At 37.6% G+C, this 57,671-nt stretch carries 45 protein-coding genes (1 of these 45 running past the window's edge); 21 read left to right on the plus strand and 24 right to left on the minus strand.

Annotated features, from left to right (window positions below):
• Positions 1–193 (plus strand): transposase (locus B5D46_RS04455; RefSeq protein WP_143675603.1); only part of this gene is annotated, 193 nt, incomplete at its 5' end.
• Positions 194–302: 109 nt separating this feature from the next.
• Here the strand turns inward: B5D46_RS04455 and B5D46_RS04460 are convergent.
• Both B5D46_RS04460 and B5D46_RS04465 read right to left on the minus strand, forming a co-directional pair.
• Positions 303–2,153 (minus strand): zinc-binding metallopeptidase family protein, encoded by a 1,851-nt coding sequence (locus B5D46_RS04460; protein ID WP_078928416.1) that lies wholly within the window; start codon positions 2,151–2,153, stop codon positions 303–305.
• Between the two features lie 36 nt (positions 2,154–2,189).
• Positions 2,190–4,067, minus strand: coding sequence for a peptidoglycan DD-metalloendopeptidase family protein (locus B5D46_RS04465; RefSeq protein WP_078928417.1), 1,878 nt, complete (start codon positions 4,065–4,067; stop codon positions 2,190–2,192).
• Between the two features lie 537 nt (positions 4,068–4,604).
• On the opposite strand from B5D46_RS04465, the gene B5D46_RS04470 reads away from it, so the two are divergent.
• The 18 genes from B5D46_RS04470 to B5D46_RS04555 all read left to right on the plus strand — a co-directional run bounded on the left by B5D46_RS04470 (position 4,605) and on the right by B5D46_RS04555 (position 27,482).
• Positions 4,605–5,846, plus strand: a complete 1,242-nt coding sequence (locus B5D46_RS04470) for a hypothetical protein (protein WP_078928418.1) — start codon at positions 4,605–4,607, stop codon at positions 5,844–5,846.
• A gap of 97 nt (positions 5,847–5,943) precedes the next feature.
• Complete coding sequence (gene dusA / locus B5D46_RS04475) at positions 5,944–6,933, plus strand: tRNA dihydrouridine(20/20a) synthase DusA (protein ID WP_078928419.1); 990 nt, start codon at positions 5,944–5,946, stop codon at positions 6,931–6,933.
• Between the two features lie 10 nt (positions 6,934–6,943).
• Positions 6,944–7,810, plus strand: coding sequence for an aldo/keto reductase (locus tag B5D46_RS04480; protein WP_078928420.1), 867 nt, complete (start codon positions 6,944–6,946; stop codon positions 7,808–7,810).
• 108 nt (positions 7,811–7,918) lie between these two features.
• Positions 7,919–9,424, plus strand: coding sequence for a hypothetical protein (locus B5D46_RS04485; RefSeq protein WP_078928421.1), 1,506 nt, complete (start codon positions 7,919–7,921; stop codon positions 9,422–9,424).
• 331 nt (positions 9,425–9,755) lie between these two features.
• Positions 9,756–10,040, plus strand: coding sequence for a 50S ribosomal protein L25 (gene rplY, locus B5D46_RS04490; RefSeq protein WP_078928422.1), 285 nt, complete (start codon positions 9,756–9,758; stop codon positions 10,038–10,040).
• 121 nt (positions 10,041–10,161) lie between these two features.
• Complete coding sequence (locus B5D46_RS04495; RefSeq protein ID WP_078928423.1) at positions 10,162–11,019, plus strand: CvfB family protein; 858 nt, start codon at positions 10,162–10,164, stop codon at positions 11,017–11,019.
• Positions 11,020–11,031: 12 nt separating this feature from the next.
• A complete protein-coding gene (gene sohB, locus B5D46_RS04500; protein WP_078928424.1) occupies positions 11,032–12,147 on the plus strand; it encodes a protease SohB in 1,116 nt (371 codons plus the stop codon).
• 21 nt (positions 12,148–12,168) lie between these two features.
• A complete protein-coding gene (gene topA, locus B5D46_RS04505; RefSeq protein ID WP_078928425.1) occupies positions 12,169–14,934 on the plus strand; it encodes a type I DNA topoisomerase in 2,766 nt (921 codons plus the stop codon).
• 314 nt (positions 14,935–15,248) lie between these two features.
• Positions 15,249–17,063 carry an ABC transporter ATP-binding protein gene (locus tag B5D46_RS04510; protein ID WP_078928426.1) on the plus strand — a complete coding sequence of 605 codons (1,815 nt, stop codon included), beginning with the start codon at positions 15,249–15,251 and terminating at the stop codon, positions 17,061–17,063.
• A gap of 56 nt (positions 17,064–17,119) precedes the next feature.
• On the plus strand, positions 17,120–18,550 hold the full coding sequence (locus tag B5D46_RS04515; protein ID WP_078928427.1) for a sugar transferase: 1,431 nt from the start codon (positions 17,120–17,122) through the stop codon (positions 18,548–18,550).
• Between the two features lie 122 nt (positions 18,551–18,672).
• A complete protein-coding gene (locus B5D46_RS04520; protein ID WP_078928428.1) occupies positions 18,673–19,623 on the plus strand; it encodes a GNAT family N-acetyltransferase in 951 nt (316 codons plus the stop codon).
• A 131-nt stretch (positions 19,624–19,754) separates the two neighbouring features.
• The gene (locus B5D46_RS04525; RefSeq protein ID WP_078928429.1) at positions 19,755–20,846 is read left to right on the plus strand and encodes a DegT/DnrJ/EryC1/StrS family aminotransferase; all 1,092 of its coding nucleotides are present in this window, start codon (positions 19,755–19,757) and stop codon (positions 20,844–20,846) included.
• A 114-nt stretch (positions 20,847–20,960) separates the two neighbouring features.
• The gene (locus tag B5D46_RS04530) at positions 20,961–22,100 is read left to right on the plus strand and encodes a glycosyltransferase family protein (RefSeq protein WP_078928430.1); all 1,140 of its coding nucleotides are present in this window, start codon (positions 20,961–20,963) and stop codon (positions 22,098–22,100) included.
• A 90-nt stretch (positions 22,101–22,190) separates the two neighbouring features.
• Positions 22,191–23,084, plus strand: a complete 894-nt coding sequence (gene rfbA / locus B5D46_RS04535) for a glucose-1-phosphate thymidylyltransferase RfbA (RefSeq protein ID WP_078928431.1) — start codon at positions 22,191–22,193, stop codon at positions 23,082–23,084.
• Entirely contained in the window at positions 23,071–23,622 is a 552-nt protein-coding gene (gene rfbC, locus B5D46_RS04540) for a dTDP-4-dehydrorhamnose 3,5-epimerase (RefSeq protein ID WP_078928432.1), read from the plus strand. Before rfbA ends, rfbC begins: the two co-directional genes overlap by 14 nt.
• Before the next feature lie 62 nt (positions 23,623–23,684).
• Positions 23,685–24,704 carry a dTDP-glucose 4,6-dehydratase gene (rfbB, locus tag B5D46_RS04545; RefSeq protein WP_078928433.1) on the plus strand — a complete coding sequence of 340 codons (1,020 nt, stop codon included), beginning with the start codon at positions 23,685–23,687 and terminating at the stop codon, positions 24,702–24,704.
• Positions 24,705–24,972: 268 nt separating this feature from the next.
• Entirely contained in the window at positions 24,973–26,394 is a 1,422-nt protein-coding gene (locus B5D46_RS04550; RefSeq protein WP_078928434.1) for a YcjX family protein, read from the plus strand.
• Positions 26,391–27,482, plus strand: coding sequence for a YcjF family protein (locus B5D46_RS04555; RefSeq protein ID WP_078928435.1), 1,092 nt, complete (start codon positions 26,391–26,393; stop codon positions 27,480–27,482). Before B5D46_RS04550 ends, B5D46_RS04555 begins: the two co-directional genes overlap by 4 nt.
• Before the next feature lie 6 nt (positions 27,483–27,488).
• Here B5D46_RS04555 and B5D46_RS04560 read toward each other — a convergent pair whose 3' ends face one another.
• From B5D46_RS04560 to B5D46_RS04575, 4 genes are all read right to left on the minus strand, one after another.
• Positions 27,489–29,594, minus strand: a complete 2,106-nt coding sequence (locus B5D46_RS04560; RefSeq protein ID WP_078928436.1) for a transglycosylase domain-containing protein — start codon at positions 29,592–29,594, stop codon at positions 27,489–27,491.
• Between the two features lie 30 nt (positions 29,595–29,624).
• Positions 29,625–34,460, minus strand: a complete 4,836-nt coding sequence (locus tag B5D46_RS04565) for an alpha-2-macroglobulin family protein (protein WP_078928437.1) — start codon at positions 34,458–34,460, stop codon at positions 29,625–29,627.
• Between the two features lie 548 nt (positions 34,461–35,008).
• Positions 35,009–36,163 (minus strand): hypothetical protein, encoded by a 1,155-nt coding sequence (locus B5D46_RS04570; RefSeq protein ID WP_143675604.1) that lies wholly within the window; start codon positions 36,161–36,163, stop codon positions 35,009–35,011.
• A gap of 7 nt (positions 36,164–36,170) precedes the next feature.
• Positions 36,171–37,352 carry an MBOAT family O-acyltransferase gene (locus B5D46_RS04575; protein ID WP_159443020.1) on the minus strand — a complete coding sequence of 394 codons (1,182 nt, stop codon included), beginning with the start codon at positions 37,350–37,352 and terminating at the stop codon, positions 36,171–36,173.
• 845 nt (positions 37,353–38,197) lie between these two features.
• Here B5D46_RS04575 and B5D46_RS04580 point away from each other — a divergent pair.
• Positions 38,198–39,799, plus strand: coding sequence for a methyl-accepting chemotaxis protein (locus B5D46_RS04580; protein ID WP_078928440.1), 1,602 nt, complete (start codon positions 38,198–38,200; stop codon positions 39,797–39,799).
• An 87-nt stretch (positions 39,800–39,886) separates the two neighbouring features.
• On the opposite strand, the gene B5D46_RS04585 is transcribed toward B5D46_RS04580, so the two are convergent.
• From B5D46_RS04585 to B5D46_RS04605, 5 genes are all read right to left on the minus strand, one after another.
• Positions 39,887–41,116: a 3'-5' exonuclease family protein gene (locus B5D46_RS04585; RefSeq protein WP_078928441.1), complete on the minus strand. Its 1,230-nt coding sequence runs from the start codon at positions 41,114–41,116 to the stop codon at positions 39,887–39,889.
• Positions 41,116–41,307: a DUF4250 domain-containing protein gene (locus B5D46_RS04590; RefSeq protein ID WP_143675605.1), complete on the minus strand. Its 192-nt coding sequence runs from the start codon at positions 41,305–41,307 to the stop codon at positions 41,116–41,118. The genes B5D46_RS04585 and B5D46_RS04590 overlap by 1 nt, the downstream gene beginning before the upstream one ends.
• A 2-nt stretch (positions 41,308–41,309) precedes the next feature.
• Positions 41,310–42,515 carry a formate-dependent phosphoribosylglycinamide formyltransferase gene (purT, locus tag B5D46_RS04595; protein WP_078928442.1) on the minus strand — a complete coding sequence of 402 codons (1,206 nt, stop codon included), beginning with the start codon at positions 42,513–42,515 and terminating at the stop codon, positions 41,310–41,312.
• A gap of 204 nt (positions 42,516–42,719) precedes the next feature.
• A complete protein-coding gene (locus tag B5D46_RS04600) occupies positions 42,720–43,232 on the minus strand; it encodes a low molecular weight protein-tyrosine-phosphatase (protein WP_078928443.1) in 513 nt (170 codons plus the stop codon).
• Positions 43,233–43,279: 47 nt separating this feature from the next.
• The gene (locus B5D46_RS04605) at positions 43,280–44,608 is read right to left on the minus strand and encodes an ATP-binding protein (RefSeq protein WP_078928444.1); all 1,329 of its coding nucleotides are present in this window, start codon (positions 44,606–44,608) and stop codon (positions 43,280–43,282) included.
• A 348-nt stretch (positions 44,609–44,956) separates the two neighbouring features.
• Between B5D46_RS04605 and B5D46_RS04610 the strand changes: the two genes are divergently transcribed.
• Positions 44,957–46,003, plus strand: coding sequence for a galactose ABC transporter substrate-binding protein (locus tag B5D46_RS04610; RefSeq protein ID WP_078928445.1), 1,047 nt, complete (start codon positions 44,957–44,959; stop codon positions 46,001–46,003).
• 113 nt (positions 46,004–46,116) lie between these two features.
• Here the strand turns inward: B5D46_RS04610 and B5D46_RS04615 are convergent, their stop codons facing one another.
• The 13 genes in view from B5D46_RS04615 to B5D46_RS04675 are tightly spaced (at most 49 nt apart) and all read right to left on the minus strand, a layout consistent with a single transcriptional unit that may run on beyond the window.
• Complete coding sequence (locus B5D46_RS04615) at positions 46,117–47,346, minus strand: beta-ketoacyl-ACP synthase (protein ID WP_078928446.1); 1,230 nt, start codon at positions 47,344–47,346, stop codon at positions 46,117–46,119.
• Positions 47,346–48,083, minus strand: a complete 738-nt coding sequence (gene fabG, locus B5D46_RS04620) for a 3-oxoacyl-ACP reductase FabG (RefSeq protein WP_078928447.1) — start codon at positions 48,081–48,083, stop codon at positions 47,346–47,348. The genes B5D46_RS04615 and fabG overlap by 1 nt, the downstream gene beginning before the upstream one ends.
• Positions 48,084–48,085: 2 nt before the next feature.
• Positions 48,086–48,553, minus strand: a complete 468-nt coding sequence (locus B5D46_RS04625) for a hotdog family protein (RefSeq protein ID WP_078928448.1) — start codon at positions 48,551–48,553, stop codon at positions 48,086–48,088.
• A 1-nt stretch (position 48,554) separates the two neighbouring features.
• A complete protein-coding gene (locus B5D46_RS04630; protein WP_078928449.1) occupies positions 48,555–49,724 on the minus strand; it encodes a beta-ketoacyl-ACP synthase in 1,170 nt (389 codons plus the stop codon).
• A gap of 5 nt (positions 49,725–49,729) precedes the next feature.
• Entirely contained in the window at positions 49,730–50,341 is a 612-nt protein-coding gene (locus B5D46_RS04635; RefSeq protein WP_078928450.1) for a DUF3261 domain-containing protein, read from the minus strand.
• A 1-nt stretch (position 50,342) separates the two neighbouring features.
• On the minus strand, positions 50,343–52,658 hold the full coding sequence (locus tag B5D46_RS04640) for an MMPL family transporter (protein WP_078928451.1): 2,316 nt from the start codon (positions 52,656–52,658) through the stop codon (positions 50,343–50,345).
• Positions 52,651–53,262: a LolA family protein gene (locus B5D46_RS04645; RefSeq protein ID WP_078928452.1), complete on the minus strand. Its 612-nt coding sequence runs from the start codon at positions 53,260–53,262 to the stop codon at positions 52,651–52,653. Before B5D46_RS04645 ends, B5D46_RS04640 begins: the two co-directional genes overlap by 8 nt.
• Positions 53,255–53,704, minus strand: coding sequence for an acyl-CoA thioesterase (locus B5D46_RS04650; RefSeq protein WP_078928453.1), 450 nt, complete (start codon positions 53,702–53,704; stop codon positions 53,255–53,257). The genes B5D46_RS04645 and B5D46_RS04650 overlap by 8 nt, the downstream gene beginning before the upstream one ends.
• 49 nt (positions 53,705–53,753) lie before the next feature.
• Positions 53,754–54,776, minus strand: coding sequence for a hypothetical protein (locus B5D46_RS04655; protein ID WP_078928454.1), 1,023 nt, complete (start codon positions 54,774–54,776; stop codon positions 53,754–53,756).
• On the minus strand, positions 54,763–55,512 hold the full coding sequence (locus B5D46_RS04660; protein ID WP_078928455.1) for a glycosyltransferase family 2 protein: 750 nt from the start codon (positions 55,510–55,512) through the stop codon (positions 54,763–54,765). Before B5D46_RS04660 ends, B5D46_RS04655 begins: the two co-directional genes overlap by 14 nt.
• Positions 55,513–55,527: 15 nt before the next feature.
• Positions 55,528–55,875, minus strand: coding sequence for an ApeI family dehydratase (locus tag B5D46_RS04665; protein WP_078928456.1), 348 nt, complete (start codon positions 55,873–55,875; stop codon positions 55,528–55,530).
• Positions 55,862–57,283, minus strand: a complete 1,422-nt coding sequence (locus B5D46_RS04670) for an AMP-binding protein (RefSeq protein ID WP_078928457.1) — start codon at positions 57,281–57,283, stop codon at positions 55,862–55,864. The genes B5D46_RS04665 and B5D46_RS04670 overlap by 14 nt, the downstream gene beginning before the upstream one ends.
• Positions 57,270–57,671, minus strand: the 3' portion of a protein-coding gene (locus tag B5D46_RS04675; protein ID WP_078928458.1) for a COG4648 family protein. It continues 171 nt past the right edge of the window; only the last 402 of its 573 coding nucleotides appear in the window; the start codon falls outside the window, past its right edge; its stop codon occupies positions 57,270–57,272. Before B5D46_RS04675 ends, B5D46_RS04670 begins: the two co-directional genes overlap by 14 nt.

Raw genomic sequence — 57,671 nt, forward strand, 5'->3', positions numbered from 1 at the left:
GAATGACCACTACAGAGACGGCATTACCAATGCCGGCATCTACCATATCAGGACAAGTGTTCTGGAAGGTATAAATAACAAGATAAAGGTTCTAAAGCGTGTAGCCTATGGGTACAGAGATTTAGATTATTTCTTTTTAAGAATAAGAAGTGCATTCAGAGGAAAGTTTACTCCAATCCCGACGATTGGATAGAAGAAAGCCCTGATGAATTTTATTATATTCAAATCAGGGCTTTCCACAGATTCACGGATGAACCAAAATTTTGATATCTAAGTTTGGGCTTTCTAAGGTTAGGTTATAATTAGATATTAATCTTTGTCTCTTTATCGTCCTTGTCTTTTTTCTTTGATTCTGACTTCTTTGCGAACTTATCTCCGATAAAATCATTATCTCTCTTAGGAAGAGTCTCCTCTTTAGTCTCCTTTGGCTCTTTAGATTTAGCCTTTTCAGCCGCTTCCATCTTCTCATCGATAACCTTTTCGGAGACATTGAGTACCTCAAGAGCATCGTTCTTGGTCTTGGTATCCTTTTCATTAGGATCTTCTGGACTTAACTCAATCATCAGACGATGTACGAAACCTAACATATCATCAAAGAATTCCTTGTTGACGTGCTCTGTTGGCTTGTACAGGTCACCACCTTTATAGGTAAGGGTAATTCCAGGAGCATTGAGATTATAGAATGTTGAAATAGGCATAGGACATTCATCCTTTAGAGCCTTCAGCGCCACATCGATGCCGACTGGTCTTATAAAGCAGTTGTCATTGGCAGGGCATTCGTTCTCAATGTTGATCTGATGATCATGTTTTTTATTGAACTCCTCAACAGCCTTGTTGATTCTGATGAAAAGCTCACGGTCTAACGCATTGTTGCGACGCAGCTGCTGCTGTGGAATGAAGTCGTTGCCGAAGAAAATCACCACAGAAGGCCTTGGAAGACGGGCAAGCTCGTTTAGACGTTCAATGATATTCTTTAGAATATCCTGAACTCCAAGCTCCTCATTGGCGCATTTCTGAATCAGACCTTCGATTGCTGATTTGAGATTTCCCTTGTAGTGAAGAGCTGCTCTGTAGAAGAAGTCTGCAAAGGACAGAACCTCTGCCTCTCTTATCTGGGTATTGTGTTCTACCTCATTTATCTTGCTGTACATAAGTTCACGCTCTTCCATCATCATTGCTGATCTTTCAAGAGCGTTGGCTGCAACCTGTTTCAGATTCTCCAGTAAGTCAAGAATATTAAGGTTGATGAAAGGGAATGTGAAACCTAAATGAACCGCATCCGGTGTATTTGGAGAACGGTTGTTATATGTATGCAGATAATTGAAGGTCGGAGCAATGGCCCGTTTTGAGAGCTCCTTTGTAATTAAAGGATTTATCTCAATCTCATCAATAATCTTTGAAGCAACCATTGTAGGAGAGAAGCCCTTATAAGGTCTCTCTGTATCGGTGCCTTCTCCGAAGATATAAAAGCCTGCCTCAACTTTACCCATGTTTGCAGTGTAGACATTGATGGTGTCATCTGGAACATCGGTAGATTCTGGTTTGAAGGAGACAGCAAGTGTCAGCTCAATATTCTGCTCATTGATAAGATTATGAATATAAGGAAGACAGGTTCTGATACCCTCATTACCGTTTAATGATTCACTGTTACATACAAACAGAAGATTGATAGGAAGTTCCCATAATCTTTCTGAGTAGTATTTCAGAAGAATCAGCATACCTGCAATAGGTGACTTGTTCTCAAAGGAGCCAAGTCCATAGATATTGTTTTCTTTTTCAAGCTCAGAAAGCTGAGCTTCAGTAAGAGTTGAGCCCTTAAGTTTTTCCTTAAGCTCATCTGATTTGAAGGCGTAGGATTTTAAGGTACCATAGACTTCATTTGATGAGGTGTCGGTATTACATAGTACAACCAGTGTTTCACGGGTTGTCTGGTCACGTCTTACAAATGCAGTAAAGGAGTGATTTTTCTGATCATCGTGGGTGATGTAGCTTAAGTATTCAGGGTGATTCTTGAAATAGGTGAATTCTGAAACAGTATTGTAAATGGTATGACTCATGATCTCATCACCAGACGTTCTGGTGATGCTTGGAATGGCAATGAGCCACTTGAGGACAGCTAATGCCTCTTCGCTAAACTCTTTTTCGGTAAGCACACGTTATCCTTAGTCTTTGGTCTGTCTGACTACAAATTATTTTACTTCTGCTAATTTATTCTTATACAGCTCTGTCTTCAAGATGTAAACATTATTTTTAAATGCTTCTTTCAATCTTTGAGCTGTAGCAGGACTTCCGGATGGAAGATCCACTTTCAGAGGGTCAACCGGACGTCCGTTGACATGTACCTCGTAGTGAAGATGTGCGCCTGTGGAATTACCTGTATTTCCTGATTTAGCGATAATCTGACCAATATGCACACGGTCACCCTGCTGAACGTCAAACTTGGACAGGTGCATATAAACTGTTGAGTATCCGCCGTTGTGGCTGATAATAATTGAGTAGCCTCCACCACGCATGTACTTGGCATAGGTGACTACACCATCGGCTGGAGAGTAGATTGGTGTACCGATGTTAACCTTAAAATCAACACCGTAGTGTGGACGGATAATGTGCTTAATAGGGTGGAATCTCTTCAGGTTAAATGGAGAGCTTACCTTAATCTGACCCATGATAGGGAATCTTCTGAAAGCACCGGTTGATGGATTGTATCCGTTCTCCTCATAGAAGATATGATTGAGCTGATGACGGTACAGGTTGATCTGACCGAACATCTTGGTGTTCATGGAGATTGCGGTCATGCTTGAGCCCTGACCGATTCCGTTAAAGAGAATTCTGAAGGAGTCTCCGGCTGAAAGCTTGTTAAAGTTGATTCTGCCTACATACTGATTTTTGATGGTAACAATCTCAGAGCGGGTCAGACCGTATCTTGCGGCAGCCTTGTCAAAGGTTTCTTTCTCATTGATAGAACCGATAATCAGACGAGGCCTGGTCTTACCGCTGTACATGGATTTGGTTTTATCCTTTTCAGCTGGTGCAGCCACCTGCTCCTGTTTTTTCTGAGCTGCTGCAAGCTGTTCTCTCTTCAGACGGGCTTTCTCAAGAGCCTCTTTCTGTTTCTGTGAAAGCAGAGCTTCTTCCTCAAGCTTCTTTTTGCTGCGCTGTTTCTCTGCCTCGATAAATGATGGCATTAGAGTTGCGCTGTCCATACCGCGGCTCTTTAAATCAGAGAACTGTGCAAAGCGGCGTTCACGTTCAACTGTATAGGTGTTCTTTTCGATATCTCGGGAGAAGCGAACCTGTTTGTTACCGGCAAGAGGAATCGCAATCTCCTGAACAGAGTTGTCCTCGCCGATTAAAAACTGAATCTTTCCTCCGACTGAAAGGTTAAGATCACTCTCACGGGCAACAGCGGTAATCTTTTTAAGATCGTTGCTGTTTAGATTCAGGTAGGAGAATATCTTGGATAGAGAGTCTCCCTTACGGATGGTCTGTTCATACCATTTGCCGTTAAAGGTCTTTTCACCCTGAGCGCTCTGAATTGAGCCCGGGATCTTGTCAGGAGTCAGAATATTGCTGATATATTTTTCAGACTGAACTTTCTGATCAGCTAGAATTTTTTCCTTTGAATTCTTTTCAATATCGGATGCTACAAACTTAAGTCTTTCAGTTTCTGCTGAAGATGCTGAAGCGGCAGCTGCTGCCTCTTTTTTAGACTCGGCTGCATTTGCCTGAGCAATCAGAGCCTCGGTATTGATATCGTCATCGTAGTTTTCCTCAGAGCCTGCTGTTGATGAGATTTCTGCATTGGCCTCGGCGATGACTTCATTGGTCTTTAAATATTCCTGCTCATAGATACGGTTCTGCTCCTCACGACCAGAGGTTAGTGCTGCAAAAGGGGAGGCGCTCTCAGGAATAATTGATCCGAATGGAAGAGCTAAAAGAACAGATATGATACCCACAGAGAAAATAGCGAAAATGTGCTTTCCAGGAAGTGTGGTTGCACCAGTCTCTTTTTCTACTGCTATATAATCTTCTGCTGCGGTTCTATTTGTTATTTTAACGTTTATCATATTCTTTATATAATAGCACACAAATAAAAAATTATCCTTGTCAGATAAGGACTTGTATGATCACGCGCACCAATTTTTATTTGTCTGTCTTTTCTTAATAATTTTTGTTCTTATTTCTTTCTGATTTTCTTTTGCTTGTTTTGTCTATTTTTATATCTACTGTTTAATAAAAAATCAGAATCCCTTATTAAATAAGGGGTTAATCGTTTACATGTGTTCTGTATTTTCTTTGACGAACAAATAGCAGAAAAGTTTTAACTTTTTGAATTTTTTGTTTAAATTCTTTTGACACAGATAACAAAAGCAGAAATTATTTTATTTTTTAATATCAGTATGTTGGAATTTCTCACAAAAAATACTTACACATGTCGTAAAATATTTTTCAACGCAACATACATTGTGTTTCTTAGTTTTGTATTAGCTTTTGAGTGGAATTCAGCTAAGTTCTTTTTTTCATTCTGAATTATTCAGACTATTAAATTATGTCGATGTGGCGTTACCGAACATAAAGATAAATATAAAAATGAGGGAAGTTGTATGAAGTCACTAAAAATTGTAAAAAGCTTCGATGATAGTCTGTACTCTTATTTTGTAAAAGAAATCGAAAGACAGCACGTAACATTATCATTCATTCCTGACGAAAACAGCACCTCTCCAGTATGTGCTGCAATTATGGGAAGTGTCCTCGTCAATTCCTCTAATTCAATTGTCCTTGGTAAGGGAAATACTTTAGAAACCTTAACCTGTGAGAGACTGTGCGATGTATTTGGAGCAGAATTCGCTACAGTAAAAACAGTTACCATTGAGGCCGCATCAAGAGTTGTATTCAAGGCTTTAACCACCCGTGGTGATGTGGTTATGTCTCTTGATTTACGTAAGAAGGAACACTGCAACAGTGAGAATCTGGCTTTCCAGTTTGTAAACTTCGGTATTGATCCTGAAACTCAGACCTTCAATATGAAGGAGATTGAGGCAATTGCCAAGAAGAACAAGCCAAAGCTGATTATTGTATCTCCTGTTAACTATCCTTTATCTATTGATTTTGCCAAGTTCTCAAAGATTGCAAAGGAAGTTGGTGCCTATCTGTGGTGTGATTTATCCCAGACAGCAGGTCTGACCGCTGCAGGTGTGCTTCCATCTCCTGTTAAATATGCTGATGTGGTTACCTTATCAACCCACGGTGCTATGCAGGGACCTCAGGCTGCTGCAATTCTATGTAAGAAAGAGCTTGCAACAGCAATTGTCCGTTCAGAGACTCTGGCAGGACACCACGGTCTTATCACTCCTCAGTTATCAGCACTTGCTGCAAGACTTCATGAGATGAAGACCGATGTCTTTGTAACCTACTGTAAGGATGTGGTTGCAAATGCCAAGGCTTTAGCCAAAGGTTTAGATGCTGGCGGCATGAAGCTTGTCTGCAACGGAACCAATTCTCACCTTGTAATCATTGATACCAGATTCTGTGCTATTGCCGCAAAGGGAGCTCAGGAGCTGTTAGCAGACATCGGTATCCATGTAAGAATTGCAAATGTTCTGACCTCTGATCCTAAGATTAAGTTTGAGGCTGTTCGTTTCTCAACTCTGCCTGCAACTACCCGCGGTATGAAACCAAAACAGATGGAGCAGATTGGTGAGGCTATCGGTAAGTTCCTGGCAAAACCTGATGAGGACAACTCAAAGTCTTTAATGCACCTTGTTGCAACCATTACTGCAGGCCTTCCTGCATTAGACAGAAAGTATCTTGATAAGTCTGTTGCTGAAGTGATTACCGACGAATAGTACAGATAGTACGAAAAGTTAGGTTATCTACAGTGTTTTGAATGAACGTGGCGTATGGTATCATAAAGCCACGTTTTTCATTTTTATACACGCGTTTATGACTGAATTTGCAAAATTTACACCTGCTGACAGATTCTCTGTCGCACCTATGATTGATGTCACCACACCAACCTTCAGAGCCATAGCCAGACTGTTTTCAAAAAAAGCTATGCTTTATACGGAAATGATTGCGGCAAATGCAATTGTACATGGTAAGGAATACCTAATTGATCATGATGCTGATTTTATAAATCCATGTACTCTGCAGTTAGGCGGTTCTGATCCAAAGGTTCTGGCAGATGCCTGCAGAATAGCCTCAAAATTCAATTACAGTGCCATCAATTTAAATGCAGGCTGTCCCTCTGATAAGGTTCAGTCAGGATCATTCGGCGCTATTCTGATGAAAACACCTGATGTCATTACAGACTGTCTTAAGGCAATGCAGGATGCTTCAGATGTTCCTGTAACTGTAAAAACAAGAATCGGTGTAGATGATCTTGACGATTTTGACTATACGCTAAAGATTGTGGATTCAGTTTATAAGACCGGCTGTCGTCATATTATTCTGCATGCAAGAAAAGCCTGGCTTAACGGTTTATCTCCAAAGGAGAACAGAACCATTCCTCCTTTAGACTATGAAAGAGTATTTTCACTAAAGGATCATTTTCCAGATCTTGCAATCACCATCAATGGAGGAATCAAGACTATTGATGAGTGTAATGAAATGCTTAAAAAGGTTGAAGGTGTGATGCTTGGCAGGGCATGTATGGATGATCCCTATATTCTTGCATCTGTTGATAATAGAATATACAACGATGGTTCAAAAATACTTTCACGTGATGAGTGTTTTGAGAAGGTTGTTGAATACGCTGAGAAATATGTATCAGAGGGGAGAAAGCTTCATCATCTTGGCAACCATATTATAAATATGTTTAACGGCTGCAAGGGGGCCAGAAGATTCAGAAACTATCTCTCCTGTCATATGCATGAGCTTGGAGCCGGTCCTGAAGTTTTAGTTCAGGCATACAATAAAATGAAAGAGGCTTAAGGAGTTTTTAATGGAACTTACAATCAAGTCTACGGTTAATCTTAATAATGATGTAAAGATGCCTCTCCTAGGCCTTAGAGCATATAAGGTCAAAGGAGAAGATGCCTATAACGCTGTTAAGTGGGCCTTAGAGGCTGGCTACAGACTTATTGATACAGCCAGAATCTACTGTAATGAAAAAGCTGTGGGCCGAGCCATCAGGGACTCTGGCATCAGACGTGATGAAATTTTCGTTACTACAAAGCTCTGGATTACTGATTTTGATGATCCAAGAGCCGCTCTTTTAGAGTCTCTTAACCGCTTAGGGCTTGATTATGTTGACCTCTACCTTATTCACTGGCCTAAGGAAGGTTACGAGAATGCCTATCTTGAACTTGAAAAACTGCAGAAGGAAGGTCTTTGCAGAGCGATAGGTGTTGCCAACTTCAAGATTCATCATATTGAAAGTCTGAAGGCTCACGGTGCAACAGTTGTACCTCAGGTAAATCAGACAGAGATTCATCCTCTGAATACTGAAGAGGAATTATTAGGCTGGTGCCGTAAAAGAAAGATTACAGTAGAGGCATATTCTCCACTTGGAAGTGAAGGTCGTCTGATTCTGGATGACCCTCGACTTATCTGCATGAGAAACTACTATCATGCTTCAGCCTCTCAGATTCTACTCAGATGGTGTATTCAGAGAGGTATTGTGGCTATTCCTAAGGCTGTAGTCCAGAGTAAGATTGAGCAGAACTGTCAGCTGTATCATTTTGATATAACCAATTCAGATATTGAAACCATATCTGATATGAACTGTAATGACAGACGTAATTACGATCCTGATAAGATTGATTTAAGACCAATGTCCATGTATCCGAAGATTACACCGGAGAATTAGGGCTAGTCTTTTTGATTGAAAAATATTTAATTCTAATTTTTGAGTGATAGGATAGAGAACAGTTTTTTTATCTATTAAACATAAAAACATAACGGAAATATAACAAAAATGAATCAGTATAAAGAAGATGTTGAAATTGATTTAGTCAGACTCTTTAAGTATCTGCTGTCTAAATTTAAGCTGCTTGTTCTGATCGGTGCAGTGTTTGCACTGGCAGGTCTAGGATACAAGTACTACAGCGTGGAGCTTTCAGGTAAGAATTTTGCCGATGATCCTAATCTTCTTTCATATGAAACAACTGTGAAGCTTCCTAACGGAACCACCAAGAATGAAAAACATAAGGTAAGCTTTAATCAGTATATGGCCGAGATGGAAAGACGCAAGAGCAGTAATGAGGTGCAGGAGTCTTTAGCCTCATACGAGAAAGCCAGAATCAATTCTGAAATTAAGGTTCTGGAAAATACTTTAAAGGATCATCAGAACTATCTTGAAAACTCAGTTCTTTTAGGTTCAGATAAAACTGGATATGAGGCTGTTCACTATTATCTGGCATCAGAAAAAGGTGTAAAAAACTTAATCAAATTAAAGCCTGTCATTAGAAATAACTACAAGCCAAGTGGTGTTATAAATACTGATAAGAAAATCAAAGCTGATGAAGGTGATGATTCTGAACTGACTAAATTTGAAGAGAAGGACTCAGCTCTAATCAGTTTTGCAAGAACTCTTTTATATAGTGACAAGTTTGCAAACGAGTTTGCCTCTGCACTTGGTTTATCTGATGAGACCTCTACTCTTCAGATTGAAGGTTTAGTAACCTTAAACAAGGTTGATGATATTTCCTTTACAATTTCACTTAAGTCAAAGAATAAGGATGATATCCAAAAGCTCCAGCTGGTTTTATCAAAGTACGACAGAGAGCTTACTGAGTTTCTAAAAAATGAGTACGATATCAGCTCAAATGAGATTTCCTTTGCCAAGCTGAAGTCATCATATATTGATACACTTCGTGAGAAGGAAACTCAGACAATCAACAAGCTTCTTATCAAGATTGAGAATAAGAAAGAGAAGCTAAACGAGGTTCCTTTAGTACTTGAACCTGTATCAGCTGTAGATCTTAATAAGCTAAAACTTAAAAAGTATGCCATTTTCACATTTGGCGGTTTTGCTATAGGAATCTTCCTTGCTCTAGGCTGCTTTACCTGTGTATATCTGTTTGACGGCAAGATTCATGATCCAGAGAATCTTGTATTTGAGGATTTAAAGACTCTTGCCTGTGTTCACAGTTCCTCATACTGCGAAGCTAAAGCAGATGAGATTCAGAAGCTGAATGAATCTGTAGAGGTTCTGTGCAGAGGAAAGCAGAGTGTAACTGTGGTCTCAACTTTAGCTGAGAGTGAGATTGTAAATGTAACCTCTGTAATTAAAGATGCTCTAAGTGTAAATGGAATCAGCAATTGTAAGATTGTAAAACCTCAGCATATGAAGGATATTTCATCAGCTGATGCTCTGATTATTGCTGAGAAGATTGATTTCTCAAAACTTGATGATGTAATCGGTGAGATTGTCCAGATCAAGAATATCAAGAAGGATATTCTGGGTATCGTGTTTGCTTAGTTTCAGTTTTCTTTATTTATAACTTAACTTATTGTGCTCCAAATAAATAAGCTAAGTTATATAAGAAAAGGGCTTGTATGTAATATAACCATAAATATATAAATTTTTTGAATTTTACATAAGTAAATATTTGTATAAAGATTTACTTCAAAAAATATACAGTTGTATATATCTGTATATTTTTTTCAAAAACTGTGTATAAATGTAAAAAAATAGTATACAGATGTATATTTTTAGTTGAATAATTCACAATATAGTTTATAATATCGCACGCTGTGTTTATGGTCGCATTACACAGCGTTGTTTAATTTTATTTATAGGAAACATGAAAATGGCAATTACTTTAGATGCTACTTCACGTACTGACTTAGGAAGAGGTGCGAGCCGCCGCCTACGTCGTGAGTTCAAGACCCCAGCAATCATCATTGGCCAGGGCAAAGATGCACTTTCAATCTGCTTAGATGAGAAGAAAGTTATTACAGCTGCTTTAAAGGATGAGTTCTACAACGAAGTTGTAATCAACCTAAATGGCGAGTCAATCAAGGTTAAGCCTGTTGACATGCAGCGTCACCCAGTTTCAGAGCGTATTTTACACATTGATTTCCAGCGTATCTAATTTTTTGGAAATTTTGTAAAAAATACAAGAGCCATTCTTGAAAAAAGAGTGGCTTTTTTCTTATATTAACATTCTGTAAAAAATATCTGTTGTTGCAAAAGCTTTGCTAGGAAGAAATTTAATGGAAGATACTCCAGTTTTAGGTCATATGATTGACCTTCGTGTTGTAGATATAACCGATCAGGGCGCATTTGTTGATGCCGGTACTTATGGAGATCTGTTTGTTCCAAATAAGCAGCTTCCTGACGATATTGAAATCGGTAAGCTTTTAAGAGTCTTTTTATACAAGGACTCAGGCAGAGTTTTAGCAACAGCAAGACATCCATATCTTGAATGCGGTATGTGCGGCAGATTAACCGTTACCTCAATTGACTGCGGTACAGTTTATATGGATCTTGGTATTCCAAAGGAGCTTGTAGTTCCTGTATCTGAACAGCGTTCTGCCTTTGAGGTCGGTCAGTCAGTTCTGATTTATGTGACCATTGATGATCAGGGAAGACTGTTTGGTACTCAGCGTTTTAACCGCTATATCAGAGATAACTCTAAACCAGGTGAATTCAAGGTCGGCCAGCGTGTAACCGCTGTTGCAGTATCTCATACACCACTTGGCTTTAGAACTGTAATCAACGATTCTGTTTATGGTCTTATTTATAAGAATGAGCTTAAAAGCCCAATTCGAATCGGTAAGAGAACAGATGCCTATATCACCAAAATCAGAGATGACGGCAGATTGGATGTATCTCTGCAGGAGCCGGGGCTTTCAGGTATTGAGCATGCAGCCAAGACTCTTTTACATATTCTGAATAATGCAAATGGTTTTATTGCCTTCAACGATAAGTCAGATCCTCAGGATATTGAAGATTATCTTCATATGTCAAAGGGTAAGTTTAAAAAGGCAATCGGCTCACTTTATAAACAGCGTCTGATTGAAATTACTGATGATGGCATCAGATTAGTATCTTCAGATAAAAAACAATAATAAGGTTTAATCATGGAATTTCTTTTTGAATTCGGTCTTTTTGCAGGTAAGTTTGTTTTCGGTGCAATATGTATAGCAGTTGCTTTTATCTGCGTTCTACTGTCTTTAAAGGCTGCAAAGGGTGAAATGGAAGAGAAAAAGGAAAAGCTAAAGTTCACCAATCTTTTAGAAGAGTCAACTGAACGTAAAGAAAAAATCGAAGATGCCGTTTTAAGATTTGATTTAAATAAGGATGAAAAGACTCTTAAAAAAGAGCTTAAACAGAAATTAAAGAATAAGAAAAAGTCTGATGATGACCTAAAAAAAGAGCGTTCAGAGAGAATTGAAAAGGCAAAGACACAAGGCAGATTTTGTCCTAAGAGACTTTTTGTACTAGACTTTGAAGGTGATACACATGCCAGTGCCTCTCATGATCTGCGTCTTAAGGTAAATGCTTTACTTGACGTTGCAACAGCTGATGATGAGGTTATTGTAAATCTTGATTCACCTGGCGGTGTAGTTAACGGATATGGATTCTGTTCATCAATTCTTGAGAGAATCCGTGCAAGAGGTATTCATCTGACTGTCTGTGTTGACAATGTGGCTGCATCAGGCGGTTACCTTATGAGCTGTGTTGCTGACAGGATTGTCGCAGCTCCATTTGCCTATGTAGGATCTATCGGTGTGGTAGCCAATATTCCTAACTTCAACAAGGTGCTGAAAAAACACGATGTTGATTATGAGCAGGTTACAGCAGGCAAGTACAAGAGAACTCTGACCATGTTCGGTGAGAATACACCTGAGGGTCGAGAGAAGTTTAAATCAGAGCTGGAAGCCATTCATGCCCGTTTTAAGGAGGTTGTATCAAAGTACAGACCTAACCTTAATATAGAGGAGATTGCTACCGGAGAATTCTGGCTTGGCAGGGATGCTCTGGAGCGTGGACTGGTTGATGAATTAAACACTTTTGATGCATACTTGCAAAATTGCCTAGAAATTACACAGGATTGTGCTATAAAGATTAGCATAGAGCGAAAAGAAAAGAAGTCACTTAAAGATTTATTAGGAAAATTCTTTAGTGCTAAGACATGGACTCGTGCTGTTAAAGAAGAAGTTGCCGAGTCAGTTAATACAACCCCTTACAGATAATAGATAATTACGAGAATAAACATGGGTAAGTCTTTAGTTATTGTAGAGTCACCATCTAAGGCCACAATTATTAACCGTTATTTGGGTGATGATTATGTAGTAAAAGCCAGCGTCGGTCATATCAGAGATCTTGCAACTGCTGCAAGTACTGAAAAGGCTGATAAGAGCAAGGCTAAGGCTGCAAAGACTCACAAGCTTACTAAGGATGAGGTTTTAGCTCGCAGTATGGGCGTTGACCCTAAGAATGGCTGGAAGGCAAATTATGCAATCATGCCTGATAAGCAGAAGGTTGTAGCCGAACTGAAAAAACTTGCCAAGGATGCTGATAAAGTATACCTCGCAACCGACTTGGATAGAGAGGGAGAGGCAATCGCATGGCATCTTAAGGAAGTGCTTGGCGGTGATGATGACAAGTATCTTCGCGTAAAGTATCCTGAAATTACCAAGGCTGCAATTCACAAGGCTTTTGAAAATCCAGGCCGCGTTAACATGAATCTTGTTAATGCACAGCAGACCAGAAGATTCTTGGACCGTGTCGTAGGTTTCATGGTATCACCTCTTTTATGGAAAAAGGTTGCAAGAGGTTTAAGTGCCGGTCGTGTACAGTCAGTTGCAGTTGAGCTGATTGTAGATAAGGAAAGAGAGATTAAGGCCTTTATTCCTGAAGAGTACTGGAATATTGATTCTATTGTTAAGACCTCTTCAAAGGCTGAATTAAAGCTTGCTTTAAATTCAAAGGGCGGTCATAAGATTGAGATTCACAATAAGGATGAGGCGACAGCTATCGTTGATGCGCTTAAGAAGTCAGACTTTATTGTAGATAAGATTGAAACTAAAAAAGGTTCACAGAAGCCACTTCCTCCATTTACCACTTCAACTCTGCAGCAGGTTGCAAACCAGAGACTAGGTTTTTCAGTAAGACGTACTATGACAGTTGCTCAGAGACTATATGAGCAGGGTCTTATTACCTATATGCGTACTGACAGTGTAAATCTGTCTGAAGAGGCTATTGCTACTGCTAGAGATATCATTTCACGTAATTTTGGTGATAAGTACATTCCTGAAAAGCCTAACTACTACAAATCAAAGGAATCAGCTCAGGAAGCTCATGAGGCTATCAGACCATCTCATCCATTAGATCCTCTGCCATCAACTGTTGACAGAGACGGACAGAGACTGTTTGAACTGATTAAGGCAAGATATCTTGCATCCCAGATGACTGCTCAGGAATACAACACCACCAATGTGAGTGTAAGTGCCGGTGAGTATGGCTTTAAGGCATCAGGAAAGCAGATTACCTTTGATGGCTTTAAGCGTGTCTACAGTTTTAATAAGAACGAGGAAGTTATTCTTCCAAAACTTTCAGAAGGCGAAAAGCTTAGTGTATCAGAGATTCTTCCATCACAGCACTTTACCCAGCCACCTTCACGTTTCTCTGAAGCATCTTTAGTTAAAGAGCTTGAAAAGGATGGTATCGGCAGACCTTCAACCTATGCTGCAATTATTTCAACCATTCAGGAGCGTGGTTATGTAACCATTAATCACGGTCGTTTCTATGCAGAGAGAATGGGAGAGATTGTAACCGACAGACTAAGATATTCTTTCAAAGAGCTGATGGATAAGAACTTTACAGCCTCTATGGAAGATTCTTTAGATGAGATTGCTCAGGGTAATCTTGACTGGATTCAGAGTCTTGATAAGTTCTACAAGAATTTTGAGGTTGAGCTTACAAAGGCAAATCTGACCTACGCTGAAGGCGGTATGCCTGAGAATTCTCCACTTGAGATTAAGGAGATGCTCTGTCCTGAGTGTAAGAAGTACCATATGGCAGTGCAGTCTGGAAAGACCGGTATGTTCTTAAGCTGTCTTGGCTATTATGACAAGGATGTTAAGACTGCAGATCGCTGTCATAAGACTCTGAATTTAAGAGCTATTGACGTATCTTCTTTAAGTACTTCAAATATCTCTGAAGAGGAAGAGGCCAAGATTCTGCGTTCAAGACCACGCTGTCCAAAGTGTCACAGTGTTATGGATACCTATATCATTGATGAGTCACATAAGCTGCATCTGTGCTCAACTCCTAACTGTGGCGGTTATCTGTTTGAGACAGGTAAGTTTGACTCAGAGATTGAGAAAGGCCCTGAAATTCCATGTGAGAAGTGCGGTCATACCATGGTTCTTAAGGAAGGCCGTTTTGGTAAGTATATGGCATGTACCAACAAGGAATGCGGTAATACCAGAAAGATTCTAAAGAACGGTCAGGTTGCACCTCCTCGAGAGGATGCTGTTGATCTGCCTGATCTGCCATGCAAGACAGCTGGTTCTCATTATGTATTAAGAGATGGTGCTGCAGGTATATTCCTTGCTGCCCACAATTTCCCTAAGGTACGTGAGACTCGCCCACCTAAGATTGTTGAGCTTAAGAAATACAGAGACAAAATTTCACCTAAGTTCTATTATCTGGCTGATGCTCCTGCCTATGATCCTGATGGTAATGAGACTGAGGTTCGCTTTAGCCGCAAGACCAAGCAGCAGTATATTGTTTCAGTAAAGGATGAGAAACAGACTAAGTTTGTCGCTTTCTACAATCAGGAAAAAGGTGAGTGGGAAGTTCAGGAGACTGCCAAGTCTACTGCAAAGAAGTCTTCATCTAAGGCTTCTTCAAAGACTGAGAAGACAGCTTCAAAGAGCACAGCTAAGAAAACTGCTGTAAAGAAGACAGCTACCAGGAAGACAGCAGCTAAAAAGACTGTTGCCAAGAAGACCTCAAAGAAGACTTCTGAATAGAGTTAACAGTAGTATTCAGAAGGAAGAGCTAATCCTTTCTGAATAATATCTGCTGTACAGAAGGCCCCTGTTAATGTTTGCCTTAGAGCAATTGATAACAGGGGCTGAGTTTTTTATGTTTTACTTAAATCTACTGCTAAGTTATTAACATGTAACTGCTGGTATTCTGCGTATCGGTGTATTTTAGAATGCTGTAGAGTGAACATTTTTTGATTTATGTATAATTAAGTTTTACTCATACTCCTTATAATTTGTTGAAATTCAATAAGACGGGTATAATTACTCAGGTTTTATAAATATTAACTAATCGAAATATGAATAAAAAAGAATCACAACGTCTTGATATTGTTTCCACAAAACCTAATTATTCATCATTAGAAGGTTTTAAAAGATTCTGGCCATTTCTAAAGCCTGTATTTTTCTGGCTGGTCCTAGGTGTTCTTCTGACAATTCCCGTTGGCGGCCTTGATGCTGCTGTAGCCTCTTTCCTAAAGCCATTTATGGATAATGTGATGGTAGAGAAGGATACAGAATTTGCAAAACAGGTTCCTTATATCATTGTTGCCTTTACCATTGTGCAGGGGATCTGTATTTATGCATCTAACCTCGTTAACACCTATGTGGGCGCAAGAATTGCAACTAATCTGAAGAAGACACTCTACAAGAAACTTCTTCAGGCTGATATCTCATTTTTTGATAAGAATACATCCGGTATTGTAATCAACCGTTTTGCAGCTGATGCCGATACAGCAACCTCCGGACTTGTAAGCAACGCAAAACTTTTCCTTTCAAAGTTCTGGTCATCAGTCGGTCTTGTATGTGTTCTGCTGTACAACTCCTGGCAGCTTTGCTTTATTGCTGTTGGTGTACTGATTTTCCTGTTTATTCCTATCAGTATTGTCAGAAAGAAGGTTTCAAAAAGCATTGCCAAGTCTGTAAAGTCAGGAACTCAGCTTTCAACCCGTTATGTTGAAACCTATTCTGGAATTAAGATTATTAAATCCTTTAATCTTCAGAAGACTCTGTTTGAAAAGTTCAATGTGAATGTGGAAGAACTTTTCAAAATCTCTATGAAGATGACCCGAGATACCAACTGGCTTGGACCTGTCATGCACGTTGTAACCGCAATCGGTGTTGCAGGTGTTCTTTACTACGGTCTGCATCTGATTACTACAGGCGTTATAACATCAGGTACATTTGTAGCTTTTATTGCCGCTCTAATCATGCTTTATACTCCAATCAAGAGTATCGGTAATAACTATGTAGGTCTTCAGACATCACTTCTGGCCCTAGAGCGTATCTACGACGTGATTGACCTTTATAACGTTGAAGAGGCTCAGCAGGATAATCAGAACAGACTTGAGGGTATTCATAAATCAATTAAGTTTGATCATGTTGACTTCTCATATGATGGCAGAAGAAAAATTTTAAAGGATATTTCTTTTGAAGTTCCTGTGGGTTCAAAGGTTGCTCTTGTAGGTAATTCAGGAGGCGGTAAATCAACTATTACCGCACTGATTCCAAGACTTTATGAGCTTGATTCTGGTAAGGTGATGATTGATGAGCATGATATCAATGAATACTCAATTACCTCGTTACGCGACAATATTTCCATGGTTTTCCAGGATAATTTCCTATTTGATGGTACTGTCCGAGAGAATCTGATGTACGGTAATGAGAATGCATCACAGGATCAGATTGATTTTGCAATTAAATCAGCATTCTTAGATGATTTTATTAAAAAGCTTCCTCAGGGACTGGATACTCTGATTGGTGAAAGAGGTCTCCTCCTGTCAGGTGGTCAAAAACAGCGTCTTGCAATTGCTCGTGCTATTTTAAAGAATGCTCCTGTGGTTATCCTTGATGAGGCAACCTCTGCTTTGGATAATAAATCAGAGAAGGTTGTTCAGAGAGCTCTGGACAAGCTTATGGAAGGCAGAACTACCATTGTTATTGCTCACAGACTATCAACAATTATGGATGCAGATAAGATCCTTGTAATCAATGACGGTAAACTTGTAGAGGAAGGTTCTCATTCAGAACTGCTTGAGAAAAATGGAGCCTATTCTGTTCTATATAATTCTCAGTTTGCACATAAGGAATCTGCAACTGAAGAAGAGAACTCGTAGACTTGGTACTTTAAATATACCTATAACGATAATAAACAGCATAAGGTACGGTTGTAATGTATATAAAAAATAAAAGAGAAAGCCTGTTAAACTACATTCTTACTGCATCAGGATTGTTTTCGATTGTTATCTCGATGCTCATCGCGTATTCTTGTTATTTCGGGCATTTCTTTAATATTTTTATTTACGCAACTCCAATCAAATACATACTGATTTTAGGTGCAGAACTTTTCTTTGTTAATTTTTTCACCGGCCTAAACAGAAGCTTTATCTACAGAGGAATATACCGAGAGGCGATAACTGCTGCTGAGATTGCTCTTGTTCTCATATCCGGTCTTATTCTTATTCTTTTCTGGTTTCATGGCTTAACAGATTCAAGACGACTTATCGTTACATATTTTGCGATAGGCTTTGTTATCCTTGATAGTGCTTCTCGCTCAGTAATTAAGCTGTTTCTGCTTTCAATCTTTAAAAAAGGCAAGTTTGCATCGAGAGTTCTTGTTGTAGCTGATCCTGATGATTTTAGACTGGCAGTTAGAACCTTTGATAAAGAGCTGGACTGGACCCGTAATGTAATTGGTGTTTCAACCTCAGATCCTTCACTAATAGGTAAGCGAACACATGGCAAGAAAGTAATCTGCTCAAATGAAAATTTATTAAAGTACCTAACCCGTAACTCTGTTGATGAAGTGGTTGTTTTATCAAAATACTATGATTCAGATGAATCTCTGAAAGATACTCTTTCAAATGCAGAGGAAATGGGGATAAAGGTTGATATTAAGGTAAATCTCACCTTATTTGATTACATGCCTTCATCTTTTGTTAAGTTTGATAAGATTGGAAACGTACAGTGTATCTCTGTAAGCAGAACCTATATGTCCCACAAGAAGCTACTGGCTAAGCATCTTATGGACTTTTCTGGCGGTCTTGTTGGTTTTCTGATTTTCTGCTGTTTCTATGTAGTTCTGGGACCTATCATTAAGCTTGATTCCAAAGGTCCGATTCTGTTCTCTCAGCCTCGTGTAGGAAAGAACGGACGTATCTTTAAATGCTACAAGTTCCGCTCCATGTGTGCAGATGCCGAGGCCAGAAAAAAGGAGCTTATGTCCAAAAACGAAGTTGACGGTCTGATGTTCAAGATGCAGGATGACCCAAGAATTACCCGTGTAGGTCGCTTTATCAGAAAGACCAGTATCGATGAGCTGCCTCAGTTTATAAATGTATTAAAGGGAGATATGAGTCTTGTGGGAACCCGTCCTCCAACTGTTGATGAGTATGTTAAATACGAGCCCAAACACAAGGCAAGAGTTTCAATGCTGCCGGGTCTTACAGGTCTGTGGCAGGTAAGTGGACGCTCTGATATCAAAAACTTTGAGGATGTTGTCAGACTTGATATGAAGTATATTGATAACTGGTCAATTCTTCTCGATATTAAGATTGTGCTTCTGACCATCAAGGTTGTTCTCTTTGGTAAAGGAGCAAAATAAACATCTTTATACGACAGTATAAAGATGACGGGATGGTCTGGAATGATTCCTGTATACAATATGGATACAGTTGGCAGCAAAACGGTTAATAAAATAATTTTGGTATGTAAGGATAGTTTGAAATGAGAATTCGTTCAATTGAAAAGAAAGATTTAAACGAAATGTTTAATCTTTGCAGTATGCCTGAATTATCATGTTTGCCAGACTGTTCTTATCCTACTTCTGTGGAAGGTCTTCAGCATTTTTTTGAAAACTCTGCTTTAGATGATTCCGAAAAACATTTTGCCATAGTAAATGCTGATGATGAGTTTAAAGGTCTTGTCTGTTTACGTCATATTAATTCAAAAGAAAACCGAGCTTTACTGTCAATTATCGTAAATCCTAATGTCTGGTCAAAAGGCTATGCCTGGTTCGGCATGGTTGAAGTTTTAAAGTATGCCTTTAATACACTTAATTTAGAACAGGTTTACTGGTGTGTAAAAAAAGACAATCCAAGAGCAGTTCGTTTTTTCAGAAAGCATGGATTCAATACCTTAGATAAGGATATTCCCAAGAGTATTTTTGAGCAGTGGAATAATAATCACGATCTGATCTGGTTTGCGGTTTTAAAAAATGATGATTATGAGAATATAGCCCTATCCAGAAAGACTATTTCGGACTGTAATATCATCAAAATCAAAACAGTTCCTACCATTGAGGCTGGAGCCTTATCTTTCTTTGAAGGTACAAAGGATATTCCTTTTGATATAAAGAGAGTTTATTTTATATCGCAGGTTCCCGAAGGCGCCAGAAGAGGCTTTCATGCTCATAAGAATCTAAAGCAGCTTCTGTTCTGCCCATATGGAAAGATTCAGCTTGTTTTAGATAATGGCGAGAACGGCGGAAACAGAGAAGAGATAACTCTTAACGACCCATCTATAGGTATTGTTATTGATAAGCCTGTATGGAGAGAAATGCTCTGGCTTGAGAAGAATTCTGTTCTGGTAGTTGCTGCATCAGATTTTTATACAGAGGATGACTATTTAAGAAATTATGATGACTTTCTTAAATATGTTGACAGCGTAAGACAGTAGAGCTGATACAGCAGGCTATTTCAGAGTTCATCGTTTGAAGTCTGAATTTTAAGTTTGTTTTTGAGGTTCTAAAGAACTAAAATTACCTATTCGATTGAATAAGTTTTCATAAATATTTTAAGAGATTTGCAATGATTAGTTTTCTTGATCTTGGTAAGGTAAATAACCGTTTTAGGGAAGAAATAGATTCTAGAATCAAGACTGTTCTTGATAAGGGCTGGTATCTTCAGGGAGATGAGAATCAGCGCTTTGATGAGAACTTTGCCAGATTCTGCGGTACACAGTACGCTCTTGGTGTCGCAAACGGACTGGATGCACTGAATCTGCTTATAAAAGCAAGCGGCTTTGGACCTGGAGATGAAATCATTGTTCCTGCCAATACCTATATTGCAACAATTCTTGCAATCTCAGAGAACGGCTGTACTCCTGTGCTTGTAGAGCCAGATATCCATACCTACAACATTGATGTAAACAGAATTGAAGAGAAGATTACCTCAAAAACCAGAGCAATCATGGTTGTTCATCTTTACGGTCAGGCTGTTCAGATGGAAAAGGTCTGGGAGATTGCTAAGAAACACAATCTTAAGGTATTTGAGGACTGTGCTCAGGCTCATGGTGCCTATTATCAGGATAAGAAGGTTGGTAATCTGTCAGACGGTGCAGCCTTCTCATTCTATCCTGGAAAGAATCTTGGCTGTATGGGCGATGGCGGTGCTGTTGTAACCAACGATAAGACCTTATATGAAAAGGTTAAGGCAATTGCCAACTATGGCTCTGACTACAAGTACCATCATATCTACAAGGGTACCAACAGCCGATTAGATGAGATTCAGTCTGCAGTTTTAGATGTAAAGCTGAAGTATCTTGATGCCGATAACTGCAGAAGACGTGATATTTCCAAGTATTACCGAGATAATATTAAGAATCCTGCAATTATTCTTCCAGAGGTTTACTGCGAGGAATCTCATGTATGGCATATCTTTGCTGTAAGATGTGAAAACAGAGATAAGCTGCAGCAGTACCTGAAGGAAAAGGACATTCAGACTCTGATTCATTATCCTGTTCCTCCTCATAAGCAGGATGCCTACAAGGAATGGAAAGATCAGAGCTATCCAATTTCAGAAGAAATTCACAGAACTGTTCTGTCACTTCCAATGTCACCAGTACTTGAGGATTCAGAAGTCGAATCTGTTGTAGATGCTATAAACTCCTTTAGTCTATAGCTTTTATAAGAATCCGCCGTATTTTGGCGGATTATTCAGAAACTGTATTTCAGATTAAGTTACACCAAACTAATAGTTAACAATCAGTTAATTTGTATTATCAGCGAAAAGTAAATGAAAGTTGCAATTTTAGAAACTATTGTTCCATCTGCCCATGAAGTTGAATTTAACCGTGGTCTGGTTATGGAATTACGTCGTCAGGGACATGAGCCATATTTTCTGGTTCCTGAGAATTTTAAATTTACTGATAACTATGGTGTACCTATTACCTATCTTGAAGGTGGTAGTCCTATTACCTACAGAAAGGCAGGATTATTCAAAAAGATCTTTTTGTCTATCACTCGAGAAATACGTCGAATCAGATGGTTTAGCAGTGCGGTGGAGAAAGCAAAGGAATTAAACTGTGACTGTATTGTAATTCCTACAGCTTCACCTCGCTATCTTCGTTCAATACAGCACAGTAAGCTTCGTTTCTCAAAGCTTCCTGTGGTTGTAAATATGCAGCTTTACAGCTTTGAGCGAAAGGGCAGACTTGAACAGTTTAGGGCTCTGGCTAAAAAGACTCTTCCATTTGAGAATATACATATTACCTTCTGTACCCATTATCATTTCATTAAAGACTTTAAGAATGTGGAGTACATAAATCCTCCTTTTTATGGTCCGTCTTTAATTGAAAGCAAAGGTACCTATGATGGTCATGAGCCGATTGTTATTGGTCTATATGGTATTTACCGCAAAGATCCTAATACTCTGACTCTTTTAAAGATTTTAGCTGAGTCTGAGTTTAGTGTACCTGTTAAGGTGATCATGCAGACTGTAACCAATAATGAAAGAGATCAGCAATCCTGTGACGAGATTGTGCGTTTATATAAGGATAATCCAAGATTTACATTCTTTGACGGATTCCTCTTTGCAGAAAGCTGGCAGCATGCTATTGACGATGTTGATATCATTCTCTCTCCTTATGCCTCAAAGCAGTATTTCTACGCCTATAGTGCTATGTGTTTTAATGCACTGGGCTTTAAGAAGCCTGTAATTATCTCTGACAGCGTAAATCCTCAGCTTCTGGATGAATATAAGGTTGGTCTGATGCTTGATTTTAAGAATTACGAAGAGACTAAATCTAAGGTTGAATCTTTTATCAATAATTTCAAAGAGGATTATCCTAAGTATCTTGCTGAGATTAACAGAGCAGCGGATGTATACAGTTTTGAGAATGTTGTAAAAGGTCTGCTTAAATATAAAGCTGTATAACATTGGCTTTTAAGCTCTTAAAAAGGATACAATAGAAATATAATCGTTATAAGTAGAATTTATCGATAATCATCAGAATAAGGATCGTTTATGAAAGGAATATTATTAGCTGGCGGAAGCGGAACCAGACTGTATCCATTGACAAAAACAATGTCAAAGCAGCTCTTGCCTGTATATGACAAGCCAATGATTTACTATCCGCTGTCAACTCTGATGCTGTTTGGTATCAAGGATATTCTTATCATATCAACCCCAAGAGATATTCCTAATATTGAGAATCTCTTAGGTGACGGTCATAAGCTTGGATTGAATCTAAGCTATAAGATTCAGGAAGAGCCTAACGGCATTGCCCAGGCTTTTATTCTGGGTGAAGAATTCTTGGATGATCCTAAAGAGGATGTATGTCTGATTCTGGGGGATAATATATTCTACATGGGAACTCAGTTCGGAGAGTTTTCTGATCAGGTTAAGGCAAATCAGGGAAAAAATGCTACAATTTTTGCCTTCCATGTGAATGATCCTGAACGTTTTGGTGTTGTTGAGTTTGATGAAAATTACAAGGCTCTATCCATTGAAGAGAAGCCTTCAAAACCAAAATCAAACTATGCCTCTGTTGGTTTATATTTTTATCCTGGTGACGTTGTTTCAAAGGCAAAAACACTTAAACCATCAGCTCGTGGAGAGTATGAGATTACAGATTTGAATAATCTGTATTTAAAAGAGAACAGACTAAGCGTGGTTCCAATGAGACGCGGTAATGCCTGGCTTGATGCAGGTACACCTGACTCACTGATGGATTCAGGAAACTTTGTTCAGATTATCGAACAGCGACAGGGGCTTAAGATTGCATGTTTGGAGGAGATTGCCTACAACATGGGCTATATTGACGATAAGCAGATGCAGTCTTTAATTGATGAATTAAAGAAAGGTAATTATAAAGATTATTTAATAAAGGTTTTAGAGGAAAAGCATGAACTTTATTAAAACAGCTATTGATGGTGTAGTAATTGTAGAGCCTAGAGTATTTAACGATGCCAGAGGCTATTTTTATGAAAGCTACAATGAGAACGAGTTCAAGGCAAACGGTATTGACTGCAGATTTGTACAGGACAATCAGTCAAAGTCATCCTTTGGCGTAATCAGAGGTCTGCACTGTCAGACAGGAGATTTCTGTCAGGCCAAGCTTGTACGTGTTCTGTCCGGCAAGGTTCTGGATGTTGCTGTAGATGTCAGAGCAGGTTCAAAGACCTTTGGTCAGTATGTTGCTGTAGAACTGTCAGATGAGAACCATCGTCAGCTGTTTATTCCTCGCGGTTTTCTTCACGGTTTCAGTGTACTGTCTGAAACAGCTGTATTCTCCTATAAGGTGGATAATTTCTACAATAAGGAATCAGAGTGGGGCATGAGATATGATGCGCCTGAGTTTAATATTGACTGGAAGATTCCTGCAGATAGAGTTATCACCTCAGATAAGGACAGAATAGAGCATTCCCTTAAGGATGTTCCTTCATTTACCTTGTAGCAGTTTATAGTACACAAAAAGAAAATACTGGTTTCTATAATTAAAATCTGGATTTATTCAATATGTCAAAATCAATTCTTGTAACCGGTGGCGCCGGATTCATCGGTTCAAACTTTGTTCCATATTTCTGCAAAAAGTATCCTGAATATCATGTAATCAATCTTGATAAGCTGACCTATGCAGGTGATTTATCCAATGTAAAGGAGTGTGAGAACGACTCCAACTATACCTTTGTTCAGGGCGATATCTGCGATGAAAAGCTGATTGAGGAATTATTTACAAAGTATGATATCAGAGGCGTAATTCATTTTGCTGCCGAGAGTCATGTTGATAATTCAATCAAAGGTCCTAAGGTATTTATGGAAACCAATCTTATGGGAACCTTTACCTTGATTGAGACTGCAAGACGTCACTGGATGGATGCACCTTCAAAGGTTAAGCCTGGTTATGAGGATGCAAGATTCCACCACATCTCAACTGATGAGGTTTATGGTACTTTAGGTGAGACAGGATATTTCTCTGAGACAACTCCTTACGCACCTAACAGCCCATATTCATCATCAAAGGCAGGTTCTGACTTTATCGTAAGAGCATACCACCATACCTACGGTATGAATGTAACTACCTCAAACTGCTCAAATAACTACGGTCCTAAGCAGAATCACGAGAAGCTTATCCCTCACATTATTGAGAATGCTTTAAATCTTAAGCCTCTGCCTGTATACGGAAAGGGCTTGAATGTACGTGATTGGCTGTATGTACTGGATCACTGCAAGGCAATTGATTTAATCTTCCATAACGGAAAATCAGGTGAGACTTACAACATTGGCGGTCACAACGAGAGAAATAACATTACTATTGTTAATACCATCTGTTCAATCTTAGATGAGAAGTCTCCTCGCAAGGATGGCAAGTCATATTCTGAACTGATTACCTTTGTTCAGGATAGAGCCGGTCACGATCTTCGTTATGCAATTGATCCAACCAAGATTGTAAATGAGCTTGGCTGGAAGGCAGATGAGACTTTTGATACAGGTATTGTTAAGACTGTTGAATGGTATCTGGATAAGTTTAAGGCTTAATTATCTGTAATACTATTTTCTCAGAATATTTATAGGTTTCAGTCTTTAAATCTGAATTATTAAAAAATCTTTTTAATAGAAATATTAAAAAGATTTTTTTATTTCTTATTCCGAGGAAATATTTCTTTTATCAATCTCAAACATCTTTTTGTTCTTTCTTATACTTATCCTTTATTTTGTTAATACATGAAATAAATATCATTTAATTCCTTTATAATTAAAATAGATAATTAAAAATCATAATCAGAGATAATAATTTGGAGCAGACATGAGGTTATTCTCAGATCCCTTCAAAACAGTAGATCGTCTGTTTGATGAGATTTCAGATTCCATAAATGAAGGAGTTAATCGCCTTTTCGACAAGGAGATTAAGATTGGTGTTACCGGTTTTTCAAGAGGCGGGAAAACTGCGTTTATAACCTCTCTTGTGAATACCATTCTGAATTTTGGAAATGAAGGTATAACCGATAAGCTCCCCAGATTTTCTGAATATGAGAAATCAGGAATCTATTATGGAGGAATCGCCCCTAATCATGACTTATCTGTTCCTGCTTTTCCTTATCATGAGTATTATGACGGTCTTGTAAAATCTGAGCCCATCTGGCCTGTAGCAACAGATAATATCAGTGAAATACGTCTTGAGATACGTTTTCGTGAGAATCGTTTTTTAATGCCAGGAGAGCATCGAAATCTTTATATTGATATATGGGATTATCCTGGTGAATGGCTTATTGATCTGGTGCTTCTTGAGCAGTCCTATGAGGATTTCAGCTTTATGATGCATAATCAGGTTAAAAAGCTCTCAAAGTTTGTAAAAGGCACTGAAGAACTTTTATCTCTTGGCTCTAAACTTGATCCGTTAAGATCACCTGATCCAAGATTGCTAAAAGAGAGTGTCGCTCTTTATGTAAATTGGCTTAAAGAATGTAAAGCTTTAGGCATGTCCTTAATTGTTCCTAGCCGTCAGGTTCTTCCTGGTAGTCTTGCTGGAGCTCCGATTATAGAATTTATGCCATGGCTTTGGGATATACCATCAGATTATCCAAAAGATTCTCTCTATGCTGTAATGAAGAAACGCTATGAGTCATACAGAAAAGATATTGTAGAGAATTTTTATGAAACCATGTTTTCAAAGCTTGATAGACAGGTGATTTTAATTGACTGCTTTTCTGCATTAAAAGGAGGAAAAGAGGCTTTTGAAAATGTGAATGATACCTTTGAGACCTTGCTTAAGAATTTCTCTTATGGAGAGAATAATCTTTTACGCAGAATTTTTTCTCCAAAAATTGACAAGGTAATCTTTGCGGCAACAAAGGCAGATCAGGTTACATATGATGAGGAGAAGCATCTTTTATCTCTGCTCCGCTCCATGGTAACTTCTGCATCACATGAAATTCGAGGTCAGAATACTAACTGTCAGTATATGGTGTTATCCTCAATTGCAGCTACAAAATGTCTTGAGATCAATTACGATGGCAAGAATACTCAGGTATTATCAACCGGACGGGATGAGGACAAATATTTTTATCCTGGCTCAATTCCTTCCCAGTGGTCTGAGCAGAGTATGGATGATTTTCAGAAACACTTTATTCTAAGAAAGCTGCCTCCACCTCTTATAAAGCCAGGGGATATTATTCCTAATATCAATATGGATGTAATGCTGAGTTATCTTCTTAAGGACAAACTATGAGTAACTTTAAAGCAGGCTTTGAAATACCTGATGAAGCCTTAAAAAATAATACTGCTTATGATTCTGAAGATACTCTTAAAGATGTAAATGAGAGTTATAAAAAAGGCTTTTTTGTTGAAGATAAGAATGATGCAAAAGAGATTAAAGCCTCAGATGTTTCTCATGACGAGCTTACAACCGTAAATTATTCTGATACTGATTCTGAAGATGAAGGTCAGGTCTTAAGAACAAGATTCTGGTCCAGTCCTATTTTTCTGCTTCTGCTGCTTTTAATAACAGTTGGGGGACTTCAGGTTTACGATCTTATAAATTCTGCCTTTGAAAAAAGTACTCTTGCCAGCTGGTGCTGGTCAGGCGGTATTTCTTTTGTTCTTCTGCTTGTGATTATTTCGATTTTCAGAGAACTTAAATCTGTCTGGAAACTAAAGAATACCTATGAATGCAGAATGGCCTATGAGAATATTCTACGCAATGGAAATGCAAAGGATGCAGTTTCTCTATGCAAAAAGATTTTTTCAGACACAGCTCCATCATCAAAAGCTAATCTTGATTCTTTTTTAAAAAAGGTTAAGCCTAATTTCTCTGTTGAAGATATCTTTGATATATATGAGCGGGATGTTTTATCTTCTCTTGATAAAAAAGCAAAAGATATTGTTATAAAACGCTCACGTGAAACTGGAGTTGTTGTTGCTCTAAGTCCAATTGCCTGGCTTGATATGGCATTCTCTTTAGCCCGCTCTCTTCGTATGGTTCGTGAAATTGCCGAAGTTTATGGTTATCACTGTGGTTTATGGGGCAGATTTGAGCTTTATAGAAAAATAATTCGTAATGTCGTGTTTATCGGAATTGCGGATTTGACTACCGATGCTATTACAGATGCTGTTGGTGCCAAGACTTTTGCTAAACTCAGTGCGGCTGTAGGGCAGGGGCTTGCTGCAGGTATCTACTCAACTCGACTTGGATATATGACAATTAAAGCTATCAGACCTCTTCCTATCTCAAAAGATAAGCTTACACTGGCTAATCTTCGTAAAGAGATGATTACAGGGGCTCTTAAGGTTTTAAGTTCTGATTCAAAGTCAGACTAATAAGACTTATTTTAGTTTAACTTCAAAATCTACACAGTCTGACTGAGCTTTTCCATCAAATATGCAGACTTTGTAAAATCCGTTTTGAGAAACTTCAATATAATCAGATTCTAGCTGACTGTCATCTGTATTTAAAAATACCTTTCCAGAACCGCCTTCATGTCTGATGTAGATTCTGCCTTTATAGTCAGGAGCTACTACACTGTTATTTAACGGGAAAGTAATTTTCAGTTTATCCTTTTGCCCCAGTATTTCTTGTTTTATATTCTGTTTTTGCAAGGCTTTTGGAGCTGTGTTTGAAAAGAGAACATCATCTATGTCTTCTTTATCAAGACTCTCATCTTTAAGCTGCAGAAGAATATCAAAAAGTACAGGAGCTGCATCGGTATAACCAGTGTTGTTGTAGTTTGTTGTGCGATTATCTGGATGGGTTATTGCAACTCCTACCGTGTATTTCCCATTTGAGCCAATCGCCAGGGCATCCTTGAATTTATAAGAGGTTCCTGTCTTATAGGATATAGTCCTGTTGTCTGGATGATTATCTGGTCTTGCCGTATTTTTCAGTATTTCAAAAACAGCTCTAGCCGATTCCTTTGATAAAAGTCTGAATGAACTAGCCTGAGTTATCTGATTATCATTTTCTGTATTATCTGAAGCTTTTCTGAATAAATCGTAAGGATAGAACTTGCCGTCTGTATTTAACATTGCATAAAGAGAGGTTAAATCTACAAGTGATATAGAACCGCTTCCTAATATTATGGAAGAATCCGGCATACCGTCGGTGATGAAGAGAATTCTTTTACGTTTATTTAATCTTTTATAAAAATCATCAGGTCCAACTGCTTTAATGACTTCAAGTGCAGGAATATTTAAGGACATGCACAAGGCATCCTTTGCCTTGATTTCACCGTTGAATTTATAGTTGAAATTATCTGGTTTCCATGAACCATATAATCTTCCGGTATCCTTCATAATGGTCTGAGGATGAAGCTTTCCAGATTCAAACGCCATAGCATAGGCAAATGGTTTAAGCGTGGAGCCTGGTGATCTCAGTCTGTATGGTAGACATATCTGATTGTTATTTGTATCTGAGCTGCCGTTAAGTGCTACTATCTGATGTGTTTTACAGTCTAAGACTACGGTACTTAATATGGCATTATCCCTTTTACTTATCTCGTATTTCTCGGCAGCTTCATTGAGAACATGCTGTATTTTTGAATCAATATTTGTATAAAACTCTTTTGAGCTGTTATTGTTATCTGTCTTTGTGGACTCTGCACGAGTGAAGGTGTAATTTCCAAGAGTATAGGCACTCTGCTTTAGATTGTGCAGTTTATAGCTGCAGTCCTCTGCCAAGGCAATTCTCATTAAATCTTCATTGATGATTTCATTTTTATAGGCAAGCTTAATTGCCTCATTCTTATAGTATCGTGCTCTTTTGGGATGTAAATCTGGTCTTATAAGTTCAGGAGCACGAGGCAGAGCTACCATTAAGGCCGATTCTGATGGCGTAAGTCTGTCGGGCAGATGATTAAACCATTTAAGTGAGGCAGCCTTTACACCTTCTATATTTGAGCCATAAGGGGCCAGGGTAAGATACCAGGTTAGAACCTTTTCACGGCCGAAGCGTGCTGTTATATAGACAGCACCAACGATCTCTTTGAGTTTATTTATATAAGTTCTTTTTTTATGATGAGATAGTCTTTTTACTACCTGCATGGCTATTGTGGATCCACCAGAGGTTATTTCCTGATTTTTTAGATTGTAAACAAGAGCCCTTGCAAGTGACTTAAAATCCACTCCGATATGTGAGTAGAAATTCTTGTCCTCGTTTGAGAGCAGCATCTTAAGATAGATATCACTTACATCCTCAGGAGTTGTGAGAAATCTGAAGATCTGAGAGTCTGAACTTAATGAGTAGGCAATTACATTGCCATCCTTATCAAATAATACCTTTGAGCGATTCTCTATAGGTGAGAGATCAATACTTGTAATACTGAAGATTACAAATGCTGTTACAGCTGTAATAAGAAGTAAAACTGTAAGGCATAGCCTTTTTACATAAAAGAATTCTCTAATCTTTGTAAGATGCATGCTTATTTTAAGGAGCATATCTTTTAAAAGATATGCTCCTGACTATTCCTATTTATTTTCTGTTTTGACTGACTTATCGCTATCATCTGTAACCTTAAGTGCCATTGGATCAGAATAATAATACTGTTTTAGGGTTACAGTCTTCTGAGTAAGACGACTCATAATCGGTGCTGATTTTCCTTTATAGGCTGCTTTCATAATGAAGGCAAAGGTTAAAGGTCTTCCATTCAGTTCACCTGAGACATTATATGAGGTATCTGAAAGAGCTGTTTCCATCTGATAATTCTCGTTAAGATTGTAATCCTGCAGGAAGGTGAATGCCTTTTTTGTTTCCTTTGAATCAATCTTACGCAGGAATATCATATTTGATGGAAGCTTAAGGTTTACATAGGCTTTTGAATCACTAATCTCTTTTGATTTTGCTGATACCAGAACGACGATATCGTCATTAACCTTAAGAACTGAATCATTGTTCAATGCCTTTCCATTCTTATCAAAGTACCATACATGAAGTGAAAGTGAATCTGGATTTACAACATCTCCTGCAACCTTTCCTGTAACCTGTACTGAAGCAACTGCATTTTTATCTGAATCATTTCGTACCTTGATAACACCGTTTTCAACCTTGGTGTCTATCTTTGAAATACTCTTAGAGTATTTTGTGGATAGCTCACTTATAACAGCCCTTGACTGGTTATCAAGATATCCATCCTTCAAAGCGTTATCATTAAGATTAGACAGCAGTGGGGCAACATCAGTGTTTTCATCTGCATTTAGCTTTTCCTTTAGAAGAGTTAAAACATCAAAGGAAACAGTGTTGATATAAAAAGGCTGATAGGCTTTTATTTCATTAAAAATCACCTGTCTCTTCTTTAGCTCTTTAGCCTCAAGATAACGCTGTTTCAGCTTCAAAAGAGTTTTAAGATTTTCTGAAGCCTGTTTTAGAGCCTCACTCTGTCTTTGTTTATCTCCATATAATGAGAATGCCTGTGCATAGTTACATAGAGCATTTATGGACTTTATCTCCCTGTGCTCAAAGTTATAGGTTAAGGTCGTATTTACATTAACTCCCTGAGATGCTGCTAGCTTCATGGCATAAGCTGCAACAGTATCATTGTCATCATTAAGATTTCTTGCAAGGGCCTTTTCTAGATACTCTAAGGTAGCACTGTTAACATCAAAGCCATCTCTATAGGCTTCATAGAGGAATTCTGAAGCGTATACAGCAGCGTATTTTGATGCCTCATAGTTATAGAAGTTGTAATTTACATATCCCTGCATGGAGATGTGAGACTCTACATAATCGATAATATCTGAGAGATATCTCTGATAATCCCTATACTCCTGTGAGTCTTTATCCTCCATGGTCTTAAGGGTATTTAAAAGAATCCTGCCTTTGGAAACTTCATCAAAGAAAGAATTTCTGTATTCAAAATCCAAAGATTTCATTAGAGCTTCATTATCGCAAAGAGGCATACCTCCAAGTATCACCTTTGCAGGAGTGTTATTTACAAAGTTCTGGGTAAGCTTTATATCTGATGATGACTTAGCTGGAATGGATACTATTGCATTCTCATTTATAGCAAAGCTTCTGTCCAGTACTTTGATATTCCTTTTATTTGAGAAGGAGTAATCGTCAGCTTTTACCTTGTACTCAACAAAGCCCTCACCTTCTGAGAGAGCCTTTATCTCAACTGTGGTCTTATCCTTTGAGTTTTTATCAGCGTGAAACTCTCCTTTTGCGTCGCATTTTAAGGTTCCGCTGCATTTTACTTCATAGCTGAATACTGACTTATCAGATGAGAGATTATCTAATCCTAAAACGGCACTAAGTTCATCATCATTATGAAGATAATAAGGCATGTTTAAGGTGGTTACAGCCTTATCCTTTATAGGAACCTCAAATGAGGTGCTGCCAACCTTATGACTGTTGTAGGCTGTAAGCATCAGTGTGGCGGTTGTTGAAACTGATGGAAGCTCAAAGTCAATTCTGGCTTTACCGTTTTGGACCTTAACTGCTTTTGTGTACAGGGATAAAATGTTGTCCTTGATATTGGATAATGCGGCAGCATTTTCTCCGGACATCATTTCATCGCCATAGCCCTGACCGTCACCTTTGATTTCTCTTATGATATGTCCATACATATCGACAATGGTGGTTTTAAGACCTTCCTTTCCTGCAAGTGCTTTTATAAGATTTGGAACCTTGTGCTTATTGATGGCAAGAATACCGTTATCAACCAGAGTTGCTGTTACATAGGTATCATCCTCAAGCTTTGAGTTATCCTTATTCTTGACCATAACCTCAAAATCAAGCTTTGAGTTTGGCTTAATCAGAGTGTTCTCTTTGCTTATATTATCCAGTGAGGATGTAAGCTCAAGCTCGGATTTAGAAGAGTCAACCTTGATGTAGTTAAGTCCAACAGCACGAGCTGCGGTTTTATATGGATTATCCATTGCACTGAAGGTGGTTAAAAGGGCATAGGTGCCATAATTAAATGACTCATCAACCTTCAGCTTAATCTCATTTAAGCCCTTTTTAATCTCATAGTGTGTAAGGCGGTTTACTCCATTGTTACCTAGAACCAGATCCGCATAACCGTCAAACTCACTTTCAAAGCTTAAGGTTGCGGTATCTCCACTCTTGTACTCTTCCTTATCAGAGGTTAGTACAAATCTGTCTGGGGAATTTGGATTAAAGTTACTGTAGCATCCTACAAAGAAGTTATAGGAGGTATTAAATCCTGTTTTGTTATCGGTTATTTCAAGAACATATGCTCCATCCTTTAAATCAGCTTTAATGCCGTTCTTTTTGATATCGGAGGAGAGATTGAGTTCACCTGAGGTAACCGGAGTTCTGTATTCGTTTTTGATAAACTTCCAGCTGTTATTCTCAAAGATATACTGATAGCTGATGTTCCTTTTCTGAATAACGTACTGTGCATTTCCATCAAGGGCTGTACCATCCTGTCTGCACATAACTACGTTAAACTCAGTGTCATCAGAGTTGTTCTTTATCCTCTTTACACCAAGCATTGGATAGTCAAAGGCATATTTATACTCGTGATTGAGATAAAACATATCTGATGCAGGATCCATGATGTTAAGACTCAGATCAAGCATCTGTGGATACTTAGCCATAGCAACGGAAGGTGTAAAGGTAAATCTGCCTTTTTTACTGGTCTTACCAGAGTCTATGGAGAGGTTTTTAACATAATCTGAGGTAATATCCTCGTTAAGGCCAAAGTAATAATCCTTAAACTTATCAACCGGATGATTGTCTGGTTTTATGAGGTAATATCCGTCTACGTTAAGATCGGAGGCAAGAGAACCGTAATTGTATTTTGATTCAATCTCAATACTATCTCCATCCTTAAGGATATTTTTCTCTGAGACAAACCTGGCATTGATGGAGCTTGGTTTAAAGGCTGCTACAGTAAATTTAGATGAGGATAGGACCTGCTTTTTGTCATAGCCAAGCTCAATACGGTATTCACCTAAAGCGGCATTGTCTGATAGGGTAAATTCATAATCAAATACACCTGCATGTGGTTTATCTAAAGTTACTTCCTTTAATACAGTAAAATCTGGCTTATAGATGGTAAGCTTTAAAGCCTTAAGAGGAGCTGCACTTAAGTCAGCATTGCGGACATGAGCCTGATAATAGACCTTCTCTCCAGGTCTTAAAAGACTTCTCTGGGTAAAGGCATAGATTCTGTAGTTTGACTGTTTTATAAGTCTTGAGTATATGGTTCTGTCATTATCATCTGCATATTCATTATCTGTTGCCGCATCCTCTAAATAAAGGTTTTCTGAGCGTAAATCCAGAGGGAAGGTGTCTTTATTATCTGTAATCAGAACTGCTGCAGGTTCTCTTGAATTATTACCGCTAATGAGCTTCTCATCAAAATGAGCATAGCCGTTTGAATCTGTTGTGGTTACACCAAGAACTTCATTACCTGATGACAGAAGTTCAACTTTTGCTCCGCTCTTTGGCTTGGCGCTCTTAAGTGATCTTACTGCGATATCAAGTCCTAATGCTCCCTTGTATGCAGTGGCTCCGATATCGGTTATAAAAAGAAGTTTTGATAAGGCTAATGAATCATACTCAGGTGCCAGCTCATAAAGACTGTCACCGTCATTCTTATCTGCTGCAGTGATTAAAAGTACAAACAGGCCATCCTTAAGATTATCTCGAAGATCACTGATATTTACGTTAGTTGTGATTCTTTCATTTTTCTTTTGAGGAAGCTTGTAGACCTTTGATTTTATAAATTCACCATAATTATCTAAAAGTGAGTTTATCTGCCATTTATCAAGTCTGTTATCTAAAAGCGTAAATAAGGAAGCTCTTGGAATATCTGAGGTTGCAATTCTGAAAACCGAAAGCTTAAAGCTTTGCATGTTAATTGAGTTAATACTGATACTCTCAGAATTGTTCATAGGAAGGACAAGTCCATTGGTAAATGAAACACTTGATTTTGCATCTGAGGTCTTAAATTTTACAGTCAGATCCTTATCGGTTGTCCTGGTATTAAATCCTTCAATCCCTTTCTTTATGGTAAGTTCGTAATCTTCACCGAACTTAAGTCCGCTTAAACAAAGTTTTCTCTCTGAGACAAATGGAGAGATGCTGTTAACCTCATTTCCCTTGCTGTCTTTTAAAAGTAGATTCTTTTTAAGAATATCTGGCTTTTGAATATCACTCATTTCATCGTTAAAGATAAGACAGGAGGTTGCCGTTCCCTGTGTGCTCTGATCAATGATTCTCTGAACTTTAAGAGAGCTGTCCTGATTTTTCTTAGGAACAGCATCTGCACAGTTTGCTTCTATGGAGGCTGCGGTTAGAGCTGAGAGGATTAGGATTTTTGAGCTGGTATTCATGATTATGGCCTTATGTCTTAGGTAGTCTTATGCCTGCGTTTTATATTTAAGCGTACGTTCCTATATTTTAAATAAATAATACTTATATCTATGATATTGAATGGTATTTGTTTGAAGTTGGGCATGGAAAATATAGATATCCTTTTTGTGAAGAATTACCTGTTTTATAACTAGAGTTCGACGAGAATGTGGGGAGCTAAAAAAAAAGATAAGATTGCATACCAAATATGTATGGCCTCTTTTCAATGTGGGAAGAAACTATTAAGCTTTCAAAAAAGACTTAAAAACAATAAACCTGTGTTACAAAAAATCAAATAATTTGATTTTGCTCTCGACGAGACACTAGGCTTAATTTTAGTAATTTGCATGCAATTCGTGGCAACGTTCCTGTCATGGCCTAGTATTTTTTGAGTATTTATACACTAAAAAATATGGCATGATCTATTTTTGAACGGAGAGTAATCAAAATTCATAAACGTATAATTAACAACTCAATATAAAGTTTATAAGTTGGGCTTTTCTCAATCATTTCAGTTTAATAATGAATTTTACTTTTTGATCAAAACATTAAGTTCATTATGAAATGATTTAATATCGAATGAATAGCAGCCTTTTATGAAATCATCAATATATTCATCAATATTGTTCTGATCTAAGGAATATCGATCTTCTTTTATGTATTCAAGGAGCTGATAATTCATTTCTCTAGAAAAATGGATCATATCTTTATAATTCTTCACGTCTGAAGCAAAAGGTAAATTATCAAAACCATATAGTTTGAAATTCTTAAATGATGATGCCACTCTTGCTGAGACCCTCAGGAACTCGGCATATATTTCTGTTGCTTGACCATCCTGATTTCGAAGATCTAGAGAATAGAAAAGTTTAAAGTATGGCTGTGCGTAACAGTAGAAAACAGTTTCAGGATGTGCTTTAACCAAAGATACAATATTCTCGTTGATGTTTTTTTCTATTTCCCTTTTAATTGCCTTAGGCAAAGTCTTTAAAGGTCTTGAAGTAATTAGATACTTATTATTAACATCATTATATGTTCGATCGTTTTGATAGTGCTGTGCCCATTTTTCAATACCGCCAAATCTTGAATTATGAGCTGGATAGTAAATCCATGCGTTATGCTCATCAATGTTGAGTTTGTGTCCAAAGCAATTATCGTCAAAATGAGTTCCCAATATTCTGTTAAAAGTATGTTTAACGAAACATTTTGAATACTTATTGTTAAAATAAATAAGAATATCATTTATTGGATTTCTGTCGTATAGAATGTCAAATCCTTCAGTAGAATTAATAATCAGATCACCAGTTAATAACAGTAATACCTGCTTTATGTTCTTCTCTCTAAAAACTTTTTCAAGAACAATTTTTCTTTCATTATTTCGACTTCCTGACATCGATAAATTAAACCATTTTCCAGGGAGATAATCTGCTGTTTTTTTATGACTCAGGTTCTCCATGTGAGAATTGCCGATAATTACAGAATTAAAATCAAATGTCCTTATATATCCGGCATTTTGGAGACGTTGATCTGTGGAATAAGGCGCATTTTCCTTATCTTCCGGTGTCGTAAATATATGTAAAGGATCAAAAAAGAAAGCCATAAAATAAAATATTATGAATAAACACAATATGCCGGAACAATGTAATCCTAAGAACAGGAAGGATGCCTTTTTGTATGAATTATTCATTTTGCTATTAGAAATTGAAATATATAAATGTTGTATATGAATTTGTCATTATCTTAGCTAGAGATAACCATATAACTCCTGCAGAAAACACAGCAATCAGAATTGATGCCTTTTCACTGTACTTATCGTAAATATTCTGAGCTTTAGGAAACAGATAAACAATTATGAAGCTCATAATAATCATATAGAGATAAAGCCGCAGCTGATGTAAATCAAATCCAGATTTAATTTTCCAGTTAACTCCATGAGGAACGTTCAGACTGAATAAGTTTTTGAATACAGCAGTCATGCAATGAACATTGTCACTTCTGAAAGCTATCCAGAACAAAGATACAGTTATAAAGGTAATAATTATTGATGGAACTCTAGGAAGTTTAAATAAATTAGATTCTGAATATACTCTGTGGATCACCATTGCGATGCCATGTAAAGCACCCCATAGAATAAAATGAATACCGGCCCCATGCCATAGACCAGAGATGCATAGCATTAAAAATATGTTAATCAAAGTACGTTTCTTACCTTTTCTGTTACCACCTAAAGGAATGTAAACGTATTTTGTTAGGAAGTATCCTAACGTAATATGCCATCTTCTCCAGAAATCTCTGATTGATTCTGCTTTATATGGATCATTAAAGTTCTGAGGAAGTTTAATTCCAAGAATTAGAGCAGAACCGATAGCAATATCGCAATAACCGCTAAAATCAAAATAGATTTGAAATACATACCCAATAGTTGCAAGCCAAGCTTTGATTGTGTTGAGATTGGAAAAATCTGTATACCAGACATCAACGAAACTCGCAATGTAATCAGCTAGATATATTTTTTTTACACAACCTATTGCAATTAGAAAAATACCGTTAAGGATCAACTTATAGTTGATTTCTTTTTTTATAACTTTTAATTGAGGAACTAAATCATGATACTGTACAATTGGGCCTGCTATAAGATGAGGAAAGAATAATACAGCCCCAGCATATTCAATGAAATCACATTCAGGCGCTTCTTTCTTATAATTATCAATTAACCATGCTATTTGCTGAAACGTATAGAATGAAATAGCTAAAGGAAGAATGATTTGGCTTATATGAATTGATAGCCCAAAGAACTGACTGAACTTATCTACAAAGAAATTTGTATATTTAAAATATCCTAACAAACAAACATTGGTGATAACACCTAATGACAAGATCCATTTTTTTTTGTACTTGTTTATGCCGAATTTTGTTATAAAGTAGTTAAAGAACAAAGAGAATCCAAGCAGAGAAAGGTACTTTACCCCCCCCATGTATAATAGAAGATGCAACTTGCAAGGATGATTGTATAAAGAGCACTTCTTTTTTCACTCATTAAATAAAAAACAAATACAGTCAAAGGAAAGAAGATAATTAAATATTGGAAGGAAGTAAAAAGCATTTTATAGTTCTTCAGTTATTGATAAATAGAATTTTTATTAGACGAAATTATTTTATACTATTCAGTAGAATATTTGAAATTATTATGAAGTAATATCTAATCTCAAGAATTTTTTTTAACAATACTTTTTTTCATAGGAAAGTAACTCTATTTAAATAGAAGTTCTTTAGTAGCTCTCCATATTACTCAAAATTTAATATAGAGAAATTTTTATCAGAATTTATAAAAAAATTACTCTCCATTTTTTGTCAATTTCTAATACACCTTTCATGGAGAATATTGGACTTTCTTACCTAAAAATGTCGCAAAGTGTTTTTATGAATATTTAGATAAAATTAATTGAAATAAAACTGAAGAAAAGTGATTTGTGGTGCTAAGGAGATTGATAGGAAAGAACTAGGATTATTTTTTGCTATAAATTTGCATATTTTTATTTTTGATCTATAACTTAGCCATCAAATCTTGTCAAAAAGTGTTAAGCTGATATAACTTTTTTTAAATCATATTGATTCTTAAACAATTTTCTTTAAAAAAAAGTGATATTTGAAAACCATAAATTACAATTAAAAAGAGTGTGTTTTACTCTTGTCTGTTACTAACAAGGATTAGGATAACAATATGTTTAGTAAATTAAATGTGAAAGCTAAGCTGATTATTGCCTTCTTTACAGTTATTCTGTTCACCCTCGGAATTGCTGTAACCGGAATCACTGTTCAGGTGAATAACAGCAAAGTCATCAAGGATGTGAATTTTATTCTGGGAACCCGTCACGACAGAATTGACAGAGTGTATAAGGCAATTGTTGCTCTTGATAATATTGCCTATGAATTATCAACCGAGCCAGAAACATATACAGATGATACCGGCAGAAAGTTTACTGATTTAGGTACAGAGCTTCTTGCTGCTACAGGTCAGCTTGCAGGTACTAATAACCCTAAAGAGACCAATGATATCAAGTCTAACGCTGCACAATATGTAAAAACAATTCCTGAGTTTCTTGCTGTTGTAAAGAAAGGTGATCAGGAAGCAGCTGAGACTATCTATAAGGACATTTTAGCAAGCTGTTATGATGTCGTTCAGACTTTAAGCTATACAATTGGTGAAAGACAGATTAAACAGGCAAAGAATGTTGTTGCTGAAAACGACTCAGACGGACCACTAATCTTTACCATTGCTCTTTCTGTAATCGCGGTTATTGCTGCCACAGTTATTGCTATGATGTTTGCAAACAGTATTGTTAATGTCTTAAAGAAGGCCGTTGGTGCTGCAGAGGAGATGGCTCAGGGAAATCTTACCCATGAGATTCATCATTCAAGACGTGATGAGTTCGGTACTCTTTTAACCTCACTTGAAAAGATGAGAGCAGAGTGGAAGGTTCTGGTTGGCTCAATCAAGGACACAACCAGAAGTGTAGAGGATAACGTTCATCACATCAGCCGCATTACCGATACCATTAACGAAAAAGCTCAGGAAGCAGAAAACAGATCGCTTACTGTTGCAGCCGCTTCTAATGAGATGGTTTCAACAACCGGTGATATTGCCAATAACTGTGAGACTGCCGCATCTAGTGCCAAGCAGGCTAACAACACTACTGCTGAAGGTGTAGCCGCAGTTGAGGATACCATCAATGGTATTCAGCAACAGGTAGAGAACTCTCGCCGTGATGCTGAGTATATTCATGCCCTTGTAGAGCAGGCTGACAACGTAGGAACCATTGTTAACACAATTGATGATATTGCATCTCAGACCAACCTGCTGGCATTAAATGCCGCTATTGAGGCGGCTCGTGCCGGTGAAGCAGGTAAGGGATTCGCAGTGGTTGCTGATGAGGTTCGAGCTCTTGCATCACGTACTTCAACTTCAACTCAGGAAATCACCAAGATGGTTACCAAGATCCAGGCAGATGCAAATACTGCAAATGAGTCTATGACTGCAAGTTTAAATAGAATGAATGAGCTTGCAGAGAAGACAACAACTGTTAACAGTCTGTTACAGTCAATTATGGATCAGGTTGGTGGTGTAACTCAGCAGATTACACAGATTGCAACTGCAGCTGAAGAGCAGACTACTGCAACATCTGAGATTTCAACCAATATGCAGGGCATTACCGATATTTCTCAGAGCTTTGCTAGTGAAGTTAACAAGGCAAATGTTGAAGTTAACAGAAGCATTGAGATACTGGAAGAACTTGTACATAAGGTTGAAAGTATTAAGGTTTAATCTTTCTAATCTGATTTAAAACCAAAATCGCCATCGCCCCATAAAAAGTCGATGGCTTTTTTGTATGTGCCACTTAATCTGGAATTTTTATAACTCCATAGGGTAAGCCTGAATTCTGCGGATTAGATTAACGTTCTCAGGAATGCGTGAATCTGTATTCTCCATCAGATTCTCAAGCTCTCTTAGGTACTGATTAAGCTGAGACTGAATCTGTGTAGAACAGTACCTGTAGTAACTTTGAAGCTCGCTGTCAGAGAAGTTCTCTTTGTAGTTGTTACCAGCAAAGAGCATCAGATAACGTCTGTAATTCTCTGATGAACTATCATCTGCTCTTATAAAGCCTCTTTTTTGACTTGTTAAGTCTTCTCTGTAAAGCTCCAGATCGTGCTCTGATAATTTACCAACGAAAATATCATAGGCATTATCTGTCTTAGTATCTTCAGGTAACTTTGCTCTGTTCAATGCTTCCACAGCTTCTTTTAATGACAGATTAACGACTTTCTCTCTCTGCTCAGTGAGAACTGTTGCCGGAGATAATATTCCAAAGTCAGTAAGCTCGTAGTTTTTGAAAAGAACATCATTGCCATCAAAATATAAGGCGCAGATTGAATCCTCATTAAGTTTTAATGGTTTAATGATTTCAATAGAGCGGGTTTTAAGATCAAACTCTAGAAGATACTTATTGCCAGAGATAATCTTCTCAAGAGAATCCACTCTGTCTTTTGTGCTTCTTAGGGCAAATCGTAATAATGATGGATTTACCTGACTTAGGTATCTGAACAGATATTCAAGTACGTCTAGTCGCCCCTCATGATCTCCCTTAGGAATCCTGTTCTTAAAGCCGTATTTTGCAGCGCATGCTGATAGGGCATCTGAGTTAAAAGGAATTCCTGATTCTAAAGTTTCATGAAGCTTTAGCACTCTGTTGATATCACATACGCAGTAAGCTTTTTTCAGAATGTCTGGTTTTCTGAGATTTCTAATACAGAGCTGCTCCAGAATTCTGAGATTACGAATTGACCATGTGATAACAGTGGTCTCTTCATTGAAGATTTTATCGGTTATCTCATCTAAAAATCGCTCTTCAGAAAGTCCTTTTTTTATACTGAAGGGATCGATTCCCAGAGAGAAAAGATAGTTTGGACTTGGCAGCAGATTATCAAGGCCTCTACAGGTAATAATCTCACGTTTGCCGACAGGATTTAAATTCTCGTCTGCAATGAAATAGGTTAAACCGTAAAGTGCTGCTTTAGATGATGGATTATTTAATGGAAGAGGAAGTACGAAAGCGTACTTCCTTCTGATAGCATTTTGCATTACTTGAACTGATTGATTTCTTTTACGTATTCAAAGCCTGCTGCTTTGAGTTTCTTTACAAGTTCATCCTGATTTATATCATGAACCTTGCATAGTTCTTCAAGTGATGAATATTCATCTCTGAGCTGCATATTAACTGCTGAAAGAAGGATGAAAGGCTCCATTGTTGAGTAGTTCTCTAAAGACATCATATTTATAGTCCCTCGAAATCTTCGAGCTCATAGTTCATCTGAGAACGCATTTTTTTAACATTCTCTACAGCTTCATCTGTTGTGAATCCACGGCTTAGACAAACTGCCATACGACGTTCACCGTCAATATCAGGCTTACCGAAGATTCTCAGCTGTGAGGTAGGACATACCTTTAGAACATCATCAAGATTCTTGTAGGTGATCTTAGTTCCTTTTCCTTTCAGGCATACAGCAGCAGATGCTGATGGACCGAAGAAGGTAATTTTGCCAATAGGAAGTCCTAAAAGAGCTCTTACATGCAGAGCAAACTCTGACATATCCTGAGATACCATGGTAACCATACCAGTATCATGAGGACGAGGGGATAGCTCTGAGAAGATTACCTGATTTCCACAGATGAATAACTCTACACCAAATATTCCGTAGCCGCCCAGAGCTGAAACAACTGTTGATGCGATTCTCTTTGCTTCGATTAAAACTTCTTCAGAAAGCTGTGCTGGCTGCCATGACTCCTGATAGTCTCCGTATACCTGGTGATGTCCGATTGGTTCACAGAAATGTATACCGTCTGAAGCACTAACTGTCAGCAGAGTGATTTCACTGTCAAACTGAACAAAGCCTTCAACAATTACTCTGTCCATTCCTCCTCGACCGTTATGGCATGCATCCTCAAAAGCCTTTTCAATATCGCCTTCAGATTTTAGAACGCTCTGTCCTTTACCTGATGAGCTCATGATTGGTTTCATGATGCAAGGAAAACCGATGCGACCGATCTGCTCTTTGATTTCACTTACTGATGATGCAAAGAAATAAGGTGAGGTTGGAAGGGAAAGCTCTTCTGCTGCAAGAGTTCTGATGGCTTCACGGTTCATGGTGATGTTTGCTGCATTGGCGCTTGGAACAACATTATAGCCTTCAGCTTCAAGCTTAACTAAGGTCTCTGTAGAGATAGCCTCAATTTCAGGAATGATGTAATCTGGTTTGAGTTTTGTAATCAGTTCATATAACTCGTCAGGATCTTTCATGTTGATGATAGCTTTTTTCTGTGCGACCTGCATAGCTGGTGCATTGTCATATCTATCACAGGCAATAACTTCAATACCGTAACGAATTAACTCAATTGCAACTTCTTTACCAAGCTCTCCTGATCCTAACAGAAGGGCACTGGTGGTTTTATCTTGATAATCAATTGTAACTGATGTAGACATTTTTATCTCCAGGAAACAAACTGCGACTATTATAACCCATCATCAGATTCAATACATTGATATGGAAAGTTTTTTGAAAATTGCACCTAAAACTTTCGTTTGTGTAAAAGATTAAACTCCAATACACAGTATTTTTCTTTTGCTGAATATCGGAGTATTGAGGAGTTTGTTCTTTATTATTCGAATGGAATGTATGAATCTGCGTTATGCTTCCAAGGATAAATCCAACTGCTTTTTCTGATCTTTATTGAGCTTAATAAGGTTGTCTTGTGCCAAACTTATAATAAGAGCTTTGCAGCCTTTTAAAATCTGTACAAATGCCTTATCAAATTCACCTGTATACCATGGATCATCGATATTACCCGGTGTATCTGTAAAATCCAGCAGTTTATAGACCTTACTTCTGTCCATATCTGGATACAGATAATAAAGATTTCTTAGATTGTAGTCTTCCATGGCAATGATGTAATCATTGTTCTCAATGTCATCCTGACTAATCTGACGGGCAGTCTTTTCTGAGCAGTCAATATCATAGGAATTTAAAAGCTTCTTAACTGGAGGATAAACTCCATTGCCAATTTCTTCCTGAGAGGTAGCAGCAGAGCTGATATTGAATTCATCTGAAAGTCCTATGTCTTTTATGATTTTCTTCATTACAAATTCTGCCATAGGTGAGCGACATATATTACCGTGACAGATAAATTCAATTTTAATCATTGTATTCCTACTTATATTCTTTTGAATGCAGAACTATATTTTTATAATTACAGAAACTGTACCATATATATTGGCAAATATTCAAAAAATCCCTCTTTTTGGTACTCTTTTGTGTAAGCTAGAATTCTTCTTGATATCCTTGCAGAATATTTTTCTGAAAAATTATCAATTGAAGAATGTTTTTTGTATCCTGAGCTTTTTACCTCAATTGGACAGATTTTTTTATTGCACGTAATAAGAAAATCTATTTCATAATTATGCTTTGAAGCTTCATTAAGAAATGTATGATAGAACAGTTCATGTCCATTTGATACCAGTGTCTGCGCTACGATATTTTCATACAGATATCCAAGATTTGCCTGCAATTTATCATTTAATAATCTAGAATAAATATCGTTTTCTGTAAAATCTTTATCCTTGAACAATAGGGTAACAAACAGACCTGTATCCGCTGTAAAAAGCTTGAATCTTGAAAGATCTTTGTTTTGTGACAATCCTATATTTGGATCATTTGCATGATATGAAACCAAAACCGTGCCTGAATCTTTTAGTTCTGCTATACTTTCAAGAACTGAGCCTGCTCTTTGTCCTGCTAAAACTCCAGAAACCTGATATCTGGATGCGTTACTGTTTAGTTGCGCCGGTATGGCATCAAAAATAGTTGATAGTCTTCCTGAAGGATCAATTTTATAGAAATCATCGTTGTAAAGCTTGAGAATATCCCTTTTTACAGAGTCAACTATACTGAAATCGTTTGATATAATATAGCTTTCAACTGCCTGAGGCATTCCTCCAACAAGCATGTATAGACGGAAGTCTCTCATTAGTTTTCTATGAGAAGCCTGTCCCAATTTTTTTTCTGAGTTATAAAATTTTTTTAACGTTGGAACTGTTACTTCATCGCCAAGTGCCCATCTGAATTCCTCGAAATCCATTGGATGCATTTGTATCTTTCTTTCTTCACTTGGGATAAGAATATCTTTTACATTCTTATGTATTGAAATAAGTGAGCCCGTTTCAATGTAGTCATACCTTCCGTCCTCAACAAATGCTTTGATTGCTTGTCTTGCTTTTGGACATATTTGTACTTCGTCAAAAATAATAGCCGATTTTCTTTTTTTTAAACTAACACCATAGGTTAACTGTAATTGTAAAAAAATATAATCTAAATCGGACAAATCATCAAAAAGAGCTTTTGTTTCCTTAGATGCTCTAAAAAAATCCACCAGAATGAATGTTTCATACTCATTCTTAGCAAACTCTTTAACAACTGTGGATTTGCCAACTCGTCTTGGCCCCTCAATTAATAAGGCTGTATGTCCATTGGACTCGTTTTTCCAATTAAGAATCTTGTTATAAATTTTACGCTTGTACATATGATGGTTAGCCTTCCGTTTTATTATTGTTCTACTCTAATTTTGTATTATAAAAACAAAATCGTCAATTTATATTTGGTGTTTTACAACAAAATCGTTAAATGTTTATAGATGATTTATAACAAAATCGTTAAATGTTTTTAGACGATATATTGCAAAATCGCTAAATGTTAAAACTCGAATACTTTAAAATCAATATGTTAAATGTTATTTGCCATAAGTATAATTTCAAGCTTCCAAAATAGACATAAAACGTACAAATTTGAACAGATTTATCGAATTTTGTGGAAAATTCATAATTCGGTACTATTCTTACAAGTGGATGTTATATTCAATTAAGGAATTGATATGAAATCTTTTGGATTAAAAGCTCTAAACTCATTGATTCTGGTTTCTTCATTAACAGTAGGTTCAGCCTATGCTGATAACTTTGTTAATGCTTATTTTTACGATCTTGATGATGCCTTTATCAGCAATGTTGATGTTGCACTTAAAGAGGTTGCAAAACACAATAATATTATTCTGAATATCAACGACGCAAAAAATGACGCTGATAAACAGAAAGAGGCTATTTTCAGCCATGACAATTCAGATCCTAAGATAGTAAATCTTGTAAATGTCCAGGATGCCAAAGCAGTTGTTGATGCAGCTAAGAAACATAATGCAAGAGTTGTTTTTGTTAACCGTCAGCCTGATGAGTCTGTAATCAAGAGTTACGATAAAGCCTGGTATGTAGGTTCTGATGCAGCAGCTTCAGGAAAAATGCAGGCAGATCTGATTGCCCGTGTTTTAAAGGAACATCCAACCTTTGACAAGAATAAGGATGGAGTAATCAATACAATTCTTATTAAAGGTCAGAAGGAACATCAGGATACTATTCTTCGTTCTTCAAATGTAATCGATGAGCTTGCTGCTCGTAAGGTAAATATCAAGAAGATTGATGAGTTCTACGCAGATTTTGACAAGAAGAAGGCAGTTCAGCTTTTCACCGCTGCCTTAGACAGACATCCAATTCATGAAATTGAGCTTGTTATCTGTAACAATGATGCTATGGCCTTAGGTGTTATTCAGGCACTTAACGACAATGGATTCAACGTTGGCAAGAATAATATCAGTCTGATTGATTATCAGGTGGGCAATAAGTTTGTAAACTACATACCTGTATTTGGTATTGATGCAATTCCAGAGGCTATTGATGCAATCGCTGAAGATAAGATGGAGGGAACCATTCTTAATGATTACACCCGTCTTGCAGAGGCTAGCCTTGCAATTGCAACCGAGAGTGATACCTCTCGTCAGGCATTAACTTCAAAGCTGCAGCTGAAGGTTTCTCAGGATGGCTTTGTCGACGTTCCATACAAGATGCTGTCTCGTATCCATGATGAGAATAAGTAATAAGATTTAAAATTCTATCTTAAAATGGAAAAGCTGAATCTGTATATAACAATATGATTCAGCTTTTTTCATGGAGAAAACAACTTATCCTTTATGGATAAGAGCATTCTGTTTTACATGTTTCTCTTAATCACAAGAGAGGTATTGATTCCTCCGAATGCAAAGTTATTTGCAATGAGAAGCTCACACTGATGCTTAAGCGGACTATCCACAATATAGTTTAGATTTCCACAGCGAGGATCAACCTCTTTTAAGTTCAGGTTAGGATTAAACCAGCCTTCATTCATCATATTCAGCGAAAACATGGTTTCAATACAGCCGCATGCACCAAGTGTATGTCCAAAATAACTCTTCAGTGTTGAAATAGGAGTTTTATCTCCGAATATATTAAAGGTTGCATTAGACTCTGCAATATCGCCTTTATCTGTTCCCGTGCCATGAGCTGAAATATAACCGATATCCTCTGGTTTAAGCTTGGCGTTATCAATAGCTTTTCTGATACAGATTTCAATGGTCTTTTCATTTGGTGATGTAATATGAGTTGCATCTGAGTTAGTTGCAAAGCCGATAATCTCACCATAAATCTTGGCTCCACGAGCCTTAGCATGCTCGTACTCTTCAAGAACAAGAGTTCCTGCTCCCTCGCCAATAACAAGACCGTCTCTGTTCTTATCAAAAGGTGCAGGGGTCAGCTCTGGGGTGTCATTCTTTGATGAGGTTGCAAACATGGTATCGAATACAGCTGCATCACAGACTGATAGTTCTTCAGCTCCACCTGCAACCATTGCTGTCTGATATCCGTTTTTAATTGCCTCATAGGCATATCCTACCGCCATAGAACCAGATGTACATGCAGTAGAGGTTGGAATGATTCTACCGGTAATACCAAAGAACAGAGAGATGTTTACTGCAGTTGTCTGAGGCATCATCTTTACATAGGAGTTTGCATTCAGATCACCTGTGGTATTGTCAGTGAGCATTGAAGCGAAATCTTTAACCGCCATAGTGCTTCCAAATGAAGAACCATATGCTACACCGATATCTCCGCTTTTAAGCAGCGGATCATCTATAAGTCCACTGTCAATAAGCGCATATTCTGATGCACGTGTTGCCATCATGGCTACCTTGCTCATGGAGCGGATCTTTTTGCGGGTATAATGCTCAGGAAGCTTAAAATCGGGGCAGGGCGCTGCAAGATGGGTAATAAGACCATCATACTTATCCCAGTCTTTCATTGTAACTACAGCATTTCTGCACTCCAGGATTCTTTTTTTATTCTCATCCCAGCTCTCACCAAAAGCTGTAACCATTCCCTGACCGACAATCGCTACACGATGTTCCATTACTGCATACCTCCATCGATACTTATAACCTGTCTTGTTATGTATGATGCGTTATCAGACATCAGAAATGAGGCAAGTGATGCTACCTCCTGTACCTGTCCCATACGCTTTAGAGGTATAAGCTTTAATATTTCTTTTTTTACTGTCTCATCAAGTTCTGCCATATCTGTCTCAATAAGACCTGGTGCTATGGCATTTACTGTAATGTTACGCTTGCCGACTTCAACAGCAAGTGCTTTAACCGCACCGATGAGACCAGCTTTTGAAGCGCTGTAGTTTACCTGTCCACGGTTTCCAATAATTCCTGAAACAGATGAGATTGCAATGATACGTCCGCCTTTATGTGCCGCAATCATAGGCATAATGCAGGGATGCACCACATTGAAGAATCCTGTAAGATTGGTATCAATGACATTATCCCAGTCAAGAGAACTCATCATTGGAAATGCCGCATCGGCGGTAATGCCAGCATTGCATACTACTCCGTAATAAGAACCGTTTTTCTCGATATCCTCATCAAGGATTTTCTGGGTATTTTCTCGATCGCAGACATCAAAACAAAGACTGTAGGCAGTACTGTTATTCTCTTTTATATTCTTAATGGCTTCATTAACTCCATCTGCACTCTTTCTGTAATGAAGAACTACCTCAAAGCCATCCATTCCTAACTGAGAGGCGATTGCTTTTCCTATTCCGCGTCCTGCACCTGTAACAAGAACTCTTTTTCTGTTATCCATTATTAGTCTCTTTTGAATAGTCTTTCCAGATCGTTATCTGTAACTCTGATTAAATTTACTCTGCCGCTGGCTAAGGCTTGATCATTGGAGAAAATCTCTCCGTCAAATGATGCAATTGCTCCATCATCCATGATTTTCTTTACACGGATTTTTAGTGTTGAACCATTATTAAAATGATCTTTTGGATATTTTAAGTCTCTGGCTCCAAGCACCATTCCCATAGGAGGAATATCGATATTGTGAAGCTTTGCTATATAACCTGACCATACACCAACACTCTGTGAGATAAGCTCGATGGTAAAGTATGAAGGAAGATTTCCATCTTTGTCGGTAAAGTTTTTTAAAACACCTTTATCTCCGACATAGGACTCACATACTGCAGAATCCTCTGTAACCTCTGTAACTTTATCAATAAGAATCATTGGTGCTCTGTGTGGCAGATAGTCTACAGGTTCAAGATATTTTGTCATTTTATTCAAGTCCAATAATTACTGAGGCATTATTGCCACCGAAAGCAAAGGAGTTTGACATCATATAAGGTTTATTTGCCTTAATTCTCTGTGTTATAAGTCCACAGTCATCAAGCTCTTTATCCAGATTGCGAATACTGGTACTCTGAATCGGCAGTGTAAGGTTGTTCTCAAGAATATAACATAAAATACAGCTCTCTAAGATACCAGCTGCTCCCAGGGTATGACCTGTCATATATTTTGTTGAACTGCATGGAACCTTATCCCCAAAGACAGAAGCAACAGCCTTTGCCTCCATTGCATCATTAAGCTTTGTTGCAGTTCCATGAAGATTTATATACCCGATATCTGATGGAGTAAGCTTAGCATCCTCAAGTGCCATCTTCATTGCGCTTACTGCACCTTCGCCAGTAGGATCAGGTGATGATACATGATAGGCATCAGAGGATTCGCCAATACCTCTTAAAGTAAGATTCGATTTCTCTTTTGAAAGTACCATAAGTCCACCGGCCTCACCGATACTTATGCCGTCACGTCCTTCACAGAATGGTGTGCATGGATTGGAGGAGATAAGGCCCATGGAATTAAATCCATTGATAGGAACTGTACACAGAGTATCAGCTCCTCCTGCTATTACTACGTCACATAGACCGCTTTCAATCAGTCTTCTGGCACTTACAAGTGCTCTTGATGAGGATGAGCAGGCGGTTGAGATGGTATAGCTTGGTCCGCTTATTTTAAGATATTCTGAAAGGAACATGGCAGGATCTCCAAATTCCTGGAAGGAATAGAAATAGTCATCAGAGCGGACATTACTCTCTTTGAATCGTTTAATCTCTTCCTCAGATTCGCTAAGTCCTGAGGTGGATGTTCCCATAACTACGCCGATGCGATCAGGGGCGTATTTATCTGTAAAGTACTTAATCTGTTCCTTAAGCTCTTCACATAGATAAGCTAAAAAACGGTTATTTCTTGTATTGTGCTCTTTATACTCGGAAATATCTGGAAGCTCACAGTTTTCAACACAGCCGTAATAAGCGGTTTTGCCTCCGTTAATCATGTCAGAGCGTGCTGTCAGATAAGCTTTTTTCTCTGAACTAAGGCTTTTTATGATTGTATCTTTTGTATTTCCCAGAGCACTAATAGAGGCGTAGCAGTTAATATAAATCATTTTTGTTATAGGTATTTTAAAGTAATGCTGTAGTTAAATTCCTGATTAACTATTTTTACAGGAAGCAATCTATTTTTATATGGTGCATATTCTATCTTATAAATCGCTTTTCCATCGTTTTTTCTCAGGGTTACAAGATTATCATCTCTTATGATTATATATTCCTTAGAAATTTCATTTGAAAGGGTGTTTTTTCTGTCAAAAGACAGCATGATATCAAAGAGTACGTGATTAACTGGTGGCAGCATACTGCGAGGTACGTAGTATTTGCCTTCAAGCTCTTTATTCTCATATTTAAGATTGAAAAGTGGCAGAGAACTTAATGTCAGACCTGTGAGATTAAGACCGTTTTCTTTAAGCTTTACAATACACAAAAGAGAGTTCTTTTTACCGTTATAGTCAGCAGTCAGAATCTGTCGGTACTCATTTTCCTCGTCAAATGTGACAAAAGGTAGCGGTATTTTTCTGTCTTTTTCAATATTTATGTATTCACTCTGACTTTCATTTAAAGTTTTTTTATCATCTGTATCAGTGCTGACAGAACATGAACAGGTGAAAAGCATTAAAAAAAAGACAGTAAAATATCGTGAAGCTTTTATGAATCTATTAAATAACATCTTATGATTTCTCTGTTTTAGGCATCATTACAGAGAGTATGAATGCACAGATAATACCTGTTACAAGACAGATTGCAAAACACTTTATCGCGTCAACACTTGAGAAAATCAGAATTCCAATAGTCATAAGTGTGGTGGTTAAAGCTGTAAATATGGCAATAATTGAGGTTACATCAATCTTTGAACTGCTCATGAAAATATTATAGTTTATTCCGATCCCCAAAAGAACAATCAGACCAAGCTCAGAGAACAGATTAACCTTATATCCGCAAAGCTGAAGAACAAATAAGGCCATGCCGATACTTAAAAGTGAGAAAAAGGTTCCCACAAGAGCTCTTTTAAATCCTACTCTAAAGGTTGATACCAGAAGAATACATCCCATAAAGATGAAGATAACCTTTAGGAATATCTCTCGATACATCTTGAATACTTCAGTCAGATTTCCTCGATGATCAAGATAACTTGAGCCCTCAATTGAGGAAGCGATATTCTTTATTCCTTCAGTATCTGTTACATCCTCTAGTACAACCATAAGAGAGGATGTCCTGTCATTTTTATAGTAAAGACTGCTGTAAAGCTCTCCTATGGAGGATGAGAAAAAATCCTGAGGCTTTAATATTTCACAGTGATAATCAGAGGCTTCAAGATTTAATCCATGTTTCTTTAACTCGTTCTGAATAATGGTTTTTCTTTCGTTTAAAAAGATACAGTCAACTTTCTGTGTACTTTCAGAGTTTATCTTTGCTGTCAGATAATTCTTAAGCTTACCCTCAGTTACAGCTAAAGAGAGTTTTTCTCTTAGCTTTTCATTTCTCTCTAACAGAGTTTCGTCATCATCAGCATTTATAAGAATGTATTTAAGATTCTCTGAGGTATTTAAAAGAGAGTTTATCTTTAGCTCCTGAGTCTTAAGAGAGTCAGGCATTCTCTGAAAACTCATCGGATCGTCATTGTGCTTTAGATTTATAAAGGCAAAGACAGAGCAGATACAGAGAATAGCGATAATACTGTATGAAATTTTTCTCTGTCTTATAAATGTAAGATAGCCATTAAAAAAGCTTTCAAATGGAAGTTTTTCTCTTTTTAGATTCTTAAGAAAATAAGGTTCAATCACAATCACAAAAAGACAGGCAAAGGTGATGGTACACATACAGAAAAGTGCCATCTGTGATACCGCTCTGACAGGTGAGAGCAGAATAATAAGATAGGCGCATAAATCTGTAATCACAGCAAAGGATAGTGGTTTTACCAGTCGTCTTATGGTTTCAAATGAGCTCTCACTCTGACCGATTCTAAGAGTTGAGAAATAGATGGTGTAATCACAGACAATTCCTATGACACTAAGACACATTCCGATGATGATAAGATTTATTTCATCGTATATGAGTGTGGTAATTCCCAGTGCGCATATAATTCCACAGAGTACAGAGCCTATGGTTAAAAACACTGGGATAAAGGATCTGTATACAAAGAAGATAAGAGTAAAGATACCAATTGTTGTGATTAGTCCTAAAAGGGTAATCTCTCTTTGAGAGGTTGAGGCAGCGTAGTCAGAATAGAATACAGCTCCTTTTTTAAGGACTGATACTGATGGATAATTCTTCTGAATCTTATTTATAAGGTTGTCTGTTGCCTGTGCAAAATCTGAGGCTACAGCGGTACTCATAGAATCATCATTTAAGGTAACAAAAATAAGTACCCACTTATTATTCCTATCATCAGATGCTACAAGATGTCCGTTTTCGACACGGATACTGCTGTCAGATGATAATGTTGTGGCAAGATTACGTCCAACCATTAAAAGATCATTTTTTATCTCGGCTGAGGATACACCAGAAAATCCTGAATACAGCTTTGCAAGAATCTTCTGTGGGTAGTTGCCAGATGCAATCTCATGCTTTAGCTTCTCATCAATAAAAGCTGTCTTGTATTTATAGACAAAGGCTGCACTTTCTAACTGTTCCTTATCAGATATCTTTGATTTTATATTCTCTATATATGGTGATTTTCTAACCTCATCTGTAAAGCTGTCGGCAATTTCATAGATGCTTTTATCAGGGGATGTATCACTGGAGTTTTCATTTAGAGCTTTATTTTGTGAATCTGAGTCCCCCCTGGATATGGCAAAGATTACCTGAGAATTTAATCTTTTTATAAATTCCTTCTCAACTGCTTTTGAATAGCTATCTTCTCCACTTTGAGGAAGAAGAGAGAGTACAGAGGATTCAATGGTTATATGTGAGAGTCTGTATACAGAAATACAGGCTGCTACAACCATAAATACACAGAGTAACAGGGCAGAGAACTTTCTACTCAAAATACTTTAAATCCTCGGGCTTAACTGCATTATCTGAAATGTTGTAATCAGAAAACTTCATGGAGGTTACATCTCCATGAGTTCCTCTGATGATAAGACTGTCTATATATTCACTGCCGTCAATAGTGATTTCTTCAAAGAAGTTTTTAAGATTTGCATCCTTTGGAGAGAGGGTTACAGTGTATCTGTTTTTATCTCCTGTAAGCTTATATTCAAAGTCATCTGCAACAGTATCATCAAGAGTCATAAGCTTTAAAAGAAGATTCAGAAGAGAGTGAACTGCAGGATTATCATTAGCCCTGATGATATGTATCTCTCCTGCACTGTATTCTGTGATAGCATCCTTTGTGATACAAAGCTGCATCTCATAAGGTGAGGTCTGTTTTATAAGAATTCCCTTATCTTTGATGCTTAAGATTCTGCCTGAGGATGAAAGAGTAAGATCTGCATCCTTTAAAAGCTTTTCCTGAGTGAACATTACACTGTGAGAACCAGCGTTTTTTAGTTTTTCTCCAATTTCATTTAAGGTTAAAGCCAGAGTACATTGTGCTGTACACAATGTTAAAAGCATGGCTGTCAGGATATTTTTAATGAAACTACTCATTTTCTTTCTTTACTCTGAATGCTTCAATAGCTTCTAAAAGAGGCTTTGGTGTTGCAAATAAAAGCTCACTGGTTCTGGCATCAATCATAACCTGAGCGGTATGTCCATAGGCACAAAGCTCATCTGAGTTTAATGCATAAACCTCATAATGAATCTCAATCTTGCCTTCACACTGAGTCATCATGCTGACAACTCGGGCGCACTTGTCGGTTACCTTTAATGGCTTACGGTATTTACAGGCACATTCGATAATCGGCATGGCAAAGATATGTTTTTTCATCATGTCATAACCAAAATCAAAAGCGTTGAACATGTCCTCACGGGCAAGTTCAAAAAATTTTATATAATTTCCATGCCAGACAATTCTCATGGCATCGGTGTCATGAAATGAAATAGGAATGATGCTTTCATGGCTGATTATAAATTCTGGTTTTCTGTACATTAGCTGTCTCTTATATTTGTTTTAGTATCAATCTACTGTTTATCTTAGTTTAATCTTTGTCTGTATGATTTTGGGTACTGAAAAAATCAAAGAAGTTAAACCACTGATATGGATATCTTATGGCGTAGTATTCCAGAAGCTGGGCGTATTTCTGAACATATGTCCTAAGGGCTTCTTCCTTGTTCTTTCTAGGAAGCTTAACCTCATCAAACAGATCTTTACAGTAGATATCAATTTTACCTGTTTTCTCGTTTTTAAGGGCAAAAAGACACTGTACCTTGCATTTTAAAAGTGCTGCCAGGATAAAAGCACCCTGTGGCAGGTTTGCTTTTCTTCCCATAAAATCAACTTCACAGACTCGCTCTGGCTCTTTTACTCTTGTACTGTTATCTGGATTGCTTTCAATATTGTAGGATTTATCCTTAACAGGAGTTCTGTCTCCCACAATTGCAATCATCCCTTTGCTATCGATTATCTCAGACAGTCTGATTGCAGTATCAGGTCCAATTGAATCTGTTGCAATAATATTAAGCTCTGCGCTTTTACTTACAGCCTTCAGGATATTATTAAAGTTCTGTGCGTTTTTAGTAAAGAATACCGAGTAAACAGCAGGAGCTCTTTTTTCACTTACAAGTCCAACTGCCCTTAGAGCATCAATGTTTCCAAGGTGTGAGCACAGAAGAATCTTGCCTCGAGGCTCGTTTTCGTAGGAGAAAAAACGTTCTTCTGAATCCTCCATAAAAATGGCATCCTGATACAGTCTTAAAGTACCTCTCCAGGCATTGATTTTATCAATAAGCATGGTGCCAAAGGCCATAAAATGTCTGAAGCTTGAATAATGCTCTTGTGGAAGATTGTATTTTTCGCGAATTATCTCAACCTGAGATAAAAAATCCTTAGAGATTTTTCTCTGCTTTTTAGAGAAGAGATAATAAAAGAGCATGACATGATACAAAAAAATCCTGAAGATTACCTTTCCTCCGTAATCATAAAATAAAAGCATCAGTCTGATGCCGTAGTAGCCGCCAACTTTCTCGCTACTCTCAGACCAGTGATTATTATTTGCTGTCATGAGATTTGAATAGTGCTTTAAATAATACGTAAGGCAGTCTTAAGATCATGGTTGTACAGAGAACTGTATGAATGATGGAGATCTTAAGCTGGTCAGATACTTTGAAATTTGAATAACCGTTTTTAGGATAATCAACCTTTGTTTCAAAGAATTCTATTGGAGCACCTGCCCATTTAAGTCTTACCAGAATTTCAATATCAAAGGTCATTCCGAAGTTAAGGTTACAGTCTTTTGCACACTGACAGGTTAAATCAACCGGATAGGCTCTAAAGCCAATCATGGCATCTTTAATTTCATTGCTTAAGGTTTCAAGCTTTACAAAGAAATTGGTGATTTTACGTCCTATAACGCGGGATTTTGGCGCATTATCATCGTAGATTGGACAGCCTGAAACTACTGCATCAGGATTTTCATTGATGATGTCAGTAATCTTAGGAATATCCTCAACACAGTGCTGTCCGTCAGCGTCAATCTGAATTGCGTGGGTAAATCTGTTTTCCTTTGCAAAGAGGAGCCCCGTGAGGACAGAACCTCCCTTGCCTTTATTCTCATCGTGATGAAGAAGAAAGACGTCTCTTAGATTCTCACAGATTTTATAAAGCTCCATAGCATCCTCTTTACTGTTGCCGTCATCAACAACAATAATCGGAAAACCATAGGACAATAATCTCTGAATTACCCCTGCAATTTTATCTGTATGTTTATAACAGGGGATAATTACGCAAATCTTAGGCATATAGTTTTAATTTATCTATTCTGTTACAAGCTTGCCGGATGATGCCTTTTCATTATCCTTTGAGGTAATAATATACTCAAATGCAAGTCTCTTTTTCTCTGGCAGATATTCTAAGGTAAGCTTAACTCTGTCATTTGGCAGAATTGGTGAGGTAAATTTTACAGCAGTGGAACCGCCTTCAAATTTTATATTAAAAAGTTCCTCTGAAAATTCCTGAGCCCAGCCTATCTGTACGACTCCAGGAAGAACCTTCTGAGCCTCAAAGTGACCTTCAAAATAATATAAATCAGGATTTATTACCATATCCACAACGGCTTTGTTTTCACTGATTCTGCTGGTTGTAAAAAAATTAGGCTTTATCATTGAAAAGCTCCTCTAGCAATGGAGTTATTCTTTTTCCCATATGATTTACTGGGATTGTTTCAACAATTCTAAAATATCTTGGAATTGCTACTGCAGGAAGATAACCTTTTAGATATTCCTTTAAAGCATTTACCACTGATTTTCTGTCAAATGATGCATCGTTTTGATTATTTATATTCTGAGCAATACTCTCATTATTCAGAACACATACTGCTCCGATGCAGGCTCTTCTGTTTCTGGTAATAACCAGTGCAACAGCATCCTTTATCAGAGGATTATCCTTTAAAAGTTTTTCAATCTGAGTCAGACTTACTCGATTCTCTTCTATTTTTACAATTTTATCCTTGCGGCCGGTAATTCTAAAGTACGGACCTTCAAATTCGAGATTATCGTCAATTCTGTCATAACCATCAGACATCAGAGAATCAAGTTTATAGCCGTCCTCTGTTTTTACGAATTTAACGGCACTGAAAGGAATAAAGAGTGGTTTATCACCTCTGTTGTCTCTGTGTGCCATGCTGTTGCTCTCGGTAGAACCGTAGATTTCGGTTACAGGACATTCTGACCATCTGAAAAAATCAAGAGCTGCATCATCAGGCATTGGAGAGCCTGCTGATAGACAGAGACGTATATCTGGAGCCTTGATATGTGTATCAAGTCTTTTAACAAAAGCTGGTGATGTAATAAGAGCCACACTCTCTGTGTAGTTTTCAAGTTCCTCCGGGAAGCGAATCATATATGTAGTCATTGGTATATGACGCAGTATCGGCATAAAGATTCTGTAGGTAAGACCATACATATGATATGGCGGAACTGTAGAGATAAGTTTTAGATTATCAATACTCTCAAGTGAATCAGAAAGTTCATAGGAGCAGGTGATATCTATCTGCATGCTTTTAAGAGACTTGTTGACTCTTTTACTTTTGCCGGTTGTACCTGAGGTATAGAAGATAATAGGGGATTTCTCATCTAAAGATGAAAAGAGGTTATCGGGCTCTGTCTCTGATTCTAATGACTTCTGCTCTGTATAGAATTCCTCTGCTTTATTTAGAAGCTTTGAAAAATCATATGAAGGTACAGCTATGCCTTCAATATTCAGATCAGAGATTACAAGATCAGCCTTTTCTTTTATATCATCAAAGGTATGTGCTGTGATGTTTCCTAAAAGAACAGGTGTCTTTCTTGCGTACATGGCTGCAATAAAGGCAATACTGAAACTATAGGCATTCTCGATACAGATAGCGATATTCTTTACAGAATTATCCTGAAAAAGCCATAATCCCAGAGCTTTGATAGAATCTGTAAAATCCTTATGTGTGAATGATTTGTTCTTAGAGTAAGCAACTATCTTATGCTTATCGTAATTTCCAAATAGAGCCTCATGCAGGCTTAACTCATTTCTTTTCATGAATTCGTCTGAAAATCATTCTGGCAAGATACTCACAGCCTGCCAGTGTTCCGATTAAAATATATGCAATAAATCCGTTGTATAAGGTCCAGGTTTCAACAGTACAGTACTGCGATGTAATAAATGCCATGGCTCCGTTTGCCATAAAGAAGATTACCCAGACCTTGGTTACTGTTCGTGTATACTCAATAGCGTAATCAGGAAGCTCCTTATCATAAAGGAGAGCCAGTCTTGTGATTATGGGCTTTTGTGAGAATAAAGATCCTCCGAATACAAAGAACAGCACTGCATTTACACATACAGGGTAATACATTGCAATCCTCTGTGAGTCTGCTATAAAAGCGATAATGCAGATAACTGTAGCGCAGAGTGCACTTATAGATGCTAA

Source organism: Succinivibrio dextrinosolvens DSM 3072 (genome assembly GCF_900167015.1).
In the GTDB taxonomy this organism is placed as follows: domain Bacteria; phylum Pseudomonadota; class Gammaproteobacteria; order Enterobacterales; family Succinivibrionaceae; genus Succinivibrio; species Succinivibrio dextrinosolvens.

Excerpts from the sequence above, each read along its gene's own strand:
- B5D46_RS04625 (WP_078928448.1), bottom strand. The coding sequence starts at position 48,553 with ATGACAAAATATCTTGAACCTGTAGACTATCTGCCACACAGAGCACCA.
- rfbC (WP_078928432.1), top strand. The coding sequence starts at position 23,071 with ATGAACTTTATTAAAACAGCTATTGATGGTGTAGTAATTGTAGAGCCT.
- B5D46_RS04655 (WP_078928454.1), bottom strand. The coding sequence starts at position 54,776 with ATGACAGCAAATAATAATCACTGGTCTGAGAGTAGCGAGAAAGTTGGC.
- B5D46_RS04525 (WP_078928429.1), top strand. The coding sequence starts at position 19,755 with ATGATTAGTTTTCTTGATCTTGGTAAGGTAAATAACCGTTTTAGGGAA.
- B5D46_RS04635 (WP_078928450.1), bottom strand. The coding sequence starts at position 50,341 with ATGTTATTTAATAGATTCATAAAAGCTTCACGATATTTTACTGTCTTT.
- B5D46_RS04465 (WP_078928417.1), bottom strand. The coding sequence starts at position 4,067 with ATGATAAACGTTAAAATAACAAATAGAACCGCAGCAGAAGATTATATA.
- fabG (WP_078928447.1), bottom strand. The coding sequence starts at position 48,083 with ATGGATAACAGAAAAAGAGTTCTTGTTACAGGTGCAGGACGCGGAATA.
- B5D46_RS04650 (WP_078928453.1), bottom strand. The coding sequence starts at position 53,704 with ATGTACAGAAAACCAGAATTTATAATCAGCCATGAAAGCATCATTCCT.
- B5D46_RS04580 (WP_078928440.1), top strand. The coding sequence starts at position 38,198 with ATGTTTAGTAAATTAAATGTGAAAGCTAAGCTGATTATTGCCTTCTTT.
- B5D46_RS04660 (WP_078928455.1), bottom strand. The coding sequence starts at position 55,512 with ATGCCTAAGATTTGCGTAATTATCCCCTGTTATAAACATACAGATAAA.
- purT (WP_078928442.1), bottom strand. The coding sequence starts at position 42,515 with ATGTCTACATCAGTTACAATTGATTATCAAGATAAAACCACCAGTGCC.
- B5D46_RS04530 (WP_078928430.1), top strand. The coding sequence starts at position 20,961 with ATGAAAGTTGCAATTTTAGAAACTATTGTTCCATCTGCCCATGAAGTT.
- B5D46_RS04590 (WP_143675605.1), bottom strand. The coding sequence starts at position 41,307 with ATGATGTCTTTAGAGAACTACTCAACAATGGAGCCTTTCATCCTTCTT.
- B5D46_RS04585 (WP_078928441.1), bottom strand. The coding sequence starts at position 41,116 with ATGCAAAATGCTATCAGAAGGAAGTACGCTTTCGTACTTCCTCTTCCA.
- B5D46_RS04550 (WP_078928434.1), top strand. The coding sequence starts at position 24,973 with ATGAGGTTATTCTCAGATCCCTTCAAAACAGTAGATCGTCTGTTTGAT.
- rplY (WP_078928422.1), top strand. The coding sequence starts at position 9,756 with ATGGCAATTACTTTAGATGCTACTTCACGTACTGACTTAGGAAGAGGT.
- rfbA (WP_078928431.1), top strand. The coding sequence starts at position 22,191 with ATGAAAGGAATATTATTAGCTGGCGGAAGCGGAACCAGACTGTATCCA.
- rfbB (WP_078928433.1), top strand. The coding sequence starts at position 23,685 with ATGTCAAAATCAATTCTTGTAACCGGTGGCGCCGGATTCATCGGTTCA.
- topA (WP_078928425.1), top strand. The coding sequence starts at position 12,169 with ATGGGTAAGTCTTTAGTTATTGTAGAGTCACCATCTAAGGCCACAATT.
- B5D46_RS04515 (WP_078928427.1), top strand. The coding sequence starts at position 17,120 with ATGTATATAAAAAATAAAAGAGAAAGCCTGTTAAACTACATTCTTACT.
- B5D46_RS04665 (WP_078928456.1), bottom strand. The coding sequence starts at position 55,875 with ATGATAAAGCCTAATTTTTTTACAACCAGCAGAATCAGTGAAAACAAA.
- B5D46_RS04645 (WP_078928452.1), bottom strand. The coding sequence starts at position 53,262 with ATGAGTAGTTTCATTAAAAATATCCTGACAGCCATGCTTTTAACATTG.
- B5D46_RS04615 (WP_078928446.1), bottom strand. The coding sequence starts at position 47,346 with ATGGAACATCGTGTAGCGATTGTCGGTCAGGGAATGGTTACAGCTTTT.
- B5D46_RS04670 (WP_078928457.1), bottom strand. The coding sequence starts at position 57,283 with ATGAAAAGAAATGAGTTAAGCCTGCATGAGGCTCTATTTGGAAATTAC.
- B5D46_RS04510 (WP_078928426.1), top strand. The coding sequence starts at position 15,249 with ATGAATAAAAAAGAATCACAACGTCTTGATATTGTTTCCACAAAACCT.
- B5D46_RS04630 (WP_078928449.1), bottom strand. The coding sequence starts at position 49,724 with ATGATTTATATTAACTGCTACGCCTCTATTAGTGCTCTGGGAAATACA.
- B5D46_RS04605 (WP_078928444.1), bottom strand. The coding sequence starts at position 44,608 with ATGTACAAGCGTAAAATTTATAACAAGATTCTTAATTGGAAAAACGAG.
- B5D46_RS04610 (WP_078928445.1), top strand. The coding sequence starts at position 44,957 with ATGAAATCTTTTGGATTAAAAGCTCTAAACTCATTGATTCTGGTTTCT.
- B5D46_RS04485 (WP_078928421.1), top strand. The coding sequence starts at position 7,919 with ATGAATCAGTATAAAGAAGATGTTGAAATTGATTTAGTCAGACTCTTT.
- B5D46_RS04520 (WP_078928428.1), top strand. The coding sequence starts at position 18,673 with ATGAGAATTCGTTCAATTGAAAAGAAAGATTTAAACGAAATGTTTAAT.
- B5D46_RS04560 (WP_078928436.1), bottom strand. The coding sequence starts at position 29,594 with ATGCTCCTTAAAATAAGCATGCATCTTACAAAGATTAGAGAATTCTTT.
- B5D46_RS04555 (WP_078928435.1), top strand. The coding sequence starts at position 26,391 with ATGAGTAACTTTAAAGCAGGCTTTGAAATACCTGATGAAGCCTTAAAA.
- B5D46_RS04570 (WP_143675604.1), bottom strand. The coding sequence starts at position 36,163 with ATGAATAATTCATACAAAAAGGCATCCTTCCTGTTCTTAGGATTACAT.
- sohB (WP_078928424.1), top strand. The coding sequence starts at position 11,032 with ATGGAATTTCTTTTTGAATTCGGTCTTTTTGCAGGTAAGTTTGTTTTC.
- B5D46_RS04495 (WP_078928423.1), top strand. The coding sequence starts at position 10,162 with ATGGAAGATACTCCAGTTTTAGGTCATATGATTGACCTTCGTGTTGTA.
- dusA (WP_078928419.1), top strand. The coding sequence starts at position 5,944 with ATGACTGAATTTGCAAAATTTACACCTGCTGACAGATTCTCTGTCGCA.
- B5D46_RS04480 (WP_078928420.1), top strand. The coding sequence starts at position 6,944 with ATGGAACTTACAATCAAGTCTACGGTTAATCTTAATAATGATGTAAAG.
- B5D46_RS04600 (WP_078928443.1), bottom strand. The coding sequence starts at position 43,232 with ATGATTAAAATTGAATTTATCTGTCACGGTAATATATGTCGCTCACCT.
- B5D46_RS04565 (WP_078928437.1), bottom strand. The coding sequence starts at position 34,460 with ATGAATACCAGCTCAAAAATCCTAATCCTCTCAGCTCTAACCGCAGCC.
- B5D46_RS04470 (WP_078928418.1), top strand. The coding sequence starts at position 4,605 with ATGAAGTCACTAAAAATTGTAAAAAGCTTCGATGATAGTCTGTACTCT.